At 37.7% G+C, this 57,671-nt stretch carries 46 protein-coding genes (2 of these 46 running past the window's edge); 40 read left to right on the forward strand and 6 right to left on the reverse strand.

Annotated elements, in window-relative coordinates; genetic code table 11:
- Positions 1 to 646 carry the 3' portion of a collagen-binding domain-containing protein gene (locus AC6R0T_RS00985; protein WP_303753592.1) on the forward strand. It extends 1,361 nt beyond the left edge of the window, so 646 of the gene's 2,007 nt are visible here — the last part of the coding sequence; its start codon lies off the left edge, out of view; the stop codon is at positions 644 to 646.
- 42 nt (positions 647 to 688) lie between these two features.
- Complete coding sequence (locus tag AC6R0T_RS00990) at positions 689 to 3,007, forward strand: L-type lectin-domain containing protein (RefSeq protein ID WP_303753591.1); 2,319 nt, start codon at positions 689 to 691, stop codon at positions 3,005 to 3,007.
- 725 nt (positions 3,008 to 3,732) lie between these two features.
- Here the strand turns inward: AC6R0T_RS00990 and AC6R0T_RS00995 are convergent.
- On the reverse strand, positions 3,733 to 5,022 hold the full coding sequence (locus AC6R0T_RS00995; protein ID WP_303753590.1) for a CapA family protein: 1,290 nt from the start codon (positions 5,020 to 5,022) through the stop codon (positions 3,733 to 3,735).
- Between the two features lie 296 nt (positions 5,023 to 5,318).
- On the opposite strand from AC6R0T_RS00995, the gene mprF reads away from it, so the two are divergent.
- The 5 genes from mprF to AC6R0T_RS01020 all read left to right on the forward strand — a co-directional run bounded on the left by mprF (position 5,319) and on the right by AC6R0T_RS01020 (position 10,807).
- A complete protein-coding gene (gene mprF / locus AC6R0T_RS01000) occupies positions 5,319 to 7,889 on the forward strand; it encodes a bifunctional lysylphosphatidylglycerol flippase/synthetase MprF (protein WP_303753589.1) in 2,571 nt (856 codons plus the stop codon).
- 231 nt (positions 7,890 to 8,120) lie between these two features.
- Entirely contained in the window at positions 8,121 to 8,540 is a 420-nt protein-coding gene (locus AC6R0T_RS01005; RefSeq protein ID WP_303753588.1) for a GNAT family N-acetyltransferase, read from the forward strand.
- Between the two features lie 15 nt (positions 8,541 to 8,555).
- Positions 8,556 to 9,374 (forward strand): DUF3100 domain-containing protein, encoded by an 819-nt coding sequence (locus AC6R0T_RS01010; RefSeq protein ID WP_303753587.1) that lies wholly within the window; start codon positions 8,556 to 8,558, stop codon positions 9,372 to 9,374.
- Positions 9,367 to 9,849 carry a hypothetical protein gene (locus tag AC6R0T_RS01015; RefSeq protein ID WP_303753586.1) on the forward strand — a complete coding sequence of 161 codons (483 nt, stop codon included), beginning with the start codon at positions 9,367 to 9,369 and terminating at the stop codon, positions 9,847 to 9,849. The genes AC6R0T_RS01010 and AC6R0T_RS01015 overlap by 8 nt, the downstream gene beginning before the upstream one ends.
- A gap of 10 nt (positions 9,850 to 9,859) precedes the next feature.
- Positions 9,860 to 10,807: a nucleoside hydrolase gene (locus AC6R0T_RS01020; protein ID WP_303753585.1), complete on the forward strand. Its 948-nt coding sequence runs from the start codon at positions 9,860 to 9,862 to the stop codon at positions 10,805 to 10,807.
- 94 nt (positions 10,808 to 10,901) lie between these two features.
- On the opposite strand, the gene treR is transcribed toward AC6R0T_RS01020, so the two are convergent.
- The 3 genes from treR to AC6R0T_RS01035 form a co-directional block, all read right to left on the reverse strand.
- Entirely contained in the window at positions 10,902 to 11,618 is a 717-nt protein-coding gene (treR, locus tag AC6R0T_RS01025; protein ID WP_303753584.1) for a trehalose operon repressor, read from the reverse strand.
- Positions 11,619 to 11,744: 126 nt separating this feature from the next.
- The gene (gene pgmB, locus AC6R0T_RS01030; protein ID WP_230709608.1) at positions 11,745 to 12,395 is read right to left on the reverse strand and encodes a beta-phosphoglucomutase; all 651 of its coding nucleotides are present in this window, start codon (positions 12,393 to 12,395) and stop codon (positions 11,745 to 11,747) included.
- 87 nt (positions 12,396 to 12,482) lie between these two features.
- Positions 12,483 to 15,110 (reverse strand): glycoside hydrolase family 65 protein, encoded by a 2,628-nt coding sequence (locus AC6R0T_RS01035; protein WP_303753583.1) that lies wholly within the window; start codon positions 15,108 to 15,110, stop codon positions 12,483 to 12,485.
- A 304-nt stretch (positions 15,111 to 15,414) separates the two neighbouring features.
- On the opposite strand from AC6R0T_RS01035, the gene treP reads away from it, so the two are divergent.
- The 9 genes from treP (at position 15,415) to AC6R0T_RS01080 (ending at position 24,881) form a co-directional block, all read left to right on the forward strand.
- On the forward strand, positions 15,415 to 17,418 hold the full coding sequence (treP, locus tag AC6R0T_RS01040) for a PTS system trehalose-specific EIIBC component (RefSeq protein WP_206902628.1): 2,004 nt from the start codon (positions 15,415 to 15,417) through the stop codon (positions 17,416 to 17,418).
- Between the two features lie 250 nt (positions 17,419 to 17,668).
- The gene (locus AC6R0T_RS01045; protein ID WP_303753582.1) at positions 17,669 to 19,708 is read left to right on the forward strand and encodes a BglG family transcription antiterminator; all 2,040 of its coding nucleotides are present in this window, start codon (positions 17,669 to 17,671) and stop codon (positions 19,706 to 19,708) included.
- Between the two features lie 23 nt (positions 19,709 to 19,731).
- Positions 19,732 to 20,352, forward strand: a complete 621-nt coding sequence (locus tag AC6R0T_RS01050) for a bifunctional 4-hydroxy-2-oxoglutarate aldolase/2-dehydro-3-deoxy-phosphogluconate aldolase (protein WP_303753581.1) — start codon at positions 19,732 to 19,734, stop codon at positions 20,350 to 20,352.
- A 34-nt stretch (positions 20,353 to 20,386) separates the two neighbouring features.
- Positions 20,387 to 20,845 (forward strand): PTS sugar transporter subunit IIA, encoded by a 459-nt coding sequence (locus AC6R0T_RS01055; RefSeq protein ID WP_230709602.1) that lies wholly within the window; start codon positions 20,387 to 20,389, stop codon positions 20,843 to 20,845.
- A 24-nt stretch (positions 20,846 to 20,869) separates the two neighbouring features.
- Positions 20,870 to 21,151, forward strand: a complete 282-nt coding sequence (locus AC6R0T_RS01060) for a PTS sugar transporter subunit IIB (protein WP_206902624.1) — start codon at positions 20,870 to 20,872, stop codon at positions 21,149 to 21,151.
- Positions 21,152 to 21,178: 27 nt separating this feature from the next.
- Entirely contained in the window at positions 21,179 to 22,543 is a 1,365-nt protein-coding gene (locus AC6R0T_RS01065) for a PTS galactitol transporter subunit IIC (protein ID WP_303753580.1), read from the forward strand.
- 78 nt (positions 22,544 to 22,621) lie between these two features.
- The gene (gene dgoD, locus AC6R0T_RS01070) at positions 22,622 to 23,767 is read left to right on the forward strand and encodes a galactonate dehydratase (protein WP_230709600.1); all 1,146 of its coding nucleotides are present in this window, start codon (positions 22,622 to 22,624) and stop codon (positions 23,765 to 23,767) included.
- A gap of 56 nt (positions 23,768 to 23,823) precedes the next feature.
- Complete coding sequence (locus AC6R0T_RS01075) at positions 23,824 to 24,354, forward strand: hypothetical protein (RefSeq protein WP_230709598.1); 531 nt, start codon at positions 23,824 to 23,826, stop codon at positions 24,352 to 24,354.
- Positions 24,351 to 24,881, forward strand: coding sequence for a histidine phosphatase family protein (locus AC6R0T_RS01080; protein WP_206902620.1), 531 nt, complete (start codon positions 24,351 to 24,353; stop codon positions 24,879 to 24,881). Before AC6R0T_RS01075 ends, AC6R0T_RS01080 begins: the two co-directional genes overlap by 4 nt.
- A 113-nt stretch (positions 24,882 to 24,994) precedes the next feature.
- Here the strand turns inward: AC6R0T_RS01080 and AC6R0T_RS01085 are convergent, their stop codons facing one another.
- Entirely contained in the window at positions 24,995 to 25,402 is a 408-nt protein-coding gene (locus AC6R0T_RS01085) for an Hsp20/alpha crystallin family protein (RefSeq protein WP_206902619.1), read from the reverse strand.
- Positions 25,403 to 25,630: 228 nt separating this feature from the next.
- Between AC6R0T_RS01085 and ispE the strand changes: the two genes are divergently transcribed.
- Positions 25,631 to 26,482, forward strand: a complete 852-nt coding sequence (ispE, locus tag AC6R0T_RS01090) for a 4-(cytidine 5'-diphospho)-2-C-methyl-D-erythritol kinase (protein WP_230709596.1) — start codon at positions 25,631 to 25,633, stop codon at positions 26,480 to 26,482.
- Positions 26,483 to 26,661: 179 nt separating this feature from the next.
- Here the strand turns inward: ispE and AC6R0T_RS01095 are convergent, their stop codons facing one another.
- Positions 26,662 to 27,573: a LysR family transcriptional regulator gene (locus tag AC6R0T_RS01095; RefSeq protein WP_303753579.1), complete on the reverse strand. Its 912-nt coding sequence runs from the start codon at positions 27,571 to 27,573 to the stop codon at positions 26,662 to 26,664.
- A gap of 187 nt (positions 27,574 to 27,760) precedes the next feature.
- On the opposite strand from AC6R0T_RS01095, the gene AC6R0T_RS01100 reads away from it, so the two are divergent.
- From AC6R0T_RS01100 to AC6R0T_RS01210, 23 genes are all read left to right on the forward strand, one after another.
- The gene (locus AC6R0T_RS01100; RefSeq protein WP_303753578.1) at positions 27,761 to 29,113 is read left to right on the forward strand and encodes an acyclic terpene utilization AtuA family protein; all 1,353 of its coding nucleotides are present in this window, start codon (positions 27,761 to 27,763) and stop codon (positions 29,111 to 29,113) included.
- A 22-nt stretch (positions 29,114 to 29,135) separates the two neighbouring features.
- The gene (locus AC6R0T_RS01105) at positions 29,136 to 29,444 is read left to right on the forward strand and encodes a DUF4387 family protein (RefSeq protein WP_230709593.1); all 309 of its coding nucleotides are present in this window, start codon (positions 29,136 to 29,138) and stop codon (positions 29,442 to 29,444) included.
- Between the two features lie 642 nt (positions 29,445 to 30,086).
- The gene (locus tag AC6R0T_RS01110; protein WP_303753577.1) at positions 30,087 to 36,173 is read left to right on the forward strand and encodes a SpaA isopeptide-forming pilin-related protein; all 6,087 of its coding nucleotides are present in this window, start codon (positions 30,087 to 30,089) and stop codon (positions 36,171 to 36,173) included.
- 479 nt (positions 36,174 to 36,652) lie between these two features.
- Entirely contained in the window at positions 36,653 to 37,225 is a 573-nt protein-coding gene (locus AC6R0T_RS01115) for a LemA family protein (protein WP_303753576.1), read from the forward strand.
- Between the two features lie 14 nt (positions 37,226 to 37,239).
- A complete protein-coding gene (locus tag AC6R0T_RS01120; protein ID WP_282461763.1) occupies positions 37,240 to 38,562 on the forward strand; it encodes a TPM domain-containing protein in 1,323 nt (440 codons plus the stop codon).
- Between the two features lie 162 nt (positions 38,563 to 38,724).
- Entirely contained in the window at positions 38,725 to 39,483 is a 759-nt protein-coding gene (locus AC6R0T_RS01125; RefSeq protein WP_526159569.1) for a DUF2087 domain-containing protein, read from the forward strand.
- A gap of 197 nt (positions 39,484 to 39,680) precedes the next feature.
- A complete protein-coding gene (locus tag AC6R0T_RS01130; protein WP_303753575.1) occupies positions 39,681 to 40,214 on the forward strand; it encodes a MarR family winged helix-turn-helix transcriptional regulator in 534 nt (177 codons plus the stop codon).
- Complete coding sequence (locus AC6R0T_RS01135; protein WP_206902591.1) at positions 40,211 to 40,588, forward strand: rhodanese-like domain-containing protein; 378 nt, start codon at positions 40,211 to 40,213, stop codon at positions 40,586 to 40,588. Before AC6R0T_RS01130 ends, AC6R0T_RS01135 begins: the two co-directional genes overlap by 4 nt.
- A 308-nt stretch (positions 40,589 to 40,896) precedes the next feature.
- On the forward strand, positions 40,897 to 41,886 hold the full coding sequence (locus AC6R0T_RS01140) for a metal ABC transporter substrate-binding protein (protein ID WP_230709587.1): 990 nt from the start codon (positions 40,897 to 40,899) through the stop codon (positions 41,884 to 41,886).
- Between the two features lie 352 nt (positions 41,887 to 42,238).
- Complete coding sequence (locus AC6R0T_RS01145) at positions 42,239 to 42,919, forward strand: metal ABC transporter ATP-binding protein (protein ID WP_303753574.1); 681 nt, start codon at positions 42,239 to 42,241, stop codon at positions 42,917 to 42,919.
- Positions 42,920 to 42,997: 78 nt separating this feature from the next.
- On the forward strand, positions 42,998 to 43,837 hold the full coding sequence (locus tag AC6R0T_RS01150) for a metal ABC transporter permease (RefSeq protein ID WP_206902588.1): 840 nt from the start codon (positions 42,998 to 43,000) through the stop codon (positions 43,835 to 43,837).
- 320 nt (positions 43,838 to 44,157) lie between these two features.
- Entirely contained in the window at positions 44,158 to 44,976 is an 819-nt protein-coding gene (gene purR / locus AC6R0T_RS01155; protein WP_206902587.1) for a pur operon repressor, read from the forward strand.
- A 249-nt stretch (positions 44,977 to 45,225) separates the two neighbouring features.
- Positions 45,226 to 46,104 carry an alpha/beta fold hydrolase gene (locus AC6R0T_RS01160; RefSeq protein ID WP_206902586.1) on the forward strand — a complete coding sequence of 293 codons (879 nt, stop codon included), beginning with the start codon at positions 45,226 to 45,228 and terminating at the stop codon, positions 46,102 to 46,104.
- Between the two features lie 147 nt (positions 46,105 to 46,251).
- Entirely contained in the window at positions 46,252 to 49,020 is a 2,769-nt protein-coding gene (locus AC6R0T_RS01165; protein ID WP_282461759.1) for a sigma-54-dependent transcriptional regulator, read from the forward strand.
- Positions 49,021 to 49,095: 75 nt separating this feature from the next.
- Positions 49,096 to 49,515, forward strand: coding sequence for a PTS sugar transporter subunit IIA (locus tag AC6R0T_RS01170; RefSeq protein ID WP_282461758.1), 420 nt, complete (start codon positions 49,096 to 49,098; stop codon positions 49,513 to 49,515).
- 16 nt (positions 49,516 to 49,531) lie between these two features.
- Entirely contained in the window at positions 49,532 to 50,002 is a 471-nt protein-coding gene (locus AC6R0T_RS01175; protein ID WP_303753573.1) for a PTS sugar transporter subunit IIB, read from the forward strand.
- A gap of 18 nt (positions 50,003 to 50,020) precedes the next feature.
- Complete coding sequence (locus AC6R0T_RS01180; protein WP_206902582.1) at positions 50,021 to 50,812, forward strand: PTS mannose/fructose/sorbose/N-acetylgalactosamine transporter subunit IIC; 792 nt, start codon at positions 50,021 to 50,023, stop codon at positions 50,810 to 50,812.
- Positions 50,796 to 51,617 (forward strand): PTS system mannose/fructose/sorbose family transporter subunit IID, encoded by an 822-nt coding sequence (locus AC6R0T_RS01185; RefSeq protein WP_206902581.1) that lies wholly within the window; start codon positions 50,796 to 50,798, stop codon positions 51,615 to 51,617. The genes AC6R0T_RS01180 and AC6R0T_RS01185 overlap by 17 nt, the downstream gene beginning before the upstream one ends.
- An 11-nt stretch (positions 51,618 to 51,628) precedes the next feature.
- The gene (locus tag AC6R0T_RS01190) at positions 51,629 to 52,678 is read left to right on the forward strand and encodes an SIS domain-containing protein (protein WP_303753572.1); all 1,050 of its coding nucleotides are present in this window, start codon (positions 51,629 to 51,631) and stop codon (positions 52,676 to 52,678) included.
- Positions 52,679 to 52,702: 24 nt separating this feature from the next.
- Positions 52,703 to 53,707, forward strand: coding sequence for an SIS domain-containing protein (locus AC6R0T_RS01195; protein WP_303753571.1), 1,005 nt, complete (start codon positions 52,703 to 52,705; stop codon positions 53,705 to 53,707).
- Positions 53,708 to 53,992: 285 nt separating this feature from the next.
- Positions 53,993 to 55,366 (forward strand): bifunctional UDP-N-acetylglucosamine diphosphorylase/glucosamine-1-phosphate N-acetyltransferase GlmU, encoded by a 1,374-nt coding sequence (glmU, locus tag AC6R0T_RS01200; RefSeq protein WP_303753570.1) that lies wholly within the window; start codon positions 53,993 to 53,995, stop codon positions 55,364 to 55,366.
- 603 nt (positions 55,367 to 55,969) lie between these two features.
- Positions 55,970 to 56,947 carry a ribose-phosphate diphosphokinase gene (locus tag AC6R0T_RS01205; RefSeq protein WP_206902577.1) on the forward strand — a complete coding sequence of 326 codons (978 nt, stop codon included), beginning with the start codon at positions 55,970 to 55,972 and terminating at the stop codon, positions 56,945 to 56,947.
- 289 nt (positions 56,948 to 57,236) lie between these two features.
- On the forward strand, positions 57,237 to 57,671 hold the 5' portion of the coding sequence (locus AC6R0T_RS01210) for a hypothetical protein (protein WP_526159576.1). 354 nt of this gene lie beyond the right edge of the window; 435 of the gene's 789 nt are visible here — the first part of the coding sequence; its start codon is at positions 57,237 to 57,239; its stop codon lies beyond the right edge, outside the window.

The raw sequence follows: 57,671 nt of genomic DNA on the forward strand, positions 1-57,671 counted from the left end.
AAACGAACAAACTTCTTTTTCTAAAGAATTAAGTAAGATACAAGTAACTTATTTTGATAAAGATAATCTTCCAATTACGAAGTCAGAAATTGACACAAAAGAGCCTGATGCAGTGTACTATATTCGCTACACCTATGATAATAATAATGCAATTGCCGCTGTGACAAGACTAGTGATACAAAAACAAATAATGGGAGCTCTAACTCTTTCAAAAATTCCAAATCTTAACTTTGGGACAATTAAACTAGGCTCTGGCACAATACAACTAGGTTTAGAAGGATTCCAAGTGTCCGACAGCCCAGCAGCGTCAAATGGTACCGATGAAGGAATTATCCAAATTACGGATACGCGAGCTAATGGTAAGTGGAATTTGACCTTAAGTTTGGAAGATAATAATTTCAAGTTAAGCAATAGTAATAGCGATAGCATAGGTGGAAGGCTTAATTTAAGTTTGTCAGAGGGAGGCAATTTAAGCACAGCAGACCCAAATTCAACAGAACCAAGTTCAACTCTTTCTGGCTCTGGCACTAAGACATATAATGTTGACAAAAACTCGACTCTCGAACTCGAAATAAATAAAAGTCCGACAAAAGTTGGAACTTATCAAGGTACTTTAAATTGGAAATTGTCAGATACCGTTAATTAGTTAGTAGCTAGTGTTTTTTTGTAACCTGTGAGGTGAATAGCAATGAAAAAGTATTGGCGGATAGTGATTTTAAGTTTAATTAGTGCATCTTTGGTATTGGGTAATAGATACGTTGAAGCTGCTAGTTCAGGTTCGATTGCGGTAAATACATTAAGTCCTCCGCTGAGCTTACCTACTAACGGAGGAGTTGATCTTTATACGCCGATGGAAGGTGTGTTTACCAAGGTAAGTGGCTTAGACAGTCAAGTATTGTATTCACCCAATGATCAATTGGATTCTGCAATTATGATAACGGCAGACAAAGGAAATCAAAAAGGAGCAATTTGGTCTAATCCGGAATACCGATTAGATTTAAGCAAACCGTTTACCTCATCGATGTGGCTTAATATTTTCACAAAGACAACTCCAGCTGATGGGATGGCTTTTGTAATGCACAATGCTTCTGCGGGGAGTAGTGCATTTATGGATCAAAAGAATTATGGGGGATCACGATTAGGTGTTTGGGGATTTGACCAGAATGTTACTTCAATTGCAGATGCAGCTAAAGGAGCCATTCCAAATAGTCTTGCCATTGAATTGGATACATATTCTAATGGAGATACTCTTGATAAGAATACCTCGGGAGTTCCTCATGTAGCGTGGAATTATCCAAGTAATCCAGCCTCATATAATATTTTACTTCCTCAGAATAAAGTAGCATTAGTTCATAATGATGCGGTGAGTTTAAGTATGGGAAATGTAGCAGATGGAAAATGGCACCATTTTAGTCTTTCTTGGCAACCAAGTAATGGTAGTAAAAGTGGTAACCTCACATATACATTCAATGATCGTGTCGCAGCTGGTGATTCTGTTAAATCTATGACTACAGACGTTGTGAAAAAAACTATCTTTATAGATGACTATGTTAAAAGATTTGGCTTAACTGGTTCTAACTCGAAGGTTTATTGGGGTTTTACCGGTTCTACGGGAGGTTCTAGTGCCCGCAATGTTATGACTTTTGAGAACATACCTGGCCTAGTTTCAGCCAATATAACGGAGTCCGTTGTGGATGTTACAAGAGGTGTAGATATCACAAAATCAGGGGTCACATATTCTGGTAATCAAGTAAACTATACTACGAGTATCAAGTATGATGGGGCAAATAGTAAATTCGATTGGCGTCAATTACTACTCACACAAACAAAGAATTCTAACTTAAACTTAACTGGTTCAGAAGCAACAGTTCAATACTATCTTAATGGTACTAAGGTCGGAAACGACAAAAAAGTTTCGATTGACACAAAAGGAAATCAACTTTCACTTAACTTGAAAGATAGCGGCGACCTAGTAAAAAACGCGCCAATATTTGATGAAATACGTGTTATCACACCGCTTACTGTTGGTGTTGTTAGTAGTGATGTGTTAGTACAAGAAAATTCGACTGTCGATGGGAATACAGCTAAAGGCGTGACCATCGTAGAAGATGATAAACCCGTTTATACGATAAAAAACAGTAGCAAACCTATCATTGGTGTTACTTCAAAAGACCTAAAACCTATCTTTCCTGGCGAGGAGTTAAAATTTCCAGCAACTTTGCAAGATGATAATTCTACGACACTTACTTTAAACTATGAGTTAAAGAATAGTGCGAAAGAGTTGATGAAAAGTGGGCAGTATATTAATGATTCTTCGGTTCATAACTTATCTGATGTAAGAAAAGGAATTCCAGTTGAAGAGTTATTGACAAAAGAGGATACAAAAAAACTTTCTCTGGGAGTGTATTCAATTACTCTTACAGCAACGAACGAGAAAAATTCTGCCGATGAAGTAGTTCTGACTTTTACGATTTTGGAAGATAAATTGGCTTTAGTTACTGTTCCAGATTTGAATTTTTCAAATAAGGAAGCAACAGTGGCACAAATTGCAAAAGGAAATGATTTATTGCCATTACCATTAACGACGAATCAGCCCGAGGTTACTATTGAGAGAACAAATCCTAAGCGATCTTGGCAGTTAAAATTAGCCATGGATAATTTTCATTTAGTGAAAGATAGTAATGGTAATGCTATTAAACCGTTAGAATCTTACCAATTAGCTACAAATATTCCAATTGTCTTAAAAATTAAAATGAATACAACAGAAGATGCACGTTTTCTATTAAACCAAAGTTACACGAAGGACGTATATATACTTCCAGCTGCGTTAAAGTTAGCCAATGCTGAAAAATCAATTCTAATTGCGGATAGCGATCAAACTGCAACTGGAAAAATAGAATACACCGTTTCTCCAGATACGACGTTGTATTTAGGAGAAGGAGAATTAATTCGTGCGGGAACATATCGTGGTGATTTAATTTGGACTCTTTCTGATGTTGCACAATAATTAAAAAACATCTTCACTAATCATTTTGTTTATCTCAGATACCTTTGAGATAAACAAGTGCTATTGATTAGAGAAGATGTTTTTTTAGCGATAGAATCTTCTTTACCTTTTTTGTCTAGCTACCCAAACTAGCCTGCTAAGAAATAAGGCAAAATTTTCAAAAATTTGAGGAACAATTTTCAAAAATCCTGCTCTTATTTTTTGCCGGCTCCCCAAGTTTGTCTAGCTTTTATAGTTGTCTAGCTACTCAAACTAGCTTTATCGGTAATAAGGCAAAATCTTGAGAAATTTGAAGAGCAATTTATCAAGATCCCGTCTTATTACTCAAAAGCTGCCCAAGTTTGTCTAGCTTTTATTATTGTCCAGCTACCCAAACTAGCTTTATCGGCAATAAGGCAAAATCTTGAGAAATTTGAAGAGCAATTTATCAAGATCCCGTCTTATTACTCAAAAGCTGCCCAAGTTTGTCTAGCTTTTATAGTTGTCTAGCTATTCAAACTAGCTTTATCGGCAATAAGGCAAAATCTTGAGAAATTTGAAGAGCAATTTATCAAGATCCCGTCTTATTACTCAAAAGCTGCCCAAGTTTGTCTAGCTTTCCTTATTGTCCAGCTATTCAAACTAGCCTGCTAAGAAATAAGGCAAAATTTTCAAAAATTTGAGGAACAATTTTCAAAAATCCTGCTCTTATTTTTTGCCGGCTCCCCAAGTTTGTCTAGCTTTTATTATTCCCAGTTGATTTTTAATAGTTCATTCATTTCGTGGTAGGCGGTTTCGATTCGTTGGCGTTTTGTTTGGGAGACGGTATTGGCGTATTTGCCTCCGGGCAGATAATTTTCGGCTAAAAAGACTTGGTAGTCTTGGGATTGGACGGTACCGTACTCGGGATGCTGATAGGTACGGCCGGCAATGGGTTCTTTGTCTACCCAAGTTGGGTGAGCTGTGACTTTTTCAATGACAGTTTTATCTTTTTCTTTTTTGATAGCGACTTCCATGACTACGCCTCGTTCGGTCCAGTAATTTTGTAAGGATTCGTAGCGTTGGTCTGAAATCAAGTTACCCATGGAATAAATAATGAATTTTTTATCGCCATCTTTTTTTATTGTCTCTGTCGGTTCTGCAACGTGGGGATGCCCGCCAAAGATAATATCTGCCCCTAAATCGACCATTTGGCGGTATTTTGCTCGTTGTTCTTCATTTGGTTCTAAAGCGTATTCCACGCCGTCTTGAGGCATGACGATCGTAATATCGGCAATTTTTTCTGCCTTTTTCAAATCGGCCGCGACTTTTTCCATATTTAAATCTTTTAAATGACTGTCATATTCTTCTTTGGTTAGACTGGCTTCGATGCCATTAAAGCCATAGGCATAAGCCAATAAAGCAATTTTAATACCGTTTATTTCTTTGACTAGAATATCTTTGGTTGTCTTGGTTTTTACTCCGATTGTTTCCATCCCATTTTTTTGAAAGGCAGCAACAGTTGAATGTAAGCCTTCTAAGCCGGTGTCTAAGATATGATTGTGGGCCAAGTCGACAACATCAAAGCCCGCTTTTTTTATGCTGTCGGCTACTGCTTGTGGTGCATTGAAAATGGGATAGCCAGTTAGTTCGCGCTTTGGGTTGATTGTCCCTTCGAAATCTCCCAAAGAAAGATCTGCTTTTTTCAGTAATGGTGAAATTTGCGCGTAATCATTAGCCAGATCATACTTATTGCCATCATAAGCACTGCGGTACAAGATATCATGGTATAACATATCACCACTGGCTGTAATCACAGCTTTTTTGATTGTAGTATCAGGTTTTGTCGTGTTTTGCTTTGGAGTCTTTTGTTTACTATGTACAGCTTGTTTTACTTGTGCTGTTTCCTGGCTATTTTTGGCTGCGGATTTTCCTGTAAACGCTTTTAAAAAGATGCAGCCAACAAGTGCGAGAAAAAGCAGACTCATCACTAAGATAAGGTGACGTTTTTGTGCGGCTTGTTTTTCTTTCATTTTTTCTAAGCGAGACTTGGTCATAATGCCCTCCTGAAAATAAAATTTGTATGACGTTTCTCTATTAGTTTACTTGCTTACGAAAAGAAAAGATAGTCGACTTCGCGGGAATTCGCGCCTTTTTTGCCGCAAGTATTCTTATTTCCTAAATGTAGTAACATAGTTGGTAAAAAAACGCCATTTAGGCTACCATAAAACTAACTACATAAGTTAAAATCAGAAGTTGAAAACATTGGGAATAAAGCAGCGTTCATTTTAGTGACAACAAGCAAATGATAGCAATAAAAGTGTGCTTAGCACTTGAGATAGGAGAAAACTTCATGAAAGAGAAACTAAAGGGATTCGTGGGTGTAATAAAAAACCACAGTCTCTTGTTACGCCTGATTTTCTTTGGCTCGATTTTAATTTTCGTTGCCAATCAAGTGGCCAATATTGCCCACGGCATGAGTTGGGCACAAGTGGCCCAAACAATGGGCAAGCAAGATACTAGTACACTGATTTTAATGGCATTGATGGGCTTTATCGGCGTTTTGCCGATGCTTGGTTATGACTGGGTAACAATTTCTGTATTAGAAAAATCAGGCAGAGAGAAGATGCCTCGCGGCAGTTGGTTTATTGCAGCGTGGACCACCAATACTATCAATAATTTAGCAGGTTTTGGGGGGATTGTAGGGGCCAGTCTGCGGAGTAATTTTTACGGGAAAGGTTTTGATCGTAAAAAAGTTTTAGCAACTGTTTCAAAAGTCGCCTTCTTTATGTTTAGCGGTTTATCCCTTTGGGCGTTGTGGTTATTAATCGACATTTTCCTCCTCCACAATGCCAGTCACTTCCGTCATTATTGGATTTGGTTGGTAGGCGGCAGTTTATATGCACCGGCACTATTCACATTAACGTATTTGCGACGTAAAAAACTGTTTGCAGATCTTTTTCCTAATCGGGTGATTCAACTGGCAATCACTTCTTTTTGTCAGTGGGGAGGAGCTTTGGCGGTCTTTTTAGGAATAGGTTATCTTATGCAGTTACAGGTTTCCTTTGAACAAGTTTATCCGATGTTTTTAATTGCTACATTAATCGGGATGCTGACGATGGTTCCAGGGGGCATGGGAACCTTTGATGTCTTGATGATTCTAGGAATGGGGCAAGTGGGCCTATCTCAAAATCAAACGGTAGTCTGGTTATTGTATTACCGTCTTTTTTATTATTTGATTCCCTTTTTAAGTGGTCTGATTTTATTTATTTCCCAAACAGGGGTGAAATTCAATCGCTTTTTTGATAACTTACCACGCCTTATTTTACAGCGAATTGCTCATTTGATTGTCGTAGTGGCAGTATATTTTGCCGGTATTATGATGGTACTGCTTTCGACGGTGACAAATTTATCAAATCTTAGCCAAATTTTTGAGTTTTTATTGCCATTTTCATTTAACTTTTTAGACCAAACCTTGAATTTACTAATTGGTTTTGTCTTATTAGGGCTCGCTCGTGGTCTATACGGCAAAGTGAAAAAAGCCTATGTTCCAACTTTATTTGTCTTAGTTTTTGGGATTGTAAATACGATTTCTCGGACCCGGTCACTACGCCTAATCATTGTTTATTGTTTGATTTTACTGGCAGTATGGTTATCTCGTAAAGAATTTTACCGGGAAAAATTTGTCTATTCTTGGGGTGCGATTATTTTTGATGTCGCTTTATTTGGAACGTTATTAATTGCTTACGCAATTGCCGGGTTCCACAGCGGCCAGTGGTGGAATACCAACTTAATGGGTGGACAGTTTGTTTTATTTCCTTCTGACGATGTATGGATCTCTGGCATGGTCGGCTTAGCGGTTGGCGCTTTAACGTTGTTGTCTTTGCAACAGTATTTAAGTCGTGGTCCTGCGCATTTGGGTGAGAATTTTGACCGGAGGCGTTTTGAAAAACTACTGACCCGCTACGGTGGAACGAAATCTAGTCACCGCCTAGAATTAGCAGGTTATCGTTATTATTACTATCAAGTCAATGGTCAAGATCGCGTTGTTTTTGGCTATCAGATAAAAAGCAATCGCTGCTTTGTTTTAGGAAATCCAATCGGAGATGAAACACTATGGCAGACAGCAACGCTTTCTTTTATGAAAGCAGCCGATAAACTGGGCTATCAACTGGCGTTTTACAAAATCAGTGAAAAATATGTCGTCCAGTTACACGATCTGGGTTTCCAATTTGCCAAAATTGGTGAGACCGGTACCGCCTATCTGGACCACCAAGAAGACTATTTGCAACAAGAAGTTTATCGCAAATTAAGTGTGCAAGGTTATACGTTTAAAAAATATGAAACACTGCCGGCTGAGCTTTTGCCACAATTAGCTGCTGTTTCGCAAGACTGGTTAGATGGTAAAGGAGAAAAATATTTTGGCAATGGTCGTTTTGATGAAAGCTACATTCTAAACAGTCCCGTTGCAGTTGTGCGCAACAATGAAAATCAACTGGTGGGCTTTATCACAGAGCAGGCTATTTCGACTGAGTGGGTTTCTTATGACTTATTACGGATTAAATCAGATGCTCCCAAAGAATTAGCTAATTTTTTAGTCTTAGGGATGTTAGATAGTTGGGAAAAAGCAGGCTTTAAAAAAGTCGATTTGGGCATGGCGCCACTGGCTAAGGTGGGAGAAGGTCCGTTTGCTTTTTTTGAAGAACGGATTATGAACATCATTTACAATTATGGCAATGCAATTTATAACTTCCAAGATAATTTCAGTGGCAAACAAAAATACGTGACCTGCTGGGAAGGCTGTTATTTTGCTTATCTGAAAGGGAGCAGTTTTTATTTGGCTTCAGCCCAACTCCTGCGGCTAATTGGCCGCGGCAAAAACAAAGGGCCGACACTGGTAGAAGAAGTAATTTTGGAAGAGTAGGAAAAACGCTAAATGTTGATAAATCAACATTTAGCGTTTTTTTTTATTATTTTACTTTTAAGACTTCTAAAATTGGAAAGAAATAAGTTCGAATACTATAAATGTAATATTTACTTTAATTCGAAATATAGCTAGTATAAAAGCAACCGGTGAAAACGCTTTAATATTCTTGAGAATTTAGTGTATTAAATTATCTATTGATAAGGAGGAAGAATAATAGAATATTTAGTATTGAAATATGACCAAACTACTGAATATTGGGATGAAATAGTTAAAATAAGAAATCAGATATTCTTAAATGAACAAGGTCTAAAAGATTTTGAAGTATGTGACCGACAAGATTCTGTCGCCATTCATTTTATAGTATTGCTTGAGAATGTTTTGATAGGATGCTGTCGTGGAAAGAAAATAAATTCTAAAACAATGCAAATAGAGCGCGTGTGCATTTCACCTAATTTTAGAAAAAAAGGATTTGGGAAAGAACTAATAAAATTTAGTATGAAGTATTTTCATTTAAAGGGAATCAACAAAGTTATTTTGTGCAGTCAATTAGATAAAAAAATTTTTTATGAAAATCTAGGATTTCAAGAGATTGGAAATGTATTGCAATACTATGGAAAAGAGCATGTTTTAATGGAAATATATCAGTGATGGGGAGGATATTTGATGAAAGAAAAAATAAGTTTTCTAATTTACGTTCTTTGTATTATTGTCGTTGCTGAATTCATAGGAGTGAAAAGTTTCGCGGTAGGATCATTTCATGTCAGCATATTGCCACTAGTATTTGCTGTTTTGTTAACGATGATTTTAGGAACAAAATTGCTTCGTCGAGGTCTTTTGCAAAAAATTTATACAACAGGAAATATAGAGTTTGCTGGAACTAATATGATTTTCATTATGCTACCGTTGATGGCACGCTATGGTGCAGATGTTGCGCCAAAATTAAATGAAATTTTCCAGTTGGGCTGGGTCTTTATTCTTCAGGCAATAGGAAATATCGGAACGGTTCTATTAGGATTACCAATTGCGTTATTGTTGGGACTAAAAAGAGAATCAATCGGTGCAACACTGGGAATTGGTCGCGAAGGGGAATTAGCTTATATTTCAGAAAAGTTTAGTTTGAACAGCCCCGAAGGTCGAGGTGTTTTATCCATTTATTTAGTTGGCACGCTGTTTGGTTCAATTATTTTTAGTTTTATTCCACCGGTTATTAATATTCTTGGCTTTGATTACCGTGCATTAGCGATTGGAACGGGATTAGGTTCAGCAAGTATGATGACTGCTGCATCAAGTTCTCTAATACCGTTATATCCAAATCACGCTGAAACCATTTTTTCTTATGCAGCTGCTAGTCAACTAATTACAAGTTTTATGGGCACATATATAATGGTATTTTTATCAATTCCATTAATGAACGTTATATTCAATTTATTAACTAAGGAAAACGCGATAAATATTCCTCTTGGAGGTGTCAACAATGAATGAGCTATGTAAATCACAACTAAGCAATCTAAAGATCCTCCTTTTAGGAGCGGGATTAATACTCTTTACACAGCAAATAAAGTTTATGAAGAATCCAGAATCTTTACCAGTAAATTTAGATACTATTATTGGCGTATTGGTCCTAGTATCGTTTGCTTTTTTAGGAATGATTTTTGCCCAGGCGATGAAGAAGACTAAAATAAAAATATTAGCAGAATTTCCAGTGTTAGGATGGGTATCGATTATTTCGTTGGTGTTTTGTTTGGGTTCTGATTTTTTTATTGAAATAATTGGAAAAGTGGATTTTCTTGCAATTACTACACCAGTCTTAGCATTTGCTGGTATTTCTGTTGCTAATAGTCTGGGAGATTTAGGTAAAAATTCTTGGAAATATATTATTGTAGCAAGTTTTGTATTTATAGGTAGCTATGTTGGTCGAGTAATATTGGCTCAGCTGGGATTAATGATAGTGGGATAAGGTGGAACTTATGAAGTATATTTTAGATATTGATACAGGAATTGATGATGCATTGGCATTGGCCTACTTAATTAGCGAAGTGAAAAAAGACATCCTGGGTATAACTACTGTTTTTGGTAATACAAGTTTAGAGTCTGCAACAATGAATACCGTAAATATATTAGAAATGTTGGATCTGCGTTCGATTCCAGTATTTAAAGGTAGTGATTGTGCGATTGCTGAAGATCACTATATACAAAAAAGGGGGAGTAAAATTTTTCATGGTAGCAATGGTGTAGCAGATATTTCTTTAGGTGAGATAGTTCGACAAGATAATACGCAATCGGCGGCAGAGTTTATTATTAATTCAGCACGAAAGTATGGCGATAATTTGACAGTTATTGCAACTGGTCCACTAACGAACATATCCAAAGCATTAGACATAGATTCTGTTGCGATTGAGGGGATTAAGGAATTAGTTATAATGGGGGGAGCTTTAGTTGTTCAAGGAAATGTAAGTAGGGTGGCTGAGGCAAATTTTTTTCATGATGCTCATGCTGCGAAAAAAATCTTGGATAGTAATATTCCACTCCTATTAGTTGGGTTAGATGTTTCATTACGGACCCTCCTAACCCGAGATGATGTCTCTGATTGGAAATTTGGAACTCGCAATCAACAGTTATTTTACCACCTTGTTGATTATTATATTTCTGCACACGAATTTGTTAACAATGAAGCGGCTGGATGTGCCTTGCATGATCCTTTAGCAGTAGCAATCGCTTTAGATAATTCTAGAATATATAAGGTGCCACTGAAACTTAAAGTACTACTAGAAGAGGATCAACTAGGACGGATAGTCATGGATTGTGAAAGAATGGAATTCAATAAGCAACGGAATTGTTCAGTAGTACTTGATTTGGATGTAAAATATTATGAAAGTAAGATTTCGCGGCAATTAACAGAAGTATTAAGTAGTTAGATATTAGAAAAAGATAGGGGAATTTCTTCATAGATTATAAAGAAAGAATCGCAATAACTCAGCTATTAGGAGTTATTGCGATTCTTTAATTTCACTAAGCTTTTCGGCGCCGGGCGAATTCCAAGAAGCGAAATTTATCTAGTTTGTGGATGGATTCAGTGTACTCAAAGCAACGGGTATCTTCCAAAAATACTAAGCTGCGAACAAAGACCGCATGCTGTTCTTCCATGGATAATTCCATCAGTTCGCGGATTTCTTTGTCGACAGGTTCTACGGTAATCTCTTTTTGTGCATAGGCGATTACAAGCCCCAAGTCATTTTCTAAATAACCATAAAGCGAGTCTTCGGCTTTTTTAACTGGTAGTTCTGGAATAATATTCATGGCTAAATAGTCTCGGTCCAAAATCGCAACTTCACCGTCGATTTTTCTTTGTCGCACGAGCTTCCAAGCTTCGCTTGCGACCGGCCAGTCAGTTTTTTGACTAAGGCTAGGAGAGACGGCAACTTTTTTTAGTTCCACAACTTTGGTTTCATTTGGAATGTGTTGCGCTTCTTGTAGCTCTTTAAAACTGGTTAGACCAGAAATAGGAAAGTCAAAGCGGTTAATGTCTAAGACGATTGAACCTTTTCCTTGTTTTTTTTGAATATAACCAGCATCTTTTAATAAATTTAGTGCTTTGCGGACAGTTTCCCGTGAGACATTGTATACCTTAATCAGTTGATTTTCACTTGGTAACAATGATTGTGGGGGATATTCACCATTTAGAATCTTTTGTTCCAAGTCTAAAAAAATCTCCCGAAATTTATTCATTACGTCCCCTCCCAGTCCTCATTGTAAAAAGCATTTGTGTAAAAAGCAACTTACTTTCGCAAAATCTATCTGATTTGGCGTATATTTCCATGAAGTGCTAAAATTATCAGCGCTGATAGGCACCCATTATTTTTGTAAGAGCTCATCGATGTTAAGTTCGGTTAATTCATGGCAAGTCAAGTCAGCGCCGTGTAAAGGTTCACCGGATAAAACACCCACGGCGTACATACCACAAGCTTTAATTCCGTCAATACCAGCTTGAGCATCTTCAAAGCCGACTGCTTCTTCTGGTTTAATGTTTAAAAGTTCAGCTGCTTTAATGAAAATTTCTGGATCAGGTTTACCTTTGTGTAAAGTCGCTGGATCAACGATACCGGCAAATTGATCTTTCACTCCTAATTTTTCTAAAATAAAAGGTGCGTTCTTGGAAGCAGAAGCAATGGCACAGGGAATTTGTTTGGCATTGGCAGCGTCTAAAAATTCTTTGACACCTGGTAATAGGTCTTGTGGCGTTAAAGATTGCAATAGTTCAACATAATGAGTATTTTTCTTAGCGGCTAATGCTTCTTTTTGATCCATTGTAAAGTCGTTTTCTTTGCCACCGTGGGCCAAAATGCGGTCCAAAGAGTCCATCCGGCTGATTCCTTTTAACTGTTCATTGAATTTTAAATCAACGCCCACTCCAATTTCAGCACCTAAATCGCGCCAAGCAATGAAGTGATATTTTGCTGTGTCTGTAATAACGCCATCCAAATCAAAGATAAAACCTTTTTTCATAAAAACTTTCCTCATTTCCTTTTTTTGTTTGTAAAAAGCTGCAGGCTAAATCCCGTTTTTAGTTTTATGACCTACAGCTACGATTATTTAATATGAAACCGCTGTTTTCACGCCTGCCTCTAGTGTAACAGGTTTGCCGCAAACTTTAATTGTAATTGTCTCGTCAGCTGTAATAATAATTTTTCTGTGGGTTAAGGCAATAGCAAAGTGGACACCGCGAATTTTTAATTTATAGGAAAGGGATTCCCAAGCTTTTGGCAAGTTTGGTGTTAAGTTCAAGACTTCTTGACGAATATCCAAACCAGCAAAAGTAGTTAATGGAATATAAAGTGTGGCCGCCATCACGCCTGCGTGAATTCCTTCGGCAGTTGTACCACCTTGAATATCGCGATAATCAGAATAAAGTGCCTCTTTGTACAGTTGCCAAGCTAAATCTTGGTCATCAACCATTGCCGCAAGCTGTGCGTGCACAACACGAGATAAAGTGGAACCATGGGAAGTTCGTGCTAAATAATAAGCCAGATTCTTCGTTACGTAATCAGCTGGCAAGTCATAGTTTAAGTCTTGTAAGATTTCATCCACTTTTTGTTGCGGAAAGTTATAGAAAATCATCAAACTGTCAGCTTGCTTAGCCACTTTGTATTCGTCAGCAGAATGGCCTTCTGCGTTTAAAATGCGATCCATGCGGTAAACATTGCCATATTTTTCTTGGTAATAATCCCAATCTAAATCCTTTAAATTAAAGTAGCCTTCAAATTGGGCAATAATCCCGTCTTCGTTAATTTCCAAGGCCAATTTATTTTTAATATCTTTCATTCGGTGCAATGTTTCAGCCGAGATGCCGGATTTTTCGACAGTTGCCGCAAAGTCGGTTGGCAAAACTTCTTGTAGTCGTGCAATTTCTTCAAACAGCCAAACGACCATCATATTCGTATAGGCATTGTTTTTTAGACCGCCTTTTTCAGAATTGGGATAGCTTTCGTGAAACTCGTCAGGTCCCATGACATGATCAATGGAGTAGCGTTCTAGTTTTTCATCCCAAATTGCAGCACTTTCCCAGAAGTGAGCAATTTCTAGCATCAATTCTAAACCGTATTGCTTCATAAAATCTTCGTCTTGGGCGTTATTAAAGTACTGCCAAATATTATAAGCAATAGCTAAAGAAACGTGGCGTTGCAGGCGACTGTGGTCTTCTTTCCATTTGCCGCTAATCGGATTTAAGTGTAGTTCTTGTGATTGTTCAGTGCCCTCTAAACCAGACTGCCATGGGAACATGGCCCCTTTATAGCCCACTTTTTTGGCATCGATTTTAGCTGCTTTTAACCGACGGTAACGGTATAACAGAATTTCTCGCGCTGTTTTTGGAAAATGAATAATATAAAACGGTAAAATAAATAATTCATCCCAAAAAATATGACCGCGATAAGCTTCTCCGTGTAATCCCCGTGCGGTAATTGAAGCATCTAAGCCTTTATTTCCATTAGGTGACGCGGAACAAAGCAGGTGATACGTGTGGAGATTTAATAATTTTTGGCTCATTAAATCCCCGCTGACTGTAATGGCTGCTTTGTCCCACAAAATTTGCCAAGCGATAGCTGATTGCGCTGCACTGGTTTTAAAATCAGGTAGTGTAATTGTATTCAGATCAATTTCAAGAGGAGACTCTTCTTTACGGCGTTGGGCCACACTTACGGTTTTGTCCAAGCTGTACCAAGTATTTTTGGCAGCAGAAAAGGTAATTTTTTGACGGATCACTTTATCTGTCTGCGTATTTTCCAATTGCGTTAAATCAAGGGTATCACTGAAAAGTTCAGAATACTGAGTGACTGTAATCTCAGAAGCTTTTGTTTTAGCCACTAAGAGGGCTTTTTTGCCTGTTGCGTGAAGTCTCGTAATATCCAAATGGTCTTTGGTTAAACTGCGGTAACGGGCGACATTGTAGTTATAGACGTCGCCATCTGCTTCTGTTACGACCGTGACAGTACCAGAAAAGTTTAGCGGCATAAAAGCATAATGGATGCTGTATTGCGCAGTATGTTCCATGTTGGCGATTTTTTTGACTTTGATGGCAATATCTTTACCAGACTTTGTGGTCACGATGGCATTAGCGGTAAATAGACCGGTTTTCATATGCAATGTTCGCGTTAATTTTTTGATTTGATCTTTTTCAAAAGCAATTTTTTCATCGTCAACAATCAAGTAAATTTTCTGCAAGTTGGGCGCATTTACAAAATCTTCGTTATAAATTGTCTGATCTGCCACGATCGAAGCTGCAGTGTTATATAGGCTGGCTAAATAAGTAGCAGGGTAGTGGTCATCGCTAATTTCCATTTCCGGCATGGTTCCCCGCAATCCCATAAATCCATTGCCGACCGTTAAAAGTGATTCAACCGAATATTCGTCTTTTCCTGGACGATAGCCGTGATAAGTCACTTGCCATTTTAAGTCTTCGGCAGCTTTAGTAAAATTATCTGTTGCTAAAACAAAAGGTAAATTTAGTTTTTCTGTTAACCACTGACTTAATTCGAAAATGCCATCAGGTTGATCTAGTATGACCTCATCTCCTGTGATCATTCCACCATTTATTGCTGTGTCAGTCAGGATAGTAACTAATTGCTGCGCTTTTTCGTTGACAGTTCCTGTTACAGTCAGTGTTTCTGTTGGTAAAGTCACTTGCCAATTCTTTTTTTGTGTATTTATTTCTGCCAGCTTCATAAAATGCTCCTCTCTGATACTTGTCTATACATGTAGCTTAATTATAAGACAAGTTGATAACGATTTCAACTGTTAAAAGTAAATTTAAAATATAATGATAATAACAGTGAAATTTGAAATTGAAAAAAATTGCTATTTTTAAGTGTGATAATTTCACGCTTTATATAAGGTAAGTAATTTTTTTAAAATGAGAAAATTACGTTTTTTGTTAATAAAACGCTTGCAAAAAAATGGTATGCAAGGTATGATTGCTTTAGTTGATAAACTTATATATACAAGTTTTAAAATGAAAGGGGTTTTAACAATGGGAAAATTCCAACAAGATGCTGAGCAATTGTTGAAAGAATTAGGCGGTAAAGAAAATATCGCTGCAGTTACCCACTGTGTTACACGGATGCGCTTTGTTTTAAATGATGATAGTAAAGCAAATGTACCGGCCATTGAAGATTTGTCGAGCGTCAAAGGCACGTTTACAAACGCTGGACAATTTCAAGTTATCATCGGCAATGAAGTACCAGATTTTTACAATGATTTTTCAGCAGTATCAGGAATTGAAGGCGTTTCAAAAGAGGCTAGTAAAGCTGCGGCTAAACAAAATCAAAATATTGCACAACGTTTAATTGGCGTTTTGGCAGAAATATTTACGCCATTATTACCGGCCATTATCGTCGGTGGTTTGATGCTAGGTTTCCGTAACTTTTTAGAAGGTGTGCCCCTAGAGATGCTGGGTGGTCAAACGATTACACAATCATCTGTTTTTTGGAATGGTGTTAATGGTTTCTTGTGGCTGCCTTGTGAAGCAATTTTCCACTTCTTACCTGTGGGTATCACATGGTCAATTACGCGTAAAATGGGAACAACACAAATTTTAGGGATTGTTTTAGGGATTACATTAGTTTCTCCGCAATTATTAAATGCTTATGCTGTAAATGGTACGAGTGCTGCTGATATCGCGAAAAATTGGACGTGGGATTTTGGTTTTTTCACCATTGAAAAAATCGGGTATCAAGCGCAAGTGATTCCAGCAATGTTGGCTGGTTTCATGTTGGTTTACTTGGAACGCTTCTTTAGAAAACACATTCCAGAAGCAGTTTCGATGATTTTTGTACCGCTGTTTTCATTATTACCAACAATTTTGGCTGCACATATGATTTTAGGCCCAATTGGCTGGCAGATCGGTTCAGGAATCTCTTACGTTGTAAACGCTGGTCTATCTTCATCTTTCAGCTGGTTGTTCAGTTTAGTCTTTGGTGGTTTGTATGCGCCGTTGGTTATTACCGGGCTGCACCACACCACATTAGCCATCGATTCACAATTAGTAGCTGATTTTGGATCAACAAACTTATGGCCAATGATTATGTTATCAAATATTGCGCAAGGTACAGCAGTATTAGCTGTTTACTTCCAACATCGCGGCAACAAAAAAGAAGAACAAATTTCTGTGCCGGCAACTATTTCTGCTTACCTTGGGGTAACAGAACCGGCAATGTTTGGGATTAACTTGAAGTATGTCTATCCATTTGTAGCTGCCATGGTAGGTTCTGCAATTGGAGGCATGTTGATTACCATTACCAATACTCGTGCTTTGGGTATTGGGGTCGGCGGTCTACCAGGCTTCTTGTCCTTTAAGATTGAAAATTATCCAATGGTGTTTATTTCCATGCTGGTTACAATGGTAATTACTTTTGTAATGACCTTTGTCTTCCGTAAGGTTAAAGTTTTGAATAAATTGGAACCACAATTAGACGAAAGCGGCTTTGCTATGGCAACTGCTGGCGGACCAGCTGTTAGCGTGACTCATCCAGCTGAAGGAGCCAGTGTTTCAGATAACGCTCCGGGGGTTGTGACAAAAGAAGATATTTTTGCTCCGGTAGAAGGGGAAGTTATCGCTATTGGTCAGGTATCAGATCCAGTCTTTTCGCAAAAAATGATGGGTGACGGTTTTGCCGTTAAACCTAAGGCACAAGAAATTTATGCGCCAGTGCATGGTAAAGTCATGAGTATTTTTGAAACAAAACACGCAATTGGCATTAAAACGCCAGGAGGTGCTGAAGTTTTAGTTCACATGGGCTTAGACACTGTGGAATTGAAAGGCGCACCATTTGAGGTGTTAGTTAAAGTTGGCGATACCGTTACGCCGGATACATTATTATCACTTATGAATTTAGAGGAAGTATTAGCTGCAGGTAAAAAAACAGACGTCGTCGTTGCCTTTACCAACACTGAAAAAATCGCCGGCTTCACCTTAAATAAAACCGGTGAGATTGCCCAACAAACTAAAATTGGTGAAGTTGAGGTAATGGAGTAGGATATTTAGTAAATAATATAAGCCCGCACTGTTATGGTGTTGGGCTTATTTTTTTAATTAAAAATTATCTAATCATAAAATCTGGTAAGGTAGAAGAATAATTCTTCTACCTTACTTTTTCGTCCGATGGTTAAAGTTATTATTAAGGCGTGACAAGAGATAATTTAATGTGTGACAAATTCTGATATGAAAGCGTGAACAAAGTGACTTGAAAAGATTTTATAATGAAAAGTGCCAGGAGGTAATACAAATGAATGAACGTATCCGGAAAATTCTTTCTTTATTGATTCGCAATCCTGAGTTAAAAATGAATGATTTAACAACAAAGTTAAGTTTAACTAAGCGTCAAATTAACTATGCTATCAATACTTTTAATAGTGAATTGGAATTAAAAAAAATTCCAAAGATTAAACGAAACCATAGTGGAGATTTTGAAATTCCATTAGAAGTTATTCAAATGCTGACAGTTGAAGAAAATAAGCAGAATTTTTATAGCATCGCTGATGGTTTATCTGAAAGTGATCGGGCCGCTTTGATCTTAATGCTTTTAGTAACAGATACTGGCTATGTTGGATTGGATCATTTTATAGATTTGTTAGATGTTAGTAAAAGTACAATTATTGAAGATTTAAAGAAGTCAGAATGGTTGGCATCCAAATATGAGTTGGAGTTAGTTTACGATCGAATAAATGGATACAGTTTAAAGGGGTCAGAACACCGCCTTTTGCAACTAATGTCTGATATGGTTCACCAGCATCCTATTTTTCAAGAGGACAAGGTGCGTGATTTTTTAGCAACAAATGTTAGCGAAGAAGAAATTATCCATCTTATTCATGGTATGGAACAAATGCTGCACTTGAGTTACTCAGACGAATCGGTAGACTACTTGCAATCGGCAGCGCGCTTTTTAATTAGTCGTGGTTTACGAGAAAAAAGTAATTCAGACTTTTTACAAGAACGCGTCAGCCAAACCCCTGAATTCAAGTTGCTACAAATATTAGTGAGTGAAACAAGTTGGCAGTTAAATCAAAAATACTTGGAGTGGCTAACATTATTATTTTTAACTTCCAATATTTTTGAGAAAAAAACAACGCAAGATTTTGATTCCGACTTACAACTACGACGTCTCATTCACCAAATGGTAGAAATATTTCAAAATCAGACATTAATTGTGATAGAAGACAGAGAAAGTTTTGAACGGAGAATTTTGAATCATTTACGACCTGCCTGTTTCAGAATTCGATATAACTTGAGTCTAGGTGTATATTCGTTAGAAAATTTAATCCAAGATAGTAATCATGGGATTTTAGTGGAATTGATGAAAGAACTGATTACACCGATTGAAAAATGGTTGGGCAAAGCCTTTCCTGAGGATGAACTAAACTTATTGTCTTACTATTTTGGCTTCCAGTTAACAAGTCATAGCAAACATCAAAAGCAAAAACCCAGAGCTGTTGTTGTTTGTACGAATGGTGTAATGGTTTCAAAGTTGATGCGAGAAAGTTTAAAACAGTTGTTTCCAGAGATCCATTTTCTAGCTTCATTTTCTGTTAGAGATTTTTATCATTTTGAAGAAGATTATGATTTGGTTTTTACCACGACACCGTTAAAAACTAATTTAGTCCAATTCATTGTTGATCCGATTATGTCGTATAAAGAGCAGATTAGTTTACGTTATCGTGTACTAAGCGATTTAGGAATTGATCAGATGGATCAGGCAGTGGATGAGCTAATTGGAATTATTCAAAAACATGCCAAAATTAGCAGTCTACGTAATCTAAAAGAAGAATTGCAATATTTTCTATTGCAAGCGAATAACAATACGTCTTTAGAAAACCATAAAGTGTTACCAGCTTTAACACATTATTTGAAGCCTAATTTTATCACCGTTATAAATCAGCCAGTTATATGGCAAAATGCAGTGAAAATCGCGTGTCAGCCTTTACTGGAAAGTCGCATTATTGATGAGCGCTTTTATGAGGATTGTATCCGTCAAATTAAGGATGTAAATTACTCTGGTTATCTTGGAAGTCAAACCTGTATTCCTCACACAACCACAGATCATGGTGTTTTAAGAGATGGTGTAAGTTTGTTGATTAGTCCAGAACCAATAGAATTTCCTGGCGGGCATCAAGTGTCTTTGGTTATGCCACTTGCTTTTTATGATTTAACAAGACATCTGCGTGCAATTAATCAAATTGCGGCCATTAGTGAAAATGATGAATTGATTCAAAAATTGAAACAATCCGACGAAGTCACGAGTTACCAATTAATCCGACAACATACGTAACGAAGTAATTGAAAGGAGAAAAAATGAAATTAGAAGAGTATCCCAAATTGACTATTATTATGCGAGGTTATTCTTTTGAACAAGCCGAGGCGATTTTAAAAGCAATGAACGGTTTTGAAAAAGATTATGCCGTAGAGATGACCTTGAATACAGAAAATGCATTGGAAAATATTAAACAGTTAAACGCCCAATTTGGTGACAAAATAAAGATTGGTGCTGGAACTGTTCGAACAATTGAAGATGCTAAAGCAGCCTATGCAGCAGGTGCAAAATTCCTTTTGGGACCACATGTGTTTACAAAAGAAATGTTAGCGTTTGCTAATGAAAAAAATATCTTGGCAGTTCCAGCGGCAATGACGCCTTCTGAAATTGATGAGATGTTTAAGAATGGTGCTGACATTGTTAAAATTTTTCCGGCAGCGGTTGTGACTCCGCGTTTCTTTAAAGATGTTCAAGCACCTTTGGGAAAATTACCATTGATGGGTGTCGGCGGAGTGAGTACAGATAATGCAAGAGCATTTTTTGAAAATCAGGCCAGTTATTTAGGGCTTGGATCGGGCATGTTTAACAAAGAAGATTTAAAAGAGTTAAATATCCCCAATTTAGCAAAATCGCTGCAATTATTATTGGAAAGGATAAAATAATAAATTTTCAGGTGAGTTTTGAGGAGGAAAACAGATGGAAGTATATCTTCATGAAGAATTAGTCTTTCGTGATCTTGACGTAAAGGATGCAGATGATGCTTTGGGTTATTTAGCAGAGCAATTATTTGAAAAAGGTTATGTAAAAGAAAAATATATTGTAGCAATTAAGGAAAGAGAAAAGGAATATCCAACTGGATTGCCTTCAACCCAACCAGCTGTGGCAATTCCACATGCGAATTATGAGTTGGTAGAAAAAACAACCTTAGCTATTGCAACATTAAAAGAACCAATTGAATTTCACAATATGGAAGAAAATGCAGCGACACTACCTGTTCAAATTATTATCATGATGGCGATTGGCGAGCCCCATGGTCAAGTAGAGATGTTACAAAAAATTGTGGGTTTAATTCAAGATGAACCATTAAGACAAGAAATGGTCAATGCTCGTAATGATCAAGAGTTATTAAAACTAGTAGAAACAGCAATTAATTAAAAAAATAAATTGGAGGAATTTATTATGAAAAGAATTTTAGTAGCTTGTGGAAATGGAATTGCAACGTCAACAGTAGTCGCTTCAAAGGTCAAAGATTATTTAACGGAACATGGTGTACAGGTTGAAACGACACAGACAAAATTAATGGAAGTGCCTGGAAAAGTTCAAGGCTACGATTTGTTAGTAACGACAGGTCAATTTGATGGGCAAACAGGAGATGTTCCTGTGGTTAAAGGCATGCCAATCTTAACGGGAATTGGCGCAGATAAAACGATGGAAGAAATCTTAGCAAAACTACAAGACTAATCAATAAATCGGAGGTAGAAGACTAACATGAATATTATTATGAGTGTATTTAATTTCTTCATTGACGCTGGTCCAACCGTAATGTTGCCGGTAATTATTACAATTATTGGATTGATTTTTGGATTGAAAATTACCCGAGCATTCAAGTCAGGGTTGACGCTAGCAATTGGTTTTGCAGGTATCAAATTGATTTTAGACTTTATGACCACCAATGTTGGACCAGCTGCAAAAGCGATGGTAGAACGAACAGGTGTAAAACTAGATGCTTTAGATGTCGGGTGGGGATCAATTGCCGCGGTAACGTGGGCATCTCCTATTATTGCCGTTTTAATTTTTGCAATTTTAATCGTTAATATTGTGTTATTGATCTTGAAAAAGACTCAAACATTAGATGTCGATATTTGGAATTATCATCACATGGCAATTGTTGGGGTTATGGTGTACTTCGTAACAAAAAATGTATTTCTTGGCGTGGGCGCATCTGTTGTAATGGCAGTTATTACCTTTAAAATGTCTGACTGGTCACAGCCGTTAGTAGAAGATTTCTTTGGGATACCAGGAGTATCTTTACCAACCGTGTCGGCATTGTCTTCACTTGTAATTGCATGGCCACTAAATTGGCTGTTGGATAAAATTCCTTTTTTCCGCAAATCAAAATTCACTATTAAAGACGCACAAAAATACTTGGGATTTTTTGGTGATTCAATGATTATGGGCTTGGTTATTGGCTTAGTGATTGGTTTTCTAGCTGGATATGACATTAAAGCTGTATTGCAATTAGGTGTTAGTATGTCGGCAGTTTTGGTTTTAATTCCAAAAATGACAGCGCTATTTATGGAAGGCTTAATGCCAATTTCTGATGCAGCACAAAAATGGTCACAAGAAAAATTCAAAGGTCGTCGCTTATTTATTGGTTTGGATGCTGCAGTAGTTGTCGGCAATCCCGACGTTATTACGACGGCATTGATCATTATTCCGTTAACAATTGCAATGGCTTTAGTGTTACCTGGAAATCGCGTATTGCCGTTTGCTGATTTAGCAGTAGTGCCTTTTCGCGTAGCAATGGTTGTTGCTTTAACAAGAGGCAACTTATTGAAAAATATCGTGATTGGGCTAGTTGTTACAGCGTCATTGCTATGGTGTGGCACTGCAACTTCTCCAATTTTAACGGCGATTGCAAAACAAATAGGCATTGATCTAGGTTCAAGTTCGATGCTGATTTCATCATTTGCTGCAACCTCAATGATTCAAAGCTATTTAGTATTCTTAGCATTTTCTTACCAACCACTTATTGGTATTCCGATTTTACTTATCGTATTTGCCTCAGCTTGGTATTACTTTGATAAAGTAAAACACATCAATAAAGAAACAGAAGAGCCTGTTACAGAATAAGATGAGTAAAATTTCAAAAAATTTCATGCTATTCAGACTGTTAGAAATTAACAGTCTGAATAAAGGAGCGAAGATACTGTGAAAATATCAAATATTACCGTATACAAAGTGAAACCACGTTGGATTTTTGTAAAAGTTTCGACAGATGAGGGAATTGATGGTTGGGGGGAAATGATTTCTGGTACCAAAACAGAAACTGTCGTAGCAGGTGCTTACGAAATTGGAAATCGCTTGATTGGCCGTAATCCTTTTGAAATTGAACGATTATTTCAAGAAATGCACCGTTCCTTTTTCCGTGGTGGCCCAATTAATGGCACGATTGTTTCTGGATTAGAAATGGCATTATGGGATATTAAAGGGAAAGCTTTCAATGTTCCTGTCTATGAATTGTTAGGCGGCGCTGCCAGAGATAAAATAAAAGTCTATTCATGGATTGGCGGCGATCGCCCTAGCGAGGTTGTGGAACAGGCGCAAGATCGGTTTGATCGCGGCTTTACTGCGGTAAAAATGAACGCAACAGAAGAGTTACACTACATTGATTCTTATGAAAAAGTTGATGAGGTCGTTGAACGCGTGGCATCTATTCGTGAAAGATTTGGGGATAAGATGGCGATTGGTGTTGATTTCCACGGTCGGGTTCACAAACCGATGGCTAAGGTGTTGGCAAGAGCTTTAGAACCTTATCATCCAATGTTCCTAGAAGAAGTTGTGTTACCAGAAAATGAAGAACATTTCAAAGAAGTCGCTAATTCAGTTGCCGTACCATTAGCAACGGGCGAACGATTGTATACGCGTTGGCAATTTAAGAATATTTTCAAGCAAGGTGCTATTGATATTATTCAGCCAGACGTTGCTTTGTGTGGCGGGATTTTAGAAACACGGAAAATTGCTGCTATGGCGGAAGCTTATGACATGGCCGTTGCACCTCATGCACCATATGGACCGGTAGCATTAGCGGCAACATTGCAAGTAGATGCCTGCACACCGAATGTTTTCATTCAAGAACAAAGTCTGGGTATTCACTACAATAAAGGGTTTGACTTATTAGATTTTGTCAAAAATAAAGAGGTTTTCCAATATAAGGATGGTTTCGTTGATTTGCCGGATAAACCTGGCTTGGGTTTAATTATGGATGAAGATAAAATCAAAGAAATTGCACAAGAAGGTTTAGTTTGGACGAACCCACAATGGAAAAACTATGATGGTACCATAGCGGAATGGTAGTCATGGGTAGCAAAATAGTTTTATCTTAGGTTTAATAGGAAAGGTAGTTGATTGAAATGGCTGAAGCCATTGTTATCGGAGCTTTTTTGGTGATACTTCTTTTCATTCAAATTAGAGATCAAAAAGAAGTAGTCATTTTAGCAAAACGTAATTTTATCAAAGTCGGCTTAATGTTAACCTTGGCAGTCAGTGTTTTAATTATCTTTTGGCCACAACAATTAGCTGATCAAATCAAACTGGGCATTTTTGCTATTATGATTGCTTCAATCGGTTTATTAAGAGAAGGATTGACACAAAAGCGCTTAATCAAATTTGGTATTCTCACAGGTGATTATCAACAATTTGAAGCAATTCAGTTAGAAGATAGCCGTTTAGGTGAAACTTTTGTCACGTTTTACAAAGGAAAGAATTCCCACTTTTCTACCTTGTTTAGTCAAGATTTAAAGTCAATTGAAAAATTTTTAAGTCAAAATGGCTTGGAAAATAAATTAGTGATTGGTGAAATGCCGGAGGAAAAAGTAACATCTGATCCAAAGAAGAAACAGTCGAAATCTCCAGCAAAAAGACTAAGGAGTACTAAATTATGATTTATCTTGCACGTCATGGTCAAACACAATGGAATGTAGAAAAGAGAATTTGCGGTCGTGCAGATGTTCCATTGACGCCAGTAGGGTACCAACAGGCAGAAAATTTAGCACAAAAAATAGTGGATGAAAAAATTAATCTTAATAAGATTATTGTCTCGCCCTTAAGCCGAGCCCAAGATACGGCAAAAGTTGTAAATGAAAAGTTAAAGCTGCCTATAATAACAGATAAAAGGTTGACTGAAATGGATTTTGGTATTTATGATGGTCAGGCTATTGCAAATGTAGAATTTCAAAAAGTTAGAGTAGAATTGTCACTGCCATTTCCTAATGGTGAATCTGTTTTAGATGTTGCGGGTAGGATTTATCCACTTTTAATTGAATTAGAAGCAGCTAAAGAAGATGTTCTTCTCATCTGTCATAATGCAGTTAGTCGCGTGGTGGACAATTATTTTTACGGAAAAAGCATGAAGGATTTTTTAGATTTCAATTTGGTTAACACAGAAATTAAACAATACAGTGTAGGCTAATTTCAATCTAGGGAGGATGAGCAGATTTTTTCTGCTCATTTTTTTTATCAAAAAGCCCCGCAACGAAATTCCAAAGTTGCGGGGCTAAAAATTTTTAAATGTAGTGAACTGACTTACTGGATTGGAATATCTTTACCGTGAATTTCTTTGACGACTTTTTTTGGTAATTCCAAGGTTAATACACCGTTTTCAAAGGAAGCTTTGATGTTTTCTTCATCGATATCTTTCATCGCAAAGCTACGTTCATAAGTGCTGCTGGTACGTTCGCGACGTAAATAATGACCGTCATCATCTTTTTCTTCACTATTAGCGGTGTGTTTGGCACGAATTGTCAACGTATCGTTTGCGTAAGTGACTTTGATGTCCTCTTTTTTTATGCCAGGAAGATCTGCTTTCACTTCATAATAACTGTCAAATTCTTTAATATCAGTAGCCAAGGAACGATCTTGCCAGAAATTATTCATTAAGCGGCCAATCATTTCTTCACCATCCGAAAAGCTACGGGGAAATAAGTCTGCCATTTTTTATCACACCTTTCTTTTGCTACTTACATTGTAGGTCTAACTTCATTTTTCTTCAAATATTTTGAATAGTATTATCAATTTATCGTAAAAAGGAAAAATATCATTAAAATAGTGTTTTCAAAGGTTTTTTCTTAAACTATACAATTATCTTCTGCTATGATAGAATACACAACGATTGTGGCAGTTTTTGCGTAAATTGCCAAAAAGAGAAAGGTAGGTGGAAAGATGGAGATCATTGAAAAAGCACCTGCAAAAATCAATTTAGGCTTGGACGTTTTGTACAAACGAGAAGATGGCTATCATGAATTGGAGATGGTCATGGCGAGTGTTGATTTAGCAGATCGGCTGACAATAGAAGAATTGCCAGAAGATCAGATCATCATTGAAACCAATAAAGCCTTTTTACCAGTTGATAAACGGAATAATGTTTATCAAGCCGCACAATTATTAAAAGAACGCTACGGTGTAGAAAAGGGCGTTAAAATTGCGATTCAAAAACAAATTCCGGTAGCAGCGGGACTAGGTGGTGGGAGTAGTGACACTGCGGCTGCGCTTAGAGGGATGAATCGACTTTGGAACTTGGGCCTTTCAACTGACGAGCTGATTGAAATTGGCGTTAAAATTGGGACGGATGTTCCTTATTGCCTGTATGGTACAACTTCTTTTGTCGGCGGAAAAGGTGAAATTGTTGCACCGATTAAACCGATGCCTCCTTGTTGGGTAGTCTTAGTCAAACCACGCATCAGTGTTTCTACGCGGACGGTTTTTCCTAAAGTAGATGTAGATAAAATTCATCATCCGAATATTGCAGCTTTGAAGGCGGCGATTGCAGAAAATGATTATGAACAGATGATTGCCAACATGGGGAATAGTTTGGAAGATATTACGATTGAACGTCATCCTGTTATTCAACAAATCAAAGATCGAATGGTAAAATACGGAGCGGACGTGGCCTTAATGAGCGGTAGTGGTCCGACTTGTTTTGCCCTGTGTCAAAAACATTCCCGTGCGCAGCGAGTTTATAATGCACTAAAGGGTTTTTGTGACGAGGTCTATTTAGTTCGGACATTGAGTTAATAAAGCTTCACCACTTTTTAAACGAGCATTCCTGAAATTGTCGCAAATATACACCCTCAGCGCTGCAGTATACAACGGGAATTTTGTAGAAAAAAGAGCACCACTTCATTTTCTTCACAATCAAAAAGGCACTTTCTCATTACGAGAAGGTGCCTTTTTTTGTTGTCAGGCTACATACCTTATGCCAAAATTTCAGGCAATTTTCGTATCAAAAATTGCTCAGCTTCGGTTAAATAAGCATTTTTTCGGTGGCAACAGTACAGTTCGCGCTTTAGTGGATAGTCGGTGATTTGAACATAAAAGTTGTTGTCTTTATTGGGAAAACTATCGCGTAAAAAGATGGCTGGAACAAAGGTGAACCCTTTGCCTAAACTGACCAGATTACTTGCGAGGTGAATATTTTCAGTCTCTAAGATTTTGTTTGGTACAAGTTGGAAGGTTTCAAAAAAGCGATCGGCGATTTCACGCAGTTCACGTCCTTTTTTCAGTAAGATCATCGGCTGGTTGGCCAAAGAAGCTGCTGAAATTAAGGCGAAAGTTTCAATTGTATTTCTCATTTCATTTTTTGTTGCAAAGGTAGGGGGAACTTGGATATAGATTGGATTTTCGTAAATAAAATGATAGTTTAAGGCGGAATCATAGTTTTGATAAACCAGTGCCATATCTACGTCTCCTGTTTTTACCAAGTCATACAAAATGCTCATTCGTTCTTCTTTCAAGGTTAATTCAACATGGGGAAATGCTTGTTCAAATGCGTCTAAAATGGCGGGAAAAACGAATTCGCCGGTCAAGGATGTAACCCCAAGTGTGATTTTGCCAGTGTGACTATGGGTTAATTCTGCGATTTCTTTGGTAACAGATTGAAAAATCTGCTGTACATCTTGACAGCCCCTTAAGTAAATCTCGCCAGCTTTACTGAGATGGAGATTGCCGCGATTGCGGATGAAAAGAGAGGTGCCAAGGGTGCGTTCTATATCTAGGATAAAGCGGCTAAGAGCAGGCTGTGAAATAAAGAGTTTTTTGGCGGCAGCTGTGATACTGTGTTCTTCTGCCACCGTCATTAAATAGTGAATTTGCTTTTCGTTAATCATAATATTTCTCCTATCTGAAAGCAGTAAGGAAGTTGCAAGCAACATATTCATAACATTAAAGTTATAAAATAATACAAAAATAAGAATTTTACATTATTGTATGCGCTACCTATAATAAAGTAAAGTAAAAAAAGTAGGCCAGCTGTAATGGGCTAAAAATTATCAGCTGATTTTGGAGGGATTAACAATGGAGAGTGTGAAAGTCTTTGTTCCATACGGAGCGGTGGGTTTGAACTGTACAGAGGAGGCTTTTGAAGAGGGGCTTTTGCTGAAACCAGATATTATTTCAAGTGATGCGGGTTCTACTGATTCTGGACCGTACTATTTAGGATCTGGTCATGGCAAGTATGCAATTAAAGATGTGAAACGTGATTTAAAACGGATGGTGTTAGGGGCAGACAAGCTAAAAATTCCCATGACAATTGGGACAGCTGGTACTTGTGGGTCTGATGAAGGCGTGGACACCGTTTATGAGCTGATTGTTGAGATATGTAAAGAAGCTGGTATTCACAAAAAAATTGCTAAAATTTATTCCCAACAAGACCGCGAAATCATCAAACAAAAATATCGTACTGGTCAAATTCAAGCACTTCATGGTGCACCCGCTATCACGGAAGAAACTTTTGATGAGTGTGATACGATTGTGGCTTTACTAGGTTCAGAACCATATGAAGAAGCCTTTAAAAATGGCGCAGATATTATTATTGGCGGGCGTTCAACGGATACGGCTGTGATTGCTGCGTATCCATTACTAAAAGGCTGCGATCCTGCGGCTTGTTGGCATGCCGCGAAAACAGTAGAATGTGGCGGCGTATGTACTAGTGCTGGATTACAGGGTGGCGTTTTTATGGAGGTCGATGATAAAGGCTTTACCATTCGTGCCGTTCAGCCAGGAAGTACCGTTTCTCCTTATTCAGTATCGGCCCATTTACTTTATGAAAATGCTAATCCTGTCCAACTGACAGAACCGGGCATTCGAATTGATACGAAAGATGCTAAATATTCTGCACTTTCAGAAACAGCCGTACGGGTTGAAGGTACAACAATTGAATATCTTCCCTATACGATGAAATTGGAAGGATCTGGTGTAGCTGGTTTTCAAACCGTAAGTATGGCAGGTATTCGCGATCGTAAAATTATGAAGGAACCGATGCAATGGATTGACGCAGTAGCAAAAGCTGGGGTAGAAAAACTAGAGAAAGCTGGCATTTCAAAAGATAGTTATGATTTCTGGTTACGGCCTTATGGATACAACGGTGTTTCCGGAATGGCTGTACCGGAAAATTATGTGCCAAACGAAATTTTGATGATGTTAACAGTGACAGCAACGACGCAGGAATTGGCGACGCAGATTGCCAAAGCATTTAACCCACTATTACTTCACTATAATATGTTTGAAGGAAAACAAATGCCTTCTTTTGGCTTTATTTTTTCACCGGCGGAAATGGAACGCGGAGCTATCTATGAATTCAAACTGTACCATACAGTGTCACTAGATGATCCGAATGAATTGTGCCGCATTGCCTACGCGACGATTTAATGAAGAAAGGTGGAGGTCTCAGATGAAAACAGTTGAAGAAATTGTAAAATATATTCGAAGTAAGAACGCAGGTCCATTTTGGCTTACGATTGATGCTTTTTGCGATAACGTGGCGGATACAGAAAAAATCGTCACCGCATTTGAAAGAGAACGAAAATTGATTGCAAAATCCTTTCAAGTGAAACCAGAAGATTTAGAGATCTATTGTCTAAAAGATATTCACGTTGCCAAAATAAGCTTACCGCGAGTTCCGGTTGAAGGCAGTCGCAATGAACGTGATATGCACGGTGGTCAGCAATATGTGTCGTTGCTGGATATTGTGTGTGAATAGTTCTTTTAAAATTTAGATGTTATTCATTACCAAGGAAACTAAAAGTAGCTAAAATAAACGTCATCGCCTATTAGGTGATGACGTTTATTTTTTTAGAATTTTTTTGACTTTTCAACATCTTGCTTATAATTTCGCAAATGAATATTTTTTAATCAAATGGCAAAAATCTATAATTACTATTCCCGAAATTGAAAATTATTCTAGCTGAAAATCGATAGTAAAAACATTTTAAAGTGTCGTATTCAATATTTAAAAAAGTTTTCTTTAAATAAGAAGATTAAAAGCATGTGATTTCTCTGATAATATCTCATAAAATCAAATTATTTTAAGGTTACGTGATTATAGAAATAACTTTATTGATTATATCACAAACATAAAAAAATAAAGGCGGAACCAATTGACGGACCGAACCCTTTTTTTACCTTATAAAATAGCAGGATTATTAAAATAACTAAAGTTCTTAAAAACGGTGTTTTTTAAATAGTTCAAAAATATTCTCATAAATTTTGAAAACATATCTAAAACGTGATAAAAAAATGATGATAAGTGGTATAAACCATTTGTTTGGCTTTAGAAAGGTACCTATACTGAATAAGGATGATTCAAAAATTAGAATTATTATTATTTAAAAGGGGTAATAAAATGAAAAATGACAAAATAAGACAGCGCATAATTTACTGTTTGATGACAGTAATTTTGTTGGTGCAAGCTTTTATGCCGCTAACAGCAGTCGCACAAATGTTGCCAACAGACTGGACGTTAGGGACATTGAGCCAAAAAGATGATCAGTTGCTGCTAAAAATTAGTGGCGCAAATGAGAAGCAAGCAACGCTTCACTACTCAAATGAGCTTAATTTGACAGCGGTAAAATGGCAATCTGGGAAAACAGAGCCAGCTTTAACGCTCGATAATAGCAAAAAAGAAATTATAATTGCACCATCTACAGCAGATCATGCCGATACTTTGATTATGACGGGAACACCAAATTTCATTTCGGCGTTGAAATCAGAAGTCGCATTTTCTTATGGCAATCAAAAGGCAACGCTGCCTCTAACAGATGAGACGCAAGCTACAAGTTCTTCTGCTAGTTTTACAACCAGAGAAACATCACAGACCACGACGCCTGCCAGTACAGCCGCTGATAAAACAAATTCGTCTACCACAGCAGATACTAAAGAAAATACCAAGCCAACTAGTCAGCCGGCAGCACCTAAGAGTAACAAGATGCGTGCTGCTGTAAATAATGATATTCGGACATATTTTTCTTCAGGTAGTGGCACAATTATAACGGACAGCCATATTTTATACACCGATCAAGATGGGCAACCGCTAGAACCGCCGATTCCAGCCGATGCAACGGTTCGTTTGACCTACGATTGGGCGATTCCAGAAGATGTGCGTCAGCAGATCAAAGCAGGAGATTTCTTTGAATTTCATTTGCCAGCAGAGCTTGTTCCAAATCGGGAGATGTCTGGGGAGTTAAAAGACAGTGATGGAACAACGTACGCTACTTATTTCGTTGGTAAAGACGGGACAGTTCGGTTTACTTTTACAGAAGATGTAACAAAAGCGAGTGATATTACGGGGGATTTCTATTTTGAAAGCCATTTTGAAACCAGCCATATTGATGGACCAGGTGATATTACCATTCACTATCCTACAGAAGATAATTTACCACCAGTGGATGTTATCATTCGCCCAGCGACTGAAACAGAAATTGATAAACAAGGGCATTTTGATCGCACGCCAAATCCTAGTAAAGTGCAATGGACAGTTGATATCAATCACGCTATGAAAGAAAATACCAATTTGACCGTTACAGAAAAATGGCCGACTGGTATTGCGTATGATTCGGTAACAGTCCATGAATTGGTGATGAATTTAGATGGGACTGTTAAAGAAGTCGGGCGCACATTAGCTCCTAGTGAGTACACAGTCGATAAGAATGGAAATGTAACCGTAAATGGTAAAACTAACAAAGCGTATCGTCTTACCTATCAAAGTACAATTGAAGAAAGTGCAATTCCAGATAAAGGTGGCAAAGTCCACTTTGAAAATGAAGCTGTTTTAACGAGTGATGAATTACCTGATGAAATTTCAGCTAAGGCGACGGTGACGAACAACTACGGTAAATTAATTGAAAAAAATCAAGCGGGCTATGATGCCGCAAAGCAAGAGTTTTCTTGGAATATTAAATACAATTATGGTGAAAAAAATATTGCAAAAGATTCAGCCGTCTTGACCGACACGATGAGTGATAATTTGACTTTAGATGAGGATTCTTTAGTAGTCCATCGCATTTTGTTTGATAAGAATGGTAAAGAAATCATCGGCGCGACCTTGGTATCACCAACGGATTATACCGTCGTCTATGACAAGGCTAAAAATCAGTTTGTCTTGCAATTTGCCCATGATTTGAACTATGCAGTAAAAATTGATTATAAAACAAAGGTAAATGGATTGGTGACAGAAAATACAGCTGTCGATAATAAAGTAGTGGTCGATACAGGTGGTGACGGCCAAGAAGGTGGGGATGATGGTACTGCGCTACAACAAAATATCATCAAGAACTTAGGGAAAGTTGATTATGCTAATAAGACAGTCGATTGGTCACTAGAAGTAAATAAAAATAATTATGATATGAAAAATGCCGTTATAACCGATACATTTAATCCCGCGCCAGGACTATTATTACAACGCGATCATACGACAGAAACAGGCTATAAGTTAACTATCGAGACAACAGAGGGGAAACATTTATTTGCAACAGAAGACTATGAGTTAAAAATTCAAAAAAATGAGCACAATCAACAAACTGGCTTCACTATTGCTTTAAAAGGGGCATATGCTCAAACAAATGATGCCTTCATTATTCGCTATACGACGGAGTTTGATGTTTCAGACCTAGATCCAGATGGTCAGACAGGACCAGATTCGTTTTTAAACCATGCCGGTATTGATTGGCAAGATAAATGGGATAATACTCATCATTCGGAGGATGAAAAGCCATTTAAACCCCACGATCCGTTTTCCTTAAATGCTGAAAAAAGTGGTACGTACAATGCACTGACTAAAGAAATTACCTGGACAATTGCTGTTAATCTAAGTGCCAATCAGCTACAAGATGCCCAATTACAAGATAAAATTTTGACCAATCAAAATTATATTAAAGGCAGTGTCGCTGTTTATAATGCGCAAACAGAACCAGATGGCACCGTCCGTATTGATGAAAAAAATGATGTCACAAAAGAATTATCTGTAACAGAACCTACAGAGAAAAACGATCAAACTTTGACTGTTAAATTTCCACAAGGGGTAGCTCAAACGTATGCAATTCGTTTTAAAACTTCTTTAGCTAACCAAGTAATTGATGAGCAAAAGGAATATGATAATGTTGCAGAATATATAAATCACGGAGATAAACGAGATGTTACCGGTCAAGTTGCCATTCAACATGGCGGCGAGTCTGTAAAAAAAGATGGTTTGCAAGATCCAGATGATCCGAATTATGTTTTGTGGCATTTAATGATTAACGGTGCTCAATCGACCTTAGATGATGTCACAATCACAGACGAACCGTCAATTAATCAAGTGCTAGATGAAGATTCTGTCGCTATTTATCAAACTAAAGTTGCTGCAGACGGTACAATTGTACCCGATAAAAGTCAGCCGCTAACAGTTGATAAAGATTATACAGTTACAATTACAACAGATAATGAAACTGGACAGCAAAAATTAGTTGTCCAAATGAAACATATCGAAACAGCCTATTATATGGAATATCGTAGCTTGATTTTATCAAGCGCGACTGGCAATGAAGACAAAGTTTCTAATCATGTCGCAATTAAAGGAACCGGTAGTAAAGTAGTTGATGGCGGTGACGGAGCAGATGTAACAGTTAAAGTGGATAATAGCGGAGGCAATGCTTCAGGCAAGCGTGGTCGCATTGTCATTCAAAAGACCAAAGCTGACGGGAGTACACCGTTAGCTGGTGCACATTTTCAACTTTGGGATGTAAAAAAAGAACATGTTTTACGGGAAGGAACAGTTGATGAACACGGACAAATTATTTTTGGCGGTTTACCATACGGCGATTACAAATTAGTAGAAACCAAAGCGCCAAAAGGCTACACCATAGCAGACGAATTTGTCACTGGCAAGTTAATCAAAATTTCAGCGGCAACAACAGCTGCAGATGCAAAACCACTCGTTGTAGTAAATGAACCAAACAAGGTTATTTTGAAAAAAGTGGATGAACAAGGCAACCTCTTGGCCGGGGCCCGTTTTAAACTAGAGAAACTATCCACGGAAATTAACGGATCATCTTTCTGGCAAGATGTACCGTTATTGATCGATCAAACCAACGAACAAGGCATTTTAGAAGTGGATAGTTTGGCAAGTGGAATGTATCGATTTGTGGAAACCTTTGCTCCGGCAGGCGTTATTCGCAACGACTCTCCCCATGTCTTTTTAGTCTATCAACAACATGATGGACAAATTCCAGAAGTCCATGTGACGATGACGAATTATCGTGGTCGTGCTAGCTTAGTGAAAAAAGATGAGCAAGGTAATCCTCTTTTTAAAGCAACCTTTAAAGTTGTGGATGAAAACGGCAAAGATGTTGCGGGACAAAGTGATTTGATCAGTGATGATAAAGGTGTTGTAACGGCCACAAACTTGGCACCAGGAAAATATCAGTTCATTGAAACTAAGGCACCAGCAGGATATATTTTAAATACTACCCCCGTTGACTTTGTTATTGAACCAAATAACGACGGAAAACCTGAAGTCGTGAATGCAAGCGACAATTTTATCAACTATAAGGGCTCCGCTCAATTGCAAAAAAAAGATGCTAAAGGCAATCCATTAGCAAAAGCGGTATTTAAAGTTGTTGATGCTAAGGGGAATACGGTAGCGCGCAATCTTGTTTCCAATGCCAAAGGTGTCGTGACCGTAACGAACCTAGCACCCGGTAACTATCAATTTGTGGAAACCAAGGCACCAGATGGTTTCTTACTTAATGATCAAACCGTACCTTTTAAAATTAGTGAAAAACAGCAGGGTAAACCACATGTTGTTGTCGCTAGTGCTGATTTTATTAACTATCAAGGTGCTTTTAAAATTCGAAAAGTAAATAGTAGTAAAAAAGTACTAAAAGGTGCTGAATTTACGTTATATGATAGTCAAAAACAAAAATTAACCCAAGGGATAAGTGATGAAAATGGGCAGGTGCAATTTAATAAATTAGCACCAGGAACCTATTATTTCCAAGAAACCAAAGCGCCGCAAAATGATGAAGGCAATCCGTATGTTTTAAACCCGGCGTTGGTAAAAGTGGAAATTCCAACCCACTATACGGGCAATCCGCAAGTTATTAACTTCGGTGATTTCCAAAACTTTAAAGGAAAAGCTGTAATTAAAAAAGTTGGCTCAGGCGGTTCTATTGCGGGGACGACATTTGATTTATTCCGCATGGAAGATGGAGAAGAAAACTTGGAGCGAAGAATCGTAGTTCCCGATAGCGGTGAACTTGATTTAGATAATTTAGGTGTCGGCAGCTACAAATTAGTAGAAACCAAAGCTGCGCCAGGTTATGTGATTAATAATCAGCCCATTTATTTTGTTGTACAAAAGGAAGGGGAAAACGATCAGATAGATCAGCTGAATTTTGAAAATTATCAAGCAGAGTTTATTGCGCATAAACAAAACGAAGCAAAAGAATTACTTGCCGGCGCGACATTTGCTGTTTTTGCGGCAAAAGATAAACAACCGATCGGTGAAGCCTTGCCGATTTTTGATCACAACGGCAATGAAATTCATGAAATCACCACTGATGAAACAGGAGAAATTTATGGTAAAGGTTTGCCAGCTGGCGATTACGTTTTAATCGAAACCAAAGCACCACAAGGGTACATGAAAGATACGACGCCAAAACCCTTCACCATTTCAGATCAACAAGGAAAGCCTGAAATTCTTGAATTAGGTGACGTTATCAATTATAAAGGTTCCGCCTTACTTGAAAAAGTCGATGAACAAGGAAAGCCACTAGCGGATGCAGTATTTGCGGTAAAAGATGCAGCCGGAAAAACTGTGGCCAAAGATTTAGTTACAGATAAAAAAGGTCAGATACAAGTGAAGGACTTAGCGCCAGGTAACTATCAATTTATTGAAACGAAATCACCAAAAGGCTATCTATTAAACACGACAGCTACAGCCTTTACTATTTCAGCTGAAAATGCTGGACAACCTAGCTTGGTTAAAGTGACAATGAAAAATTATAAAGGAAGTGTCGCTTGGCAAAAAAAAGATGAACACGGTCATGCTTTAAGTGGCGCGGTCTTTAATATTTTCAATGAAGATGGAGCTAAGCTGATTGCTACTGCTGATAAAAATGGTAAAGTTGCCCTTACAAACTTAGCACCTGGCAACTACACGATTAAAGAAACCCAAGCACCAAAGGGTTATCAATTAAGCGAAAAAACCTATTCATTTGTTATTCCAGATAAAGCCGCTGGAAAACCAGAAACTGTTAAATTAGCGGCAATTATTAACCATAAATTGCCACCAAAACCAAATAATAAAGAACCAAACACCAAAGAGACACCACCAAAAAATAACGGAAAAATTCGTTATCCAAAAACAAACGATCAGCATAATCAGTCCTTGGTTATTATTGGACTTATCATTTTAGGTGCTGTGGCAGTTTATTTCTGGAAAAGAAAGAAATAAAAGTAAGCTGAATAATCGCGGTCGCTACCAATAAGTAAAGTAGCCGACCGTGATTTTTTAGTTCTGCGTCAAATAATAATGACAAGCATAAAAATTGAAAAATTCACAAATTAGTTGCTGGTAAGGAACACTAAAACATGACTTTCTGATATTTTTTTCAAAGAGCTGCCAAGTACGCTCAGATTTTCTAGCTGTCTAGCCTTTGAAACTAACTCGCTGTAACAATAAGTCAAAATTTCAAGAAATTTGGGAAACAATTTATTGAAATTTCACCTTATTGCTAGCAGTTGAAGGAGTTTCCTCGGCTTTTCTAGCTGTCTAGATTCACGTACTAGCTCTCAGCTTTTCTTATAATATTTTTGTAAAGTGATAAAAATCAGACTTAAGTATGAGGTAGGTGGTAGCCTTAATGGTACAATAAGCTAAAGCCACTGGCGGATGGGAACCGCACTTTTAAGTGGAGGAAAAGAGGAAATGAAATGAAGAAAAGTACTTTAACAGTTATTGGTGTAATTGGTATTATTGTAATCGGGATTGGAGGCTATTTTATTGCCACCTACAATAGTTTGGCAAGTGCCGAAAACAGTGTCGATGCAAAGTGGTCACAAGTAGAAAACGTGATGCAGCGTAGAGCAGATTTAATTCCCAATTTGGTGAACAGCGTCAAGGGGAGTATGAAGCATGAAACGGAAATTTTCACTGCGATTACACAAGCCAGAAAAGAATACAATCAGGCTTCAACACCAGAAGAAAAAGTTGCAGCTGACAATAAAATCGATCAAAGTGTCGGTACAATGGTTAGTGTAATTAAAGAAAGCTATCCACAATTAGCATCGAACGAAAATGTAAAAACCTTAATGACACAACTAGAAGGAACCGAAAATCGCATTGCAGTGGAACGCCGTAACTACATTACAGAAGTTCAAAGTTACAATCAAAATTTAGTCCGCTTTCCTAAAAATATCGTAGCGAAAATGCTCGGTTTTGAAAAGAAAGCTAACTTTAAAGCTGACGCTGGTGCTGAAAAAGTTCCAGATGTAAGTTTTGAGTAAAGGTGGTGGGGCAGATGAACAAGCAAAGCCCAACCAGTTTAACTGCTAAAACGGATCAAAAAATTCGTCATTTCTACCAAGATGTCATGAAACGTAACCGTATCATGGGGATGGTCTTCTTTATTGTCGCGTTGCTTTTTGGTATCGGATTAGTTGGCTCTATTTTAGACAACCATACTTTTGTTGAAAAAAAACAACATTATGATACGCAATTAAATGATTTGCAAACGCAACGAGAAGATATTTTGTCCGGTAAGATTGAACCACCACAAAAATCTTTTGATGAAGTATTAAAAGACAATCTGGCGCAGTTGGAAGATTATCCAAGTCAAGCGGATAATTATCAAGTTGCAATTAAAGACAGCAACAGCAAAATTACAATTAACAAAAATAACATTTTTGTCTCAGATAATGCCAAGATTATCGATGCTGCGACAAAGAAGAAAATTTACAACCTGAATAAGCAATTAGCGGCAAGTACCCAAGGTGCGCAACTAGAAGTCGTGACGGTAAAAGAGCTACCCGGTGGCGAAGATATTGAATCTTATGCAAATAAGATTTTTAATCAGCTGGGAATTGGGGACAAAACGCAAAACAATGGGGTTTTGTATCTGATTGCTTTAGAAGATCGAAAATTTCGTCTGGAAGTCGGGTATGGTTTGGAAGGTTTAATTCCAGATGCGACAGCAGACGATATTATTAATGACGATGATGTCGTCGACTGGTTTAAAGACGAAAACTACAGCAAAGCAATCAATCAAGTTGTAGGAGAAGTCTTTAACTTAATGAATACCAAAACAGCTTTAGTGGACTCACAAATTGCACAAGTAAAGGTGCAAAAAAGTAGACTTAATTTATTTTATTGGGGACTGCGGATTTTCTTTGTGGTGATGATTTTGGTGGCGATTGTGTTCATTATTAGTTTAATTAACGGACGTCGCTATTTAAAAGGGATTTACCAAAAATATCAAGAAACGAGCAATCAGTTGCCGCAAATGTTCACCGATGAAAAAAGTGCCAACACGACCTTGAAACAAACCGAATTGTACTATGTGATGTTGAGTGGATTGTTTGTCGCTGCCACAGTGAGTGGTGTCAAGCGGTCTGTCATTCAAGGAAGACTGTTAAAACAACCCAATGCTAAGAAAATGGGCATGGGGCGTGTTTTAATTGGCGATACGTTATATGGTGGCTATGGTCAAGTTTTGACGTATAGTTATTTGTCTTCTAATTACAATTCTGCTAATCATAACTCTTCTAGTGGTGGTAGCGGCGGCTCTTGGGGTTCTTTTGGCGGGGGGTCTTCTGGTGGCGGCGGAGCCTCTGGTGGCTGGTAAAAAAATGAAGAAAACTTGCATAGTTAGTGAAGATAGCTCACTTTCTTTGCAAGTTTTCTTTTTTTTGCTGATTTATTATATCGTAAAATTTTTTTCTTTTTAGGAAATGAATAAGCTGCAACGACAGTCAGTTTTTAGACTATTTGCAAACGAAAATAAAAAATGTTAGTATATTTACAAATAAATATAATTTTTGTTGAGGTGAACAAAGTGGAAGATGTAGTAATTCAAGAGTATCTACGAGGCTTTAGCCGGCACAAAGAGTACCAATGCCTATATTGTGAAACGACTGCTGAAATTGGTTGTGTGTATCCCTATGGAAAAAAATTTTTGACTGCCGAAAAATACATGGAAGTTCATGTAATGGATGCCCATCAAGGCCCCTTAGCGGCTTTATTACAATTACCCAAAGAGACAACTGGACTTAGTGAGACACAGCAGGAAATTTTGATGTTATTTGCACAAAATGTGGAAGACAAATTTATTGCACAGCGCTTAGGCGTGACAGCTTCAACAGTCCGCAACCATCGTTTTAAATTGAAGGAAAAGCAAAAAAAGTCCCAAGTATTTCTTAGTATCATGACGTTATTGGCGCAACCAGATGTCATTTTGCCCCATCAAAATGCAAAAATGTTGGATGATCGCTACAATATTACGCCTGAAGAACAAGAAAAAGTTTTGACAACTTATCGCGATGCATCGGGCTACATTAAAACTTTTCCAGCCAAAGAAAAACGGAAACTTATCTTATTAGCCGACATCGTGACCCACTTTGAATGGGACAAGAATTATCATGAATCCAGCTTAAATGATATTTTAAAACAATATGTCGCTGATTTTGCCACGGTTCGGCGTTACTTAATCGAGTATGGATTTATGCACCGCACGCAAGATGGTAGTAGCTACTGGCGAGCAAAATAAAAGAAATTCCATTGTGTCGGCGTTTTTGATGCAGTGGAATTTTTTATGAAATCATATAATTTTTGTGGCACGCAAATTAAATCAACAAATCAAAGGATGAAGTTTACTCTTTTGGTTTGTTTTAGTTGCCAAAAAATGAAAAGCGGTTTATAGTTCATGTAGTTAGCCGGCTAATCATTTGAAAGAGGACATTTAAAATGGAAAAATTTACATTTAAAGATCGCCCCGATGTGCAACGTTTTAAGGCGACGCTAGGAAAGTATCCTGGTTTAACGAGTCCCAAGGTAGCCCATGGGTTTATTACGTTACAATGGACGTATCGCGAAATGCAAAAGAACTACGATAAGTTACTTGCAAAATACGACTTATCTGAATCTAAGTTTATTATTTTAATGTTTTTGAAGCAGGCGGAAAACCAGCAATTGTTACCGTCAGAAATTGCCGATAAGTTGGGCGCTTCTCGCGCTACTGTCACAAAGATGTTGAATAAAATGAATTCAGATAATTGGATCAGAAAACAAGAGCAGCTAAATGATAAGCGTGCGGTGGCAATCAAGTTGCTGCCGAAGGGAAATAAAATCGTTGAAAAATTTTTGCCGGCAAATTTTAAAGCAGTGGAAATTTTATTTTCAGAGCTCTCTTCTGAAGAGTTAGAACAATTTTTATACCTATTAAATAAGGTTCAATTAGGCACAAAAAAATTAGTTGATGAAATGGAGACTTTATCATGAATAACAACACAGCAGAAAAAATCGATTTATTAAAAACCTATCTAAGTTTATATATCAATCACTTTAAAATTTTAGATACATTAGGAAAAGAAGATTCCCCTTACGTTGTTCTTGATGTTCGCAATGCACCAGCAGCGGTCAAAAAAGATCAAATAAAGGGGGCAATTGCTCTACCAGCTAAAGATTTAGCAAATCATTTGGAAACATTGGATAAAAATAAAATTTACGTTGTTTATGATTGGACCGGCGGCACAACACTGGGAAAAGAAGCACTATTAATTTTATTATCCAATGGTTTTGAAGCCTATGAACTTGCTGGGGCGATGGAAGGTTGGAAAGGCATGAACTTGCCGGTTGAAACAATAGCGCAGTAACATTGAGTGAGGGAAAACTTGTCACAGAAGTGGCAAGTTTTTTATATAGCAAAAATTTAGGAAAAGAGGACTAGAAAAAATCGAGTTAAGGTAACAAATTATTATTTTATCGGAAAAAGCCCATACATTTTTCAAGGGTCATATGAATGAAAAGTCCTTTGTTACGGTTTAGAGGGTGATTTATCGTTTAAATCGTAACTTATACGTTTTATCTTGACGGGTTATTTTTTGTCTGTTAAATTAATTGTCGTGGCAAATCGGAAAATTACGATTTGATTTCAACGTGATAAATTTAGGAGGCACAATTAATGAAGAAATATTTACTAGGCCTTGGTGTTTTACTAAGCGTGGTTTTACTAAGTGCTTGTGGTGATAGCAATGCCAATAATGGCAAAAATAACGACGGCAAAATTAAAGCAATCGCAACTTTTTATCCTATGTATGAATTTACCAAAGAAGTAGTTGGCGATGAAGGTAGTGTAGAGCTTTTAATTCCGGCGGGCACAGAACCCCACGACTATGAGCCAAGTGCTAAAGATATTGCAAAAATTTCTGAGGCAGACGCTTTTGTCTACAACAGTGAAGAGATGGAAACATGGGTGGATAAAATCGCAGACAATATCGATGACAAAAAGACAAAGATGATTGAAGCTGCCGATGAGATTGACTTATTGGAAGCGACAAGTGACGGTCACGATCACGCCCATCATGATTCTGACAGCGATACTCATGATTCTGACAGTGACGAGCACGATCACGAGGAAGACCATGCCCATTCAAAAGATCCCCATGTTTGGACAGATCCAGTAATGGCAGTAAAAGAAGTGAAAGAAATCCAAAAAGAATTGTCGGAAAAATATCCGGCTAAAAAAGCGCAGTTTGAAAAAAATGCCAACACTTACATTGCAAAACTAAATGAGCTAGATCAAGAATATAAGACAGCCTTTGCAAACGCAAAAAATAAAACATTTGTGGTTCAACATGCGGCCTTTGGCTATCTAGCCAACCAATACGGCCTAACGCAAGAGTCTATTTCGGGAATTTCCCCCGATCAAGAGCCTTCACCAAGTCGTTTAGCGCAATTAAAACATTTTGTGGAAGATCATGGCACAAAAGTTATTTACTTTGAAGAAAATGCTAATTCAAAAGTGGCAGAAACATTAGCCAAAGAAACAGGTGTGAAGATGGCTGTCTTAAATCCATTGGAAAGTTTGACACAAAAACAAATGGATGACGGAGAAACGTATCTTACTGTCATGCAGCAAAATTTGAAGGCTTTGCAAGAAAGCATTAAGTAAGGTATTGTAAAGTGCGTATCAATTTTGTCTTACTACTTGCGAGTTTTCGAGTTTGTTCAACTTTTCTTGATCCAGTGTAACAAACTAACTCTCTTCGGCAATAAGCCAAAAACTTGAGAAATTTGCAGAACAATTTATCAACTTTTCGTCTTATTACTTGCGAGTTTTCGAGTTTGTTCAACTTTTCTTGATCCGGTGTAACAAACTAACTCTCTTCGGCAATAAGCCAAAAACTTGAGAAATTTGCAGAACAATTTATCAACTTTTCGTCTTATTGCTAGCGAGTTTTCAAGTTTGTTCAACTTTTCTAGCTATTTAGTAACTTGATTTTAAAAGAAGAGGAGGCGCAGCTTTGCGCTATATTGATGTTAAAGATTTAACGTTTTATTACGATGATGAACCTGTTTTGGAAGATATTTCGTATCATGTTGAGGATGGGGAATTTGTCATTTTGACTGGTGAAAATGGCGCGGCCAAATCAACTTTAATTAAAGCGACGTTGGGACTTTTGAAGCCCAGTAAAGGCATCGTGACATTAGCCAAAGAAAATGCAGCTGGTGAAAAAATTAGTATTGGTTATATTCCGCAGCAAGTAGCTTCTTTTAATGCAGGATTTCCTAGTACAGTGGAAGAGCTGGTGCGTTCTGGACGTTATCCGCGGGGACGTTGGTTTAAGACCTTGACTAAAAAAGATCACGAACATGTGCAAAAAGCATTAGAGGCTGTAGGAATGTGGGAAATGCGCCATAAAAAAATTGGCGAGTTGTCCGGGGGACAAAAGCAGCGTATTAGTTTAGCGCGAATTTTTGCAACGGATCCGGATCTATTTATTTTAGATGAGCCAACAACGGGAATGGATGAACAGTCTCGTAATGAATTTTACCGTCTGTTACGCCACAGTGCCCATCAGCATGATAAAGCAATTTTAATGATTACCCATGACCATGAAGATATTAAGCAATATGCCGATCGTCAAATCCGCCTCGTGCGCAAAGAAGATTCACCGTGGCGTTGTTTTCATATTGATCGTTAACACAGCTTTTTTTTATTAGACTCAAATTGTTTTAGTGAAAATAAACGTGTGGATGTTAACAAAAAGGAGATTTTATTTTTGAGCTTACTAAATTATGAATTTATGCAGCGGGCGATTTTGGCAGCTATTTTTATTGCGGGCATTGCACCGATGTTAGGGGTCTTTTTAGTGATTCGTCGCCAATCACTAATGGCAGATACCTTGTCTCATGTTTCTTTAGCCGGTGTTGCACTTGGCTTTTTCTTAAATTTAAATCCGAATTTAACTACGATGTTGGTGGTTGTGGTAGCGGCAGTTATTTTGGAGTATCTACGGTCGATTTACCGCACGTATTCGGAAATTTCGATTGCGATTTTAATGGCGGGTGGGTTAGCGCTGGCGCTAGTTTTAATGAATTTGTCCGGAGGGAACTCTGCCACCAGTATTCAGTCTTACCTGTTTGGTTCAATTGTGACGATTACTAGCGGTCAAGTGATTTTCTTAGGCGTTTTATTTGTTATCGTGCGGGTATTGTTTGCACTGTTTAAACGCCCAATGTATGTTTTAACCTTTGATGAGGATACCGCCCATGTGGATGGATTGCCAGTCCATTTGATGTCGATGGCATTTAATGTTTTAACCGGTGTGGCGATTGCAGTTATGATTCCGATTGCCGGCGCCTTGCTTATTTCTGCGATTATGGTCTTGCCAGCAGCGATTTCAATGCGTTTAGGAAAAAGTTTTGATATCGTCATTTGGATTGCAACTTTTGTTGGTCTTTTCGGAATGTTGAGTGGTTTGACGAGTTCGTTTTACTTAGATACACCACCTGGGGCTACCATTACGTTAGTTTTTATCGGTTTGTTTTTAGTTGTGAACATCATAAAACGCCTTTTTGTCGCAGTCCAGCGCGCTAAAAATAAAAAAGTTTCACAATAAAAATGGCTGTGTTATAAATTTGTAAAAAGAGGAATCAGATGGCGGTGGACTTTCTGATTCCTCTTTTTGAAATTATAGAAAAAAGATAAAAATTTTTCAGTGGACAACTTACAAAAATTCCCTGCTTATTTTTTAGAACTGGCAAATGTTATGCGCCCTTTTTATTTTCAATCGTTAGATATTTACCGCACTATTTACAATAATGATTAAGAAAGCGTTCACGTTTTACGAACTATTTTGCATTTTTTTCAGTTAATGCTCGCTTTTTTTGTAATAAGCCCTTATAATAAGGCGAGAAATTTATCAGGAGAGTGAACAGTGTGAAAGTACGTCGTAGTGAACGATTAATCGATATGACGCATTATTTATTGGAACATCCTCACGAGTTGATTCCATTAACTTTTTTTGCGAAACGTTACGAATCGGCTAAATCTTCCATTAGTGAAGACTTAGCGATCGTTAAAAAAACATTTAAAGAGCGGGGAACCGGGATTTTAGATACCATTCCTGGCGCTGCCGGCGGCGTATTATTCGTGCCAGAAATTCCTTACGAAGATGCGAGAAAATATATTACCGACCTAGCAGAGCGCTTGTCTGAACAAGATCGGCTACTACCAGGCGGCTATGTTTATTTATCTGATTTATTAGGAGAACCAGAATTATTGCGCCAAGTGGGAAGAATTATCGCTTCAAAATATTTGGGACAAAAAATTGACGCTGTTATGACAGTAGCAACAAAAGGTGTGCCAATTGCCCAAGCCGTATCTTCTTATTTGAATGTACCCTTTGTAATTGTGCGACGGGATTCAAAAATTACCGAGGGCTCAACCGTTAGTGTGAATTACGTTTCCGGTTCTTCTGAGCGCATCGAAAAAATGGAATTATCAAAACGCAGCTTAAAGCGTGGTTCTCGCGTTTTAGTGGTGGACGATTTCATGAAAGGCGGCGGTACAGTCAACGGTATGAAGAGTTTGATTGAAGAATTCGAATGTGAGCTCGTTGGCGTAACCGTTTTTGCTGAAACTAAATTTAAAGGCATCAAAGCAATTAAAGACTACACTTCTTTACTTTATGTAGAAGATGTCGATACGAAAACCAAAACAATTTCTGTTGTACCGGGAAATTATTTTACAGCTTAAATGTGACGGCGCAAGAAAAAATGGTTTTTTAAGCAATACGTAAAAAAAGAAGAACGCATATTTTACGCATATCCTTTATGGAAGGAGTCAGGACAAATTTTGTTCTGACTCCTTTTTTGTCTGAATAAAAGATATAAATGAAGTATTTTGACCTGTCAACTGACAAAATTAACAATTTGCTGGTTGGCAAAAGAGCGCTTTATTTGTATAGTGGAGATGAATTTAAAATGCAAAAAGTGAGGCTAGAAAGTGGATACATATAAAATTAATACGGATAATGGGACAAAATTAGATTTACTTGTTTTAAGTCCCACAAAGCCCAAAGCAATTGTTCAAATTATTCATGGCGCACTAGAATATAAAGAACGTTATCTGCCATTTGCTGAATTTTTACAAGCCCATGATTTTGTGGTTGTTTTGTCTGACAATCGAGGTCACGGAGAGTCAGTATCTGCGGCTGATCCTTTTGGCGTAATGGAAAGTTTCTCGCAGTTAGTAGAAGATCAAGTTATTATCAGCGATTTTATCCAAACGAAGTACCCGAATTTACCACTTTCATTATTTGGGCACTCTTTTGGTTCGATTATTGCCCGCAATTATTTGCAGAAAAATGATCAGCGTTTAGAAAAAGTAGTCTTAACCGGTACGGCAAATTATGTACCCGTAGTTTTCTTAGGAATTGCGGCCGGTAAGTTGTTTTTACGCTTTAATGATAAGCAAAAACAAAATAAATTACTAAATTGGCTTTCTGGAAATATGGGAGTCGAACACGATTGGCTTAGCAACAATCCGGCTAATAATCTGCGTTGTCAGCAGGATAAAAAAATGGTTCCAATCTACCCAGTTAGAAGTTTACTGACAATCTGGGAGGGAGATTACCAATTAAAAAATTACGCTGCTTATACGTGTCAGAATCCGCAGCTGCCCATACTAAGTGTGGTAGGTTCAGAGGATGTTAAAATCACAGGTGGTAAAAAAGGCTTGGCAGATACGGTTGCGACTTTAAATAAAATCGGCTATAAAAATGTGCAGAGTATTGAAATGCCCGGTATGAAGCATGAAGTTTTAAATGAGATTAAATGTAAAGATGTTTATGATGTGCTAGTGGAATTTTTAGCGAAGGAATAAGTTTTCATAACATTATATATCGTTTTATTAATATTCACTAAAAAATGGTGGGAGCCGGTTAATTTCCCACCATTTTTTGTGCTACAGTATGGCTAAAACTGGAAACGTTTTTAACAACAAAATAGTAAATACTAAGTGAGGATAACGATGAAAGAAGAATTATTGACATATTTAGAAAATCAAACGGCTTTTATTGATCTTCACCATTTAAGTGAAGTTTTTACCGCGCAAAAATTAGCTGAATTTTTTGACGTGAAACGTAATACCATTAGTCACTATCTCAATCAATTAAATGAAACAGGCTTACTGGTGAAAATCAATTCTCGCCCGGTTTATTACTTTCATAAAGAAGCTTTTGAAAAAGAGTTTTTCTTGTTGCGGGATAATTTCTATCAAAGTAGCGAAGAAATTTTAAAAGAGCAACCCTTATTTGAACAGCAAAAAGATTTATTCTCCCTATTTATTGGTCACGACAAGAGTTTGCGTCGTGCAGTAGAACAAATCAAAACGGCGCTGTATTACCCAGATAACGGTTTGCCAACGTTAATCACCGGTGAAAGTGGGACGGGTAAGAGTTTTTTGGTCCGATTAATTCATAAATACTGTTTGGAAAATGAACTGATTAAAGAAGATGCGCCATTGATTACGTTAAATTGTGCCCAATACGCTAACAATCCCGAACTTTTAACCAGTAATTTATTTGGCCATGTAAAAGGTGCATATACAGGAGCTGAAAGTGATAAAGTTGGCGCTTTTGAGGCTGCAGATGGGGGGATTTTGTTTTTAGATGAAGTCCACCGTCTTAATGCCGAAGGGCAAGAAAAGCTGTTTACGTATTTGGATCAAGGAATTATTTATCCCATGGGGGCGACGAATCAAGCAATTAAAGTGAAGACACGCCTATTTTTTGCCACTACCGAAGATTTGGAAAGTAGTTTTTTAACCACTTTTATGCGACGAATTCCAATCCAAGTGACGCTTCCTCCCATTAATGCCCGCAGTCGCAACGAACGATTGGAGCTGGTGTATTCGTTTTTACTAAGTGAGGTGCGTAAAATTAAACGTCCGCTAAAAGTCAGTGGGCAAGTTCTAACCCTCTTAACCGCAAGCAGCTTTAAAGGAAACATTGGAGAGTTGAAAAATACGGTGAAAGTAACGGTCGCCAAGGCTTTTGCAGAACAAAAAAATGCAGCCGACATTGACGTAAGCATTTATCAACTGCCGGAAAAATTATTAGTACCAACGACAGGGAATTTACAAAGTGTTCTACAAAAAGACACCTTAATTACGGAAAATACGACGATTCCCCAATTATTGGAAAAAAATCATCCACAACAACAAAGGGTCATCACCACATTCGAGCGTATGATTACCGAATTTTCCAAACAACAGCAACTATCAAAGTGTGAAGAGCAATTAAAGCAAGAAGTAGAAAACTTATTTGATTTTTTGTTATTTGAAACCGATCGCCAGCAAAAGCAGGAGCTGTTGATCTATTTGACTCAGTACATTCGAGATACGTTTAAGCAAATGGAAAGTGCGTATCAAATCAAATTTAACGGCAATGCTGTTTATGCGATTAGCTACTATTTATTTCAAAGAGGCGCAGGAAAATGGTATCCAGAAGATACCAACGTCTTAGGCTTAATTAAAGAATTGGAACAGCAGATTGCCAGTGAATATGCAGCTAGTTATCAGTACGTCAAACGCCTGTTAGAATTATGTCAGCCCAAATTGGATTTAGAAATTTCAGAGATGGACTGTATTTTACTGACGATCTATTTGAATCGTGCCGACTGGCAAAAAGAATTGGGAATTCCAAGAGGGATTATCGTAGCCCATGGTTATGCGACAGCTAGTAGTATTGCCAATGTTGCCAACCGCTTGTTGGGCAAAGATATTTTTGCTTCCTTTGATATGCCACTGGACGTTACCCCAAAACAGATCGCCGAGGAAATTCTAGATTATAGTGAAAATCATGATGTTTCCAATGGCTTGGTCATTTTGGTGGATATGGGGTCTTTAAAAGAGATTTATCAATTTTTCCCAAAACAAATTACAGCACCTGTGGTTATTATGAATAATGTGACAACACCATTGGCCATTGCGATTGGTGAGAACTTGCAAAAATCTTTGCCTTTACAGGAAATGATTGAAAAAGCAGCGGCGCAGGCTCAATTGGATTGGGAGATTATTTATCCAGCTGAAAATAAAATGAAGGCTTTAATCACCACCTGTCAGACAGGAATTGGGACAGCGACACAAATTAGTCAATTGTTAGAAAAAAGTTTACCAGCTTCAGTGGCGCTGAAGATCTTTCCTTATGAATACGATGTATTAAAAGAGCAAAAACAAAATGAAACGATTTTTTCTATGTACGATGTTTTGGGCATCATCGGTACAGCTGATCCAGGTATTTCTGGCATGCCTTATCTATCCTTGGAAGAATTGATTTCTGGTGATGAAAATCAACTTTTATCCGCATGGTTAAGTACGTGTTTAACGCCAGCGGAAAATGCGACCTTCAATACCAATGTTATTCGTAATTTTTCACTGGAAAAAGTGATTGATTCGGTTACGATTTTAGATACAGAAAAAGTCATGGGGGAAATTGAAGTCTTTATGCGAGAGTTAGAAGCCTATAGCGGTCTTGTCATCAGTAATGCTAAAAAACTGGCATTGTATGTTCATGTTAGTTGTTTGATTGAGCGTTTGATTCGCAATATTCCCATTGATACGTATGCAGGTTACGAAGATTTATATCAGTGTCAAAAGTTGGCCTTGTCGCAAATCAAAAATGCTTTTAGTGTCATAGAAAACGATTACAGTGTCAAAATTCCCGATTCAGAGATTGCTTATATTTATGACATTCTTTACCAAAACATTGATAATACACCACTAGATGAAGATTTTTAACCAAAGCAAGTTGTTTGCCACTAAAGTTGGCACGCAACTTGCTTTTATTTTGGTGTAGGAAATGAGGTGAAGGAAATGGAAAGAAAGATGATTTTAGCTTCCCATGGAAAATTTGCTTCGGGTATTTTGAGCTCGTTGGAATTGATCTGTGGTAAAAACGCTAATATTCAAACATTGGATTGTTACATAACAGAAGACTTCGATTTAACAAAAGCTGTGGATGCATTAATGCAGCAAAATGAAGATGCCGAAGTGGTGGTGGTGACAGATTTATTTGGCGGTAGTGTCAATAATGAATTTTTACGTTACATCAACAAAGAGCATTTTTACTTAGTAGCGGGTATGAATTTGCCGTTTCTAATTGAGTTTGCCACGCAGTTTACGTTTGCACCTGACTTAAAAGAGACAATTGCTACGGTGTTGAACAGTTCAAAAGAAGCCATTCAGTTTTGTAATTTAACTTATAGCACCACTATTGCAGAAGAAGATTTTTAATAAGGAGAGAAAAACTATGATTATTTTAACTCGTGTCGATCACCGTCTATTACACGGACAAGTCGCATTTTCCTGGACCCAAAGCTTAGGTGCGGACTGCATTTTAATTGCCAACGACGATGTACCCAACAATGAAGTACGTAAAACAACAATTAAATTAGCCAAGCCACAAGGTGTGAAATTAGTAATTAAAAATATTGAAGATTCTATCGCGGCATTAAAAAGTGGCGTAACGGATAAATACAAACTATTTATTGTAGTGGAATCAGTCGGGGATGCTTACAAATTAGCAGAAGCCTATCCCGAAATCACTAAAATTAATCTTGGGGGGACAAAAGTAAAAGAAGGTACCCGCAGTATCGGCAAAGCTGTAAATGTGTTGCCGGCAGAAGAAGAGCTTTTGAAAAAATTGGTGGATAAAGGTGTTGAAGTCGAAATTCGCCAAGTACCAAATGATAAAAAGGTGAATGTTACTGAGGTTTTGTAAAAGAAAGGTAGTGAAGAAATGATTGTACAAGCAATTTTACTAGGCATTGTCGCGTTTATTGCACAATCAGAATACGCATTGGGGACTTCCCTTTTGTCACGTCCGATTGTGACAGGACTATTTACCGGGATTGTATTAGGTGATGTGAAAACCGGCGTTATTATGGGGGCAACACTTGAATTAGCATTTATTGGCTCATTTTCTGTAGGCGCTTCAATTCCACCAGACGTTGTAACTGGCGGTATTTTAGGAACAGCTTTTGCAATTACAGCAGGTGCTGGTACAGAAACGGCACTATTACTTGGCTTACCAATTGCCACTTTAACTTTGATTTTGAAAAATATCTACTTGGGACTTTTGATTCCGATTATGAACCACAAAGCTGATGATTTCGCTGCTGATGGAAATTACAAAGGCGTGGAACGGATGCATTTATTGGCCGGGTTTGGTTTATCGTTGATGCTAGGATTAATCGTCATGATTTCCTTTATGGTAGGAAGTAAAACGATTGGCAATTTACTTGCGATGATTCCAGAATTCGTACAACACGGTTTAGCGGTTGCCACTGGTTTAATTCCTGCACTAGGTTTTGCAATGTTGGCACGCTTATTGATTAACAAAAAAGTAGCACCGTATTTCTTCTTGGGCTTTGCATTGGCGGCGTATTTGGAAATTCCGGTTACAGGAATTGCCATTTTTGGTGCAATTGTCGCAGTTGTTGTAGTTAATATTATGAATGTTCGCAATAACCAAGGTCCACAAGTTCAAGCCACGACTGGGGAGGTAGTTGACGATGACGAAGACTTCTAATACTGAATTAAAAATTACAAAAAAAGATTTAAGTAAAGTATTTTGGCGCTCATTTCAAATGGAATTTTCCTGGAACTATGAACGTCAAATGAACATGGCCTATGCCTATGCGATGATTCCGATTTTGAAAAAACTATATCAAACAAAAGAACAAATGGCAGATGCCTTAAAACGTCACTTGGAATTTTTCAATACGACGCCACATATTGTAACCCTAATTTTAGGGATTAATGCTGCGATGGAAGAAGAAAATGTGAATGATCCTGAATTTGATACTTCTGCGATCGATAGTATTAAAACGTCTTTGATGGGACCTTTAGCAGGGATTGGCGATTCATTTTTCTGGGGCACGCTACGTTTGATTGCTACTGGTGTCGGAACATCACTGGCTTTACAAGGAAATATTTTAGGACCAATCTTGTTTTTGTTAATTTTCAATATTCCCCATATCTTATTTCGCTATCTTGCGACGAGCTGGGGTTATAAACTAGGGACGGGCTTTTTGAAGAAAATTCAAGCAAATGGCATGATGGAAAGCTTAACTTTAGGTGCTTCAATTATCGGGTTGATGGTCGTTGGTGGGATGACTGCCACCATGATCGATATCAATTTGCCAATGAAAATCGGTTCAGGTGAAAATGCAGTTACTGTCCAAAGTATTTTTGATGATATTGTACCGAAAATTTTATGCCTTGGTGTATTTGGAGCTGTCTTTTACCTGCTGAAAAAAGAAGTAAAACCTTTGACCATTTTGTTAGGGTTAGCTGTAGTGGGGATTTTAGGTTCCTTAGTTGGAATTTTCTAGGAGGCTAGCAAATGGAAACGATGTTGGATTATATCAACGAAGAAGAAGTAACGTTAAAAAATATTTTAGATAAATTTACGCTAAAAAAAGTTTCAGGTTTTGAAAAAATCAACAATCTTTTGATTTTGGCGACAGGCTCTTCTTACAATGCCTGTCTGGCTGCCAAAGTCACACTAGAAAAGTTTGCTAATATCTCTGTCACTATCGAAGAACCGTATAATTTTAATCACTATGGTCGCGTGAGTGCTGCAGTCGATGCTGTTTTAGCAGTTTCGCAAAGTGGCAAGAGTGCCTCAACCATCGATGCAATCGCTAAATTAAAAAAAGAAGGTTTGTTTACTTTAGCGCTAACCAGTGACATCACGAGCCCAATTGCAGGAGCGGTCGATGAGGTTATTGATCTTGAAATGGGGATTGAAAAAGTTGGTTTTGTCACGAAAGGTTATGTGACAACTGTCTTGCAGTTATTCTTGCTAGGGTTAACAATTGGTCACAATAAAGGGACATTGACACCAAAACAAGCTGATTTTTATTGCGGCGAGTTGGACAAAGTTATCACGGCCATTCCGGCTGTGATTGCAAAAACAAATGATTTCTTTACGTTGCATGAAGACATCTTTAAGTTAGGAACGCGTTTTGTTGCAATTGGTTATGGGCCAAATTGGGGCACAGCAAAAGAATTTGAAACAAAATTTACTGAAACAGTTCGTAAACCTTCACAAGGCTTTGAACTAGAAGCCTATATGCATGGCCCTTATTTAGAAGCAGATAGTGAGCATATATTATTCTTTATTGAAACAAAAAGTGTCAATGAAGCCCGTTCACACGCTTTGAAGTCCTATATGGCGCCATATGTTGGGAAAACGTTAACGATCACAACACAAACAACAAAAGCTCCAGAAAAATTAGGGCTGGAAATAGAATGTGATGAACTTGTTTCATCTTTAGCGCTTGTAATTCCATTCCAAATTTTGGCTTATAAAATTGCAACAGCTAAAGGAATTAATTTAAGTCAACGAATTTTCGATGATTTTGATCGCGTATTAAAAAGTAAAGTATAAAAGTAAATGACAGAGGTGGAAAAAATGTTAAAATTCAACGAACAAAAACAAATTGATGATATTCAAGGTGCATTAGCATTACGACCAGAAGTAGAAAAAATTGTGGATAACGTGTGGGAAAAGGGTTTTGATAATTTGTATTATTTAGGCATTGGCGGAACGTATGCTTCTGCAATGCAGGCAGTGACATATATAAATGGCAAAAGTAATTTACCCGCATACGTGCAACATGCAGCAGAATATTACACAACGGGCAATAAACGTTTAACCAAAGATTCAGTCGTCATTTTATCTTCTGTGACCGGAACTACCCAAGAAGTAGTCAAAGCAGTTGATGAAATTAAAGAAGTAGGCGCAACCTTGATTGGCTTTATCGATACTGCAGATAGCTCATTAGCAAAAAAGTGCGATCATGTAATCACTTATCCAGCACCGGGTACTGAACAAATTAAATTCTTTATGGTAGCGGATCGGCTGATGAAAAATAATGGTGAATTTAACGATTATGAAGCATATTATAAAGAACTGGATGCTAGTCTAGCAAAAGGATTAGTTGAAGTGGAAAAACAAGCAGATGCTTTTGGCTTAGAGTTTGCTGAAAAACATCGTCATGATGCAATGCATTACTTCATTGGGGCAGGTAACCAATGGGGAGCAGTCTATTCTTATGCAATGTGTTATTGGGAAGAACAAAGCTGGTTGCGTTCAAAATCAATCCACGCCGCAGAATTTTTACACGGTACTTTAGAAATTGTGGATGAAACGACACCTGTGACCCTTTTCTTAGGTGAAGATGAACAACGACCATTGGCAGATCGAGTGAAAAACTTATTACCACGTATTTGTGCAAACTATACCTTCATTGATTCAAAAGATTACGCAGTTGAAGGGATCAGCGAAAAATATCGCGGTCGCGTATTATCATTTCTATTGATGCACTGCGTGACGCAACGAATTGATGCACATGTGGAAAAATTAAATTGCCACCCACTAGAAATCCGTCGCTATTACCGTCAGTTTGACTATTAAAAAGTATTTGAAAAACCCCTTGTCAAAAATAGTGGCAAGGGGCTTTTTGCACAGAAAAATAAAGATAAATTAAAATTACTTTTCCACAGTGGATAACTTTTTGACAGTCCAATAAAATTTGACGATATTTTGTGGACAGTGGTGAAAACTTTGTTATTTCGCCTTTATTAGCGTAAAGCAGCTATTTTAAATTGGTCTATCTCGCTTTTCCTTGATTTGCTTGAAATGAGACGGTGATTGGGATAAACTAAAACGGAAGTTAAAAACTTGAAATGAGGGAAACACATGACAGAGCGTTACGGGATTATTCTAGCGGCGGGCAGAGGCACGCGCATGAAATCAAAATTATATAAAGTTTTACATCCAGTTTGTGGAAAACCAATGGTGGAACACATTATTAACCGGGTGGAAGAAACTAAACCAAAAGAAATTATCACAATTGTTGGTCATGGCGCTGAAATGGTGAAGGAACAATTAGGCGATCGCAGTGAATATGCCTTACAAGCAGAACAACTTGGTACCGGTCATGCGGTGATGCAAGCAGCGCAATTTTTGGAAGGTAAAAAAGGCACAACCTTGGTAATTAGTGGCGATACACCACTTTTAACAACGGCGACGTTGAATAATTTATTTGAATACCACCAAGGGAAAAATGCTAGTGCGACGATTTTAACAGCGCAAGCGCCAAACCCAACCGGTTACGGTCGTATTATTCGCGATCACGTTGGTATTGTGGAAAAAATTGTGGAACAAAAAGATGCCTCCCCGGAAGAAGTACGGGTAAAAGAAATTAACACTGGCACTTATTGTTTTGATAATGAATTACTTTTTGATGCATTAAGTAAATTAAACACCGATAATGCGCAAGGAGAATATTACTTAACAGATATTATTGAAATTTTGAAATCAGAAGGCAAAATTGTGGCGGCCTATCAAACAGAAGATTTCGATGAATCACTGGGCGTTAACGATCGTGTGGCGTTAGCCCAAGCGAATCGGATCATGCGCAATCGCATTAATCACCAACACATGCTAAATGGAGTCAGCTTCATTAATCCTGAGGCAACTTATATCGATGCCGGTGTTAAAATCGGAGCTGAAACAGTGATTGAACCTGGCGTTTATCTAAAAGGTCAAACAGTTATTGGCAGTGAATGTCTTATTACAGCTGGTTCTGAAATTGTGGATAGCAAAATTGGCGATCACGTGATTGTGAAGTCTTCTTGTATTGAAGAAAGCATTGTACACAACCATGTGGATATCGGTCCATTTGCCCACTTACGGCCAAAAGCTGAAATTAAAGAAACTGCTCATATTGGCAACTTTGTTGAAGTGAAAAATGCCAAAGTAGGTGAAGGGACAAAAGTTGGTCATTTAACCTATGTGGGCGACGCAACTTTAGGCAAAGAAATTAACGTAGGTTGTGGCGTTGTTTTTGTCAACTACGATGGTAAAAACAAACACCATACCAATGTGGGGGACAACGCCTTTATTGGCTCGGCTTCTAATTTGGTTGCGCCAATTACTGTAGGGGATGGTGCCTTTATCGCAGCGGGTTCAACGATTAATCAAGACGTGCCAAAAGATGCGATGGGAATTGCTAGAGCACGACAAGTTAACAAAGAAAATTATGCAAAAAAATTACCCTACCATAAATAAAAAGCAGCAGTAATTAACCAGTGCTAAAAAAATTCGGAGTATACCTACTTTTATAAAGTCGGCATATTCCGAATTTTTTCATTCTTATTGTTGGCGAGTAAAACGAGCTCGAAAAGCTTTTCAAACTGTCTAGCTTCACAAATCACCCCTTCAGCCATAAGTAAAAATTTACGAAAATGGAAAAGCCATTTTAGCAAATTTTGATCTTATGTCTCAGAGGTGACCGATTTGTTCAGTTTTTCAAACTGTCTAGCTTCACAAATCACCCCTTCAGCCATAAGTAAAAATTTACGAAAATGGAAAAGCCATTTTAGCAAATTTTGATCTTATGTCTCAGAGGTGACCGATTTGTTCAGCTTTTCGAACTGTCTAGCATTGCGAAGTAACTTGCTGTGACAATAAGTCAAAATTTCAAGAAATTTGAGGAAGAATTTTCAGAAATCCCGTCCTTTTTTTGGCGGGCTGAGGGAATTTGCCCAGTCTTTCTCATGGAATTCACTTTGAAAACACTTTCCTACTTGATTTATTAGGCAAAAATGACTACTATTTACTAGGAAGACCAGACAAAAGTAGTTTTAATTGCAGAAGAAAGCGGAGGTTCTCATGTCAAATCATTATTTCGATCCAAGATTGAAGATTTTTGCCTTGAATTCAAATCGTCCTTTGGCGGAAAAAATCGCGGAGGCGGTCGGTGTCGAATTAGGAAAATGCTCAGTAAACCAATTTAGTGATGGCGAAATTCAAGTCAACATTGAAGAAAGTATTCGGGGTGCTCATGTTTATGTAATTCAGTCCACATCAAGTCCTGTTAATGACAATTTGATGGAATTACTAATTATGATTGATGCCTTGAAACGAGCAAGTGCCAAAACAATTAACGTGGTAATGCCTTATTACGGGTATGCACGTCAAGATAGAAAGGCACGTTCAAGAGAACCAATTACTGCAAAATTAGTTGCAAACATGATTGAAAAAGCAGGTGCAAACCGCGTCTTAACTTTGGATTTACATGCGGCTCAAATCCAAGGATTCTTTGATATTCCAGTGGATCACTTAATGGGCGCACCATTAATTGCCAATTATTTCTTAGAAAAAGGAATTTCAGGGGATGATGTTGTTGTCGTTTCTCCTGACCACGGTGGCGTAACACGGGCGCGTAAATTGGCTGAATTTTTAAAAGCACCAATTGCTATCATTGACAAACGTCGTCCAAAAGCAAACGTGGCTGAAGTTATGAACATTATTGGGCATGTGGAAGGTAAAGTGTGTGTGTTAATTGATGATATGATCGACACTGCAGGCACGATTACTCTTGCAGCCAATGCTTTAAAAGAAGCAGGGGCAAAAAGTGTTTATGCATCATGTACCCACCCAGTATTATCTGGCCCGGCAATGCAAAGAATTCAAGATTCAGCGATTGAACGTTGTGTCGTAACAGATTCCATTAACTTGCCTGAAGATCGTCGGATTGAAAAAATTGATGAAATCTCTGTAGGTCCTTTAATGGGAGAAGCAATCAAACGTATTCATGAAAATAAACCCGTTAGTCCGTTGTTTGAAACAAAACAACCAACCAAATAAAGCAACATTTGACTCCTGCCATTTTGGTAGGAGTTTTTTTATAAAGTAAGTATAAATTTCTCAAAGGGATTCCTTTGGCTTTTCTTATTTTAAAGGTCAGATTGCTTTTCTATTTATTAGTTTAGCAACGTTAGCACTAGTTGTTTTAAAAGTTGCAAACAGTTTTTGCGGCCTGTCTGATTGTGTTGTGGGTAAAAATTAAACGTGGAAAAGAACTTATGCTAAAATTAAATAAAAAGCATAAGGAGCATTTATGAACAGGTATATAAAATTTTTTGGTTTCCTTTTTTTGGCACTAGGACTAGGCGGCTGTCAAAAAGTAGATGAAGCCAAAAACACGATTACAAGCATTGCTCAACAACAAGCAAGCATAGAACAAGCAGATAAAAATAAGACGGAGACCACGACAGCAACAAGCCAAACAAAAGAGGACCCACTAGCTTTTTCACAAGATGATTTGGTTCACAAAGTTTTCAGCGGTAAAGCCCAAAAAAAAGATAATCAAACCGTAGCATTTCAAATGAACTTTAATTTGATGCAAATAAAAGATGCCTTAAATCCCACTGCACCGACGCAAAATAATGTTTTATTAGCCGATGCACAGGGCAATAGCATTATTGGAAATGGGAAATTTGAACAAATCAATCCTCAAACTGTAAAATTAAGTGGCCGCAACTGGACGACTTATGAACAAGCTGCCATTACCATTACGCAAATTAAAAAA

Source organism: Enterococcus sp. S86.2 (assembly GCF_059834485.2).

Bases quoted from the DNA above. Each gene is read 5' to 3' on its own strand.
- AC6R0T_RS01095 (WP_303753579.1), bottom strand. From the start codon at position 27,573: ATGATTAACGAAAAGCAAATTCACTATTTAATGACGGTGGCAGAAGAA.
- AC6R0T_RS01100 (WP_303753578.1), top strand. From the start codon at position 27,761: ATGGAGAGTGTGAAAGTCTTTGTTCCATACGGAGCGGTGGGTTTGAAC.
- AC6R0T_RS01125 (WP_526159569.1), top strand. From the start codon at position 38,725: ATGTTAGTATATTTACAAATAAATATAATTTTTGTTGAGGTGAACAAA.
- pgmB (WP_230709608.1), bottom strand. From the start codon at position 12,395: ATGAAAAAAGGTTTTATCTTTGATTTGGATGGCGTTATTACAGACACA.
- AC6R0T_RS01110 (WP_303753577.1), top strand. From the start codon at position 30,087: ATGAAAAATGACAAAATAAGACAGCGCATAATTTACTGTTTGATGACA.
- AC6R0T_RS01075 (WP_230709598.1), top strand. From the start codon at position 23,824: ATGGCTGAAGCCATTGTTATCGGAGCTTTTTTGGTGATACTTCTTTTC.
- AC6R0T_RS00990 (WP_303753591.1), top strand. From the start codon at position 689: ATGAAAAAGTATTGGCGGATAGTGATTTTAAGTTTAATTAGTGCATCT.
- AC6R0T_RS01205 (WP_206902577.1), top strand. From the start codon at position 55,970: ATGTCAAATCATTATTTCGATCCAAGATTGAAGATTTTTGCCTTGAAT.
- AC6R0T_RS01140 (WP_230709587.1), top strand. From the start codon at position 40,897: ATGAAGAAATATTTACTAGGCCTTGGTGTTTTACTAAGCGTGGTTTTA.
- AC6R0T_RS01035 (WP_303753583.1), bottom strand. From the start codon at position 15,110: ATGAAGCTGGCAGAAATAAATACACAAAAAAAGAATTGGCAAGTGACT.
- AC6R0T_RS01080 (WP_206902620.1), top strand. From the start codon at position 24,351: ATGATTTATCTTGCACGTCATGGTCAAACACAATGGAATGTAGAAAAG.
- AC6R0T_RS01010 (WP_303753587.1), top strand. From the start codon at position 8,556: ATGAAAGAAAAAATAAGTTTTCTAATTTACGTTCTTTGTATTATTGTC.
- AC6R0T_RS01175 (WP_303753573.1), top strand. From the start codon at position 49,532: ATGATTATTTTAACTCGTGTCGATCACCGTCTATTACACGGACAAGTC.
- treP (WP_206902628.1), top strand. From the start codon at position 15,415: ATGGGAAAATTCCAACAAGATGCTGAGCAATTGTTGAAAGAATTAGGC.
- AC6R0T_RS01130 (WP_303753575.1), top strand. From the start codon at position 39,681: ATGGAAAAATTTACATTTAAAGATCGCCCCGATGTGCAACGTTTTAAG.
- AC6R0T_RS01115 (WP_303753576.1), top strand. From the start codon at position 36,653: ATGAAGAAAAGTACTTTAACAGTTATTGGTGTAATTGGTATTATTGTA.
- AC6R0T_RS01050 (WP_303753581.1), top strand. From the start codon at position 19,732: ATGAAATTAGAAGAGTATCCCAAATTGACTATTATTATGCGAGGTTAT.
- AC6R0T_RS00995 (WP_303753590.1), bottom strand. From the start codon at position 5,022: ATGACCAAGTCTCGCTTAGAAAAAATGAAAGAAAAACAAGCCGCACAA.
- AC6R0T_RS01105 (WP_230709593.1), top strand. From the start codon at position 29,136: ATGAAAACAGTTGAAGAAATTGTAAAATATATTCGAAGTAAGAACGCA.
- glmU (WP_303753570.1), top strand. From the start codon at position 53,993: ATGACAGAGCGTTACGGGATTATTCTAGCGGCGGGCAGAGGCACGCGC.
- AC6R0T_RS01045 (WP_303753582.1), top strand. From the start codon at position 17,669: ATGAATGAACGTATCCGGAAAATTCTTTCTTTATTGATTCGCAATCCT.
- AC6R0T_RS01185 (WP_206902581.1), top strand. From the start codon at position 50,796: ATGACGAAGACTTCTAATACTGAATTAAAAATTACAAAAAAAGATTTA.
- treR (WP_303753584.1), bottom strand. From the start codon at position 11,618: ATGAATAAATTTCGGGAGATTTTTTTAGACTTGGAACAAAAGATTCTA.
- mprF (WP_303753589.1), top strand. From the start codon at position 5,319: ATGAAAGAGAAACTAAAGGGATTCGTGGGTGTAATAAAAAACCACAGT.
- AC6R0T_RS01065 (WP_303753580.1), top strand. From the start codon at position 21,179: ATGAATATTATTATGAGTGTATTTAATTTCTTCATTGACGCTGGTCCA.
- ispE (WP_230709596.1), top strand. From the start codon at position 25,631: ATGGAGATCATTGAAAAAGCACCTGCAAAAATCAATTTAGGCTTGGAC.
- AC6R0T_RS01085 (WP_206902619.1), bottom strand. From the start codon at position 25,402: ATGGCAGACTTATTTCCCCGTAGCTTTTCGGATGGTGAAGAAATGATT.
- AC6R0T_RS01055 (WP_230709602.1), top strand. From the start codon at position 20,387: ATGGAAGTATATCTTCATGAAGAATTAGTCTTTCGTGATCTTGACGTA.
- AC6R0T_RS01020 (WP_303753585.1), top strand. From the start codon at position 9,860: ATGAAGTATATTTTAGATATTGATACAGGAATTGATGATGCATTGGCA.
- AC6R0T_RS01180 (WP_206902582.1), top strand. From the start codon at position 50,021: ATGATTGTACAAGCAATTTTACTAGGCATTGTCGCGTTTATTGCACAA.
- AC6R0T_RS01060 (WP_206902624.1), top strand. From the start codon at position 20,870: ATGAAAAGAATTTTAGTAGCTTGTGGAAATGGAATTGCAACGTCAACA.
- AC6R0T_RS01120 (WP_282461763.1), top strand. From the start codon at position 37,240: ATGAACAAGCAAAGCCCAACCAGTTTAACTGCTAAAACGGATCAAAAA.
- AC6R0T_RS01195 (WP_303753571.1), top strand. From the start codon at position 52,703: ATGTTAAAATTCAACGAACAAAAACAAATTGATGATATTCAAGGTGCA.
- AC6R0T_RS01165 (WP_282461759.1), top strand. From the start codon at position 46,252: ATGAAAGAAGAATTATTGACATATTTAGAAAATCAAACGGCTTTTATT.
- AC6R0T_RS01190 (WP_303753572.1), top strand. From the start codon at position 51,629: ATGGAAACGATGTTGGATTATATCAACGAAGAAGAAGTAACGTTAAAA.
- AC6R0T_RS01170 (WP_282461758.1), top strand. From the start codon at position 49,096: ATGGAAAGAAAGATGATTTTAGCTTCCCATGGAAAATTTGCTTCGGGT.
- AC6R0T_RS01135 (WP_206902591.1), top strand. From the start codon at position 40,211: ATGAATAACAACACAGCAGAAAAAATCGATTTATTAAAAACCTATCTA.
- AC6R0T_RS01015 (WP_303753586.1), top strand. From the start codon at position 9,367: ATGAATGAGCTATGTAAATCACAACTAAGCAATCTAAAGATCCTCCTT.